The 57,671-nt window shown below is 40.2% G+C and carries 58 protein-coding genes and 1 riboswitch (2 of these 59 running past the window's edge); of the genes, 55 read left to right on the top strand and 3 right to left on the bottom strand.

Translation table 11 applies throughout. The features are described from left to right. The 8 genes in view from EV282_RS10335 to EV282_RS10300 are tightly spaced (at most 30 nt apart) and all read left to right on the top strand, a layout consistent with a single transcriptional unit that may run on beyond the window. A protein-coding gene (locus EV282_RS10335) for a dihydroorotase (RefSeq protein WP_130295744.1) crosses the window boundary here: on the top strand, positions 1-228 show its 3' end. Its footprint begins 1,065 nt before the window's first position; 228 of the gene's 1,293 nt are visible here — the last part of the coding sequence; the start codon falls outside the window, past its left edge; the stop codon is at positions 226-228. Continuing rightward, on the top strand, positions 225-1,322 hold the full coding sequence (locus tag EV282_RS10330) for a carbamoyl phosphate synthase small subunit (protein ID WP_130295743.1): 1,098 nt from the start codon (positions 225-227) through the stop codon (positions 1,320-1,322). The genes EV282_RS10335 and EV282_RS10330 overlap by 4 nt, the downstream gene beginning before the upstream one ends. Beyond that, positions 1,315-4,521 (top strand): carbamoyl-phosphate synthase large subunit, encoded by a 3,207-nt coding sequence (gene carB, locus EV282_RS10325; protein ID WP_130295742.1) that lies wholly within the window; start codon positions 1,315-1,317, stop codon positions 4,519-4,521. Before EV282_RS10330 ends, carB begins: the two co-directional genes overlap by 8 nt. Next, entirely contained in the window at positions 4,518-5,288 is a 771-nt protein-coding gene (locus EV282_RS10320) for a dihydroorotate dehydrogenase electron transfer subunit (RefSeq protein WP_130295741.1), read from the top strand. Before carB ends, EV282_RS10320 begins: the two co-directional genes overlap by 4 nt. Then, entirely contained in the window at positions 5,285-6,223 is a 939-nt protein-coding gene (locus tag EV282_RS10315) for a dihydroorotate dehydrogenase (RefSeq protein WP_130295740.1), read from the top strand. The genes EV282_RS10320 and EV282_RS10315 overlap by 4 nt, the downstream gene beginning before the upstream one ends. Then, a complete protein-coding gene (gene pyrF / locus EV282_RS10310; RefSeq protein ID WP_130295739.1) occupies positions 6,196-6,930 on the top strand; it encodes an orotidine-5'-phosphate decarboxylase in 735 nt (244 codons plus the stop codon). The genes EV282_RS10315 and pyrF overlap by 28 nt, the downstream gene beginning before the upstream one ends. Beyond that, complete coding sequence (gene pyrE / locus EV282_RS10305; protein WP_130295738.1) at positions 6,899-7,537, top strand: orotate phosphoribosyltransferase; 639 nt, start codon at positions 6,899-6,901, stop codon at positions 7,535-7,537. The genes pyrF and pyrE overlap by 32 nt, the downstream gene beginning before the upstream one ends. 30 nt (positions 7,538-7,567) lie before the next feature. After that, positions 7,568-8,227 carry a class I SAM-dependent methyltransferase gene (locus tag EV282_RS10300; protein WP_242611915.1) on the top strand — a complete coding sequence of 220 codons (660 nt, stop codon included), beginning with the start codon at positions 7,568-7,570 and terminating at the stop codon, positions 8,225-8,227. A 215-nt stretch (positions 8,228-8,442) separates the two neighbouring features. Here EV282_RS10300 and EV282_RS10295 read toward each other — a convergent pair whose 3' ends face one another. After that, positions 8,443-10,152 (bottom strand): Rqc2 family fibronectin-binding protein, encoded by a 1,710-nt coding sequence (locus EV282_RS10295; protein ID WP_130295736.1) that lies wholly within the window; start codon positions 10,150-10,152, stop codon positions 8,443-8,445. A gap of 97 nt (positions 10,153-10,249) precedes the next feature. Between EV282_RS10295 and EV282_RS10290 the strand changes: the two genes are divergently transcribed. From EV282_RS10290 to spoVM, 17 genes are all read left to right on the top strand, one after another. Continuing rightward, positions 10,250-12,922, top strand: a complete 2,673-nt coding sequence (locus EV282_RS10290; RefSeq protein ID WP_130295735.1) for a calcium-translocating P-type ATPase, SERCA-type — start codon at positions 10,250-10,252, stop codon at positions 12,920-12,922. Between the two features lie 591 nt (positions 12,923-13,513). Beyond that, complete coding sequence (remA, locus tag EV282_RS10285; protein WP_066240628.1) at positions 13,514-13,771, top strand: extracellular matrix/biofilm regulator RemA; 258 nt, start codon at positions 13,514-13,516, stop codon at positions 13,769-13,771. A 15-nt stretch (positions 13,772-13,786) separates the two neighbouring features. Then, positions 13,787-14,404 (top strand): guanylate kinase, encoded by a 618-nt coding sequence (gmk, locus tag EV282_RS10280; protein WP_130295734.1) that lies wholly within the window; start codon positions 13,787-13,789, stop codon positions 14,402-14,404. Further along, positions 14,404-14,610, top strand: a complete 207-nt coding sequence (rpoZ, locus tag EV282_RS10275; RefSeq protein WP_130295733.1) for a DNA-directed RNA polymerase subunit omega — start codon at positions 14,404-14,406, stop codon at positions 14,608-14,610. Before gmk ends, rpoZ begins: the two co-directional genes overlap by 1 nt. A 250-nt stretch (positions 14,611-14,860) precedes the next feature. Then, a complete protein-coding gene (gene coaBC / locus EV282_RS10270; RefSeq protein WP_130296954.1) occupies positions 14,861-16,072 on the top strand; it encodes a bifunctional phosphopantothenoylcysteine decarboxylase/phosphopantothenate--cysteine ligase CoaBC in 1,212 nt (403 codons plus the stop codon). Continuing rightward, a complete protein-coding gene (gene priA, locus EV282_RS10265) occupies positions 16,069-18,477 on the top strand; it encodes a primosomal protein N' (protein ID WP_130295732.1) in 2,409 nt (802 codons plus the stop codon). Before coaBC ends, priA begins: the two co-directional genes overlap by 4 nt. 16 nt (positions 18,478-18,493) lie before the next feature. Further along, positions 18,494-18,967 carry a peptide deformylase gene (gene def, locus EV282_RS10260; protein WP_130295731.1) on the top strand — a complete coding sequence of 158 codons (474 nt, stop codon included), beginning with the start codon at positions 18,494-18,496 and terminating at the stop codon, positions 18,965-18,967. Between the two features lie 6 nt (positions 18,968-18,973). Next, on the top strand, positions 18,974-19,903 hold the full coding sequence (gene fmt / locus EV282_RS10255; RefSeq protein ID WP_130295730.1) for a methionyl-tRNA formyltransferase: 930 nt from the start codon (positions 18,974-18,976) through the stop codon (positions 19,901-19,903). A gap of 3 nt (positions 19,904-19,906) precedes the next feature. Beyond that, complete coding sequence (rsmB, locus tag EV282_RS10250; protein WP_130295729.1) at positions 19,907-21,280, top strand: 16S rRNA (cytosine(967)-C(5))-methyltransferase RsmB; 1,374 nt, start codon at positions 19,907-19,909, stop codon at positions 21,278-21,280. Beyond that, on the top strand, positions 21,273-22,358 hold the full coding sequence (rlmN, locus tag EV282_RS10245; protein WP_130295728.1) for a 23S rRNA (adenine(2503)-C(2))-methyltransferase RlmN: 1,086 nt from the start codon (positions 21,273-21,275) through the stop codon (positions 22,356-22,358). Before rsmB ends, rlmN begins: the two co-directional genes overlap by 8 nt. 7 nt (positions 22,359-22,365) lie before the next feature. Continuing rightward, entirely contained in the window at positions 22,366-23,124 is a 759-nt protein-coding gene (locus tag EV282_RS10240; protein WP_165389413.1) for a Stp1/IreP family PP2C-type Ser/Thr phosphatase, read from the top strand. Then, positions 23,121-25,094, top strand: coding sequence for a Stk1 family PASTA domain-containing Ser/Thr kinase (gene pknB, locus EV282_RS10235; protein ID WP_130295726.1), 1,974 nt, complete (start codon positions 23,121-23,123; stop codon positions 25,092-25,094). Before EV282_RS10240 ends, pknB begins: the two co-directional genes overlap by 4 nt. 2 nt (positions 25,095-25,096) lie before the next feature. Next, positions 25,097-25,987 carry a ribosome small subunit-dependent GTPase A gene (gene rsgA / locus EV282_RS10230; protein WP_130295725.1) on the top strand — a complete coding sequence of 297 codons (891 nt, stop codon included), beginning with the start codon at positions 25,097-25,099 and terminating at the stop codon, positions 25,985-25,987. Then, on the top strand, positions 25,988-26,635 hold the full coding sequence (rpe, locus tag EV282_RS10225) for a ribulose-phosphate 3-epimerase (protein WP_130295724.1): 648 nt from the start codon (positions 25,988-25,990) through the stop codon (positions 26,633-26,635). A 19-nt stretch (positions 26,636-26,654) separates the two neighbouring features. Then, positions 26,655-26,762, top strand: a riboswitch (TPP riboswitch). A 97-nt stretch (positions 26,763-26,859) separates the two neighbouring features. Then, complete coding sequence (gene thiT / locus EV282_RS10220) at positions 26,860-27,429, top strand: energy-coupled thiamine transporter ThiT (RefSeq protein WP_130295723.1); 570 nt, start codon at positions 26,860-26,862, stop codon at positions 27,427-27,429. After that, positions 27,426-28,070, top strand: a complete 645-nt coding sequence (locus EV282_RS10215) for a thiamine diphosphokinase (RefSeq protein ID WP_130295722.1) — start codon at positions 27,426-27,428, stop codon at positions 28,068-28,070. The genes thiT and EV282_RS10215 overlap by 4 nt, the downstream gene beginning before the upstream one ends. A gap of 107 nt (positions 28,071-28,177) precedes the next feature. Beyond that, positions 28,178-28,258 carry a stage V sporulation protein SpoVM gene (spoVM, locus tag EV282_RS10210; RefSeq protein WP_066240671.1) on the top strand — a complete coding sequence of 27 codons (81 nt, stop codon included), beginning with the start codon at positions 28,178-28,180 and terminating at the stop codon, positions 28,256-28,258. A 308-nt stretch (positions 28,259-28,566) separates the two neighbouring features. Here spoVM and rpmB read toward each other — a convergent pair whose 3' ends face one another. Next, complete coding sequence (rpmB, locus tag EV282_RS10205) at positions 28,567-28,755, bottom strand: 50S ribosomal protein L28 (protein ID WP_066240673.1); 189 nt, start codon at positions 28,753-28,755, stop codon at positions 28,567-28,569. Between the two features lie 234 nt (positions 28,756-28,989). On the opposite strand from rpmB, the gene EV282_RS10200 reads away from it, so the two are divergent. From EV282_RS10200 to rnc, 11 genes are all read left to right on the top strand, one after another. Then, positions 28,990-29,352 carry an Asp23/Gls24 family envelope stress response protein gene (locus EV282_RS10200; RefSeq protein WP_066289314.1) on the top strand — a complete coding sequence of 121 codons (363 nt, stop codon included), beginning with the start codon at positions 28,990-28,992 and terminating at the stop codon, positions 29,350-29,352. Between the two features lie 15 nt (positions 29,353-29,367). Beyond that, a complete protein-coding gene (locus tag EV282_RS10195; protein ID WP_130295721.1) occupies positions 29,368-31,041 on the top strand; it encodes a DAK2 domain-containing protein in 1,674 nt (557 codons plus the stop codon). 95 nt (positions 31,042-31,136) lie between these two features. Further along, a complete protein-coding gene (gene sdaAB / locus EV282_RS10190; RefSeq protein WP_130295720.1) occupies positions 31,137-31,799 on the top strand; it encodes an L-serine ammonia-lyase, iron-sulfur-dependent subunit beta in 663 nt (220 codons plus the stop codon). 14 nt (positions 31,800-31,813) lie between these two features. Next, positions 31,814-32,701, top strand: a complete 888-nt coding sequence (sdaAA, locus tag EV282_RS10185) for an L-serine ammonia-lyase, iron-sulfur-dependent, subunit alpha (RefSeq protein WP_130295719.1) — start codon at positions 31,814-31,816, stop codon at positions 32,699-32,701. 2 nt (positions 32,702-32,703) lie between these two features. Continuing rightward, positions 32,704-34,740: an ATP-dependent DNA helicase RecG gene (gene recG, locus EV282_RS10180; protein WP_130295718.1), complete on the top strand. Its 2,037-nt coding sequence runs from the start codon at positions 32,704-32,706 to the stop codon at positions 34,738-34,740. Between the two features lie 178 nt (positions 34,741-34,918). Further along, complete coding sequence (fapR, locus tag EV282_RS10175) at positions 34,919-35,491, top strand: transcription factor FapR (RefSeq protein WP_130295717.1); 573 nt, start codon at positions 34,919-34,921, stop codon at positions 35,489-35,491. A gap of 6 nt (positions 35,492-35,497) precedes the next feature. Next, the gene (plsX, locus tag EV282_RS10170) at positions 35,498-36,496 is read left to right on the top strand and encodes a phosphate acyltransferase PlsX (RefSeq protein ID WP_130295716.1); all 999 of its coding nucleotides are present in this window, start codon (positions 35,498-35,500) and stop codon (positions 36,494-36,496) included. Positions 36,497-36,499: 3 nt separating this feature from the next. Further along, on the top strand, positions 36,500-37,450 hold the full coding sequence (gene fabD, locus EV282_RS10165) for an ACP S-malonyltransferase (protein WP_130295715.1): 951 nt from the start codon (positions 36,500-36,502) through the stop codon (positions 37,448-37,450). Further along, complete coding sequence (gene fabG / locus EV282_RS10160; protein ID WP_130295714.1) at positions 37,443-38,183, top strand: 3-oxoacyl-[acyl-carrier-protein] reductase; 741 nt, start codon at positions 37,443-37,445, stop codon at positions 38,181-38,183. Before fabD ends, fabG begins: the two co-directional genes overlap by 8 nt. Positions 38,184-38,499: 316 nt before the next feature. Beyond that, complete coding sequence (gene acpP / locus EV282_RS10155; RefSeq protein WP_066289334.1) at positions 38,500-38,733, top strand: acyl carrier protein; 234 nt, start codon at positions 38,500-38,502, stop codon at positions 38,731-38,733. 175 nt (positions 38,734-38,908) lie between these two features. Next, positions 38,909-39,625 carry a ribonuclease III gene (gene rnc / locus EV282_RS10150; protein WP_226535088.1) on the top strand — a complete coding sequence of 239 codons (717 nt, stop codon included), beginning with the start codon at positions 38,909-38,911 and terminating at the stop codon, positions 39,623-39,625. A gap of 47 nt (positions 39,626-39,672) precedes the next feature. Here rnc and EV282_RS10145 read toward each other — a convergent pair whose 3' ends face one another. Next, the gene (locus tag EV282_RS10145; protein ID WP_066289337.1) at positions 39,673-39,897 is read right to left on the bottom strand and encodes a DUF1128 domain-containing protein; all 225 of its coding nucleotides are present in this window, start codon (positions 39,895-39,897) and stop codon (positions 39,673-39,675) included. 534 nt (positions 39,898-40,431) lie between these two features. Here EV282_RS10145 and smc point away from each other — a divergent pair. The 19 genes from smc to topA all read left to right on the top strand — a co-directional run. After that, a complete protein-coding gene (smc, locus tag EV282_RS10140) occupies positions 40,432-43,998 on the top strand; it encodes a chromosome segregation protein SMC (RefSeq protein WP_130295712.1) in 3,567 nt (1,188 codons plus the stop codon). Positions 43,999-44,010: 12 nt separating this feature from the next. After that, complete coding sequence (gene ftsY / locus EV282_RS10135; protein ID WP_130295711.1) at positions 44,011-45,000, top strand: signal recognition particle-docking protein FtsY; 990 nt, start codon at positions 44,011-44,013, stop codon at positions 44,998-45,000. A 337-nt stretch (positions 45,001-45,337) separates the two neighbouring features. Further along, the gene (locus tag EV282_RS10130) at positions 45,338-45,661 is read left to right on the top strand and encodes a putative DNA-binding protein (protein ID WP_130295710.1); all 324 of its coding nucleotides are present in this window, start codon (positions 45,338-45,340) and stop codon (positions 45,659-45,661) included. A 15-nt stretch (positions 45,662-45,676) separates the two neighbouring features. Next, a complete protein-coding gene (gene ffh / locus EV282_RS10125; RefSeq protein ID WP_130295709.1) occupies positions 45,677-47,023 on the top strand; it encodes a signal recognition particle protein in 1,347 nt (448 codons plus the stop codon). Between the two features lie 82 nt (positions 47,024-47,105). Next, positions 47,106-47,378: a 30S ribosomal protein S16 gene (gene rpsP / locus EV282_RS10120; protein ID WP_130295708.1), complete on the top strand. Its 273-nt coding sequence runs from the start codon at positions 47,106-47,108 to the stop codon at positions 47,376-47,378. A gap of 21 nt (positions 47,379-47,399) precedes the next feature. Then, positions 47,400-47,627, top strand: a complete 228-nt coding sequence (locus tag EV282_RS10115; RefSeq protein WP_077361335.1) for a KH domain-containing protein — start codon at positions 47,400-47,402, stop codon at positions 47,625-47,627. A gap of 291 nt (positions 47,628-47,918) precedes the next feature. Further along, positions 47,919-48,437 (top strand): ribosome maturation factor RimM, encoded by a 519-nt coding sequence (rimM, locus tag EV282_RS10110; protein WP_130295707.1) that lies wholly within the window; start codon positions 47,919-47,921, stop codon positions 48,435-48,437. Position 48,438: 1 nt separating this feature from the next. Next, positions 48,439-49,179, top strand: coding sequence for a tRNA (guanosine(37)-N1)-methyltransferase TrmD (gene trmD / locus EV282_RS10105; RefSeq protein WP_130295706.1), 741 nt, complete (start codon positions 48,439-48,441; stop codon positions 49,177-49,179). Positions 49,180-49,292: 113 nt separating this feature from the next. Then, complete coding sequence (gene rplS, locus EV282_RS10100) at positions 49,293-49,637, top strand: 50S ribosomal protein L19 (RefSeq protein ID WP_130295705.1); 345 nt, start codon at positions 49,293-49,295, stop codon at positions 49,635-49,637. A gap of 84 nt (positions 49,638-49,721) precedes the next feature. Continuing rightward, positions 49,722-50,273 carry a signal peptidase I gene (gene lepB / locus EV282_RS10095; protein ID WP_130295704.1) on the top strand — a complete coding sequence of 184 codons (552 nt, stop codon included), beginning with the start codon at positions 49,722-49,724 and terminating at the stop codon, positions 50,271-50,273. Positions 50,274-50,284: 11 nt separating this feature from the next. After that, positions 50,285-51,145 (top strand): ribosome biogenesis GTPase YlqF, encoded by an 861-nt coding sequence (ylqF, locus tag EV282_RS10090; RefSeq protein ID WP_130295703.1) that lies wholly within the window; start codon positions 50,285-50,287, stop codon positions 51,143-51,145. A gap of 111 nt (positions 51,146-51,256) precedes the next feature. Beyond that, positions 51,257-52,042 carry a ribonuclease HII gene (locus EV282_RS10085; protein ID WP_130295702.1) on the top strand — a complete coding sequence of 262 codons (786 nt, stop codon included), beginning with the start codon at positions 51,257-51,259 and terminating at the stop codon, positions 52,040-52,042. A gap of 1 nt (position 52,043) precedes the next feature. Next, positions 52,044-53,501 (top strand): flagellar hook-length control protein FliK, encoded by a 1,458-nt coding sequence (locus EV282_RS10080; RefSeq protein ID WP_130295701.1) that lies wholly within the window; start codon positions 52,044-52,046, stop codon positions 53,499-53,501. After that, positions 53,498-53,764 (top strand): EscU/YscU/HrcU family type III secretion system export apparatus switch protein, encoded by a 267-nt coding sequence (locus tag EV282_RS10075; protein WP_130295700.1) that lies wholly within the window; start codon positions 53,498-53,500, stop codon positions 53,762-53,764. The genes EV282_RS10080 and EV282_RS10075 overlap by 4 nt, the downstream gene beginning before the upstream one ends. A gap of 52 nt (positions 53,765-53,816) precedes the next feature. Next, positions 53,817-53,975 carry a small, acid-soluble spore protein, alpha/beta type gene (locus EV282_RS20210; protein ID WP_165389412.1) on the top strand — a complete coding sequence of 53 codons (159 nt, stop codon included), beginning with the start codon at positions 53,817-53,819 and terminating at the stop codon, positions 53,973-53,975. Positions 53,976-54,176: 201 nt separating this feature from the next. Beyond that, complete coding sequence (sucC, locus tag EV282_RS10070; protein ID WP_130295699.1) at positions 54,177-55,337, top strand: ADP-forming succinate--CoA ligase subunit beta; 1,161 nt, start codon at positions 54,177-54,179, stop codon at positions 55,335-55,337. Between the two features lie 37 nt (positions 55,338-55,374). Then, complete coding sequence (gene sucD / locus EV282_RS10065; protein WP_066289375.1) at positions 55,375-56,298, top strand: succinate--CoA ligase subunit alpha; 924 nt, start codon at positions 55,375-55,377, stop codon at positions 56,296-56,298. A 105-nt stretch (positions 56,299-56,403) separates the two neighbouring features. After that, positions 56,404-57,270: a DNA-processing protein DprA gene (gene dprA / locus EV282_RS10060; RefSeq protein ID WP_130295698.1), complete on the top strand. Its 867-nt coding sequence runs from the start codon at positions 56,404-56,406 to the stop codon at positions 57,268-57,270. Between the two features lie 98 nt (positions 57,271-57,368). After that, on the top strand, positions 57,369-57,671 hold the beginning of the coding sequence (gene topA, locus EV282_RS10055) for a type I DNA topoisomerase (protein WP_130295697.1). The gene runs 1,773 nt beyond the window's last position; only the first 303 of its 2,076 coding nucleotides appear in the window; its start codon is at positions 57,369-57,371; the stop codon falls past the right edge of the window.

Below are 57,671 nucleotides of genomic sequence, written 5' to 3'. Positions count from 1 at the left end.
ACCAGAAAGCCCGCTGAGAGCTTTAAGCTTCCATTCGGAACACTTTTAGAAGGAGCAAAAGCTGATTTAACAGTCGTAGATTTGAACAGAGAAGAAGCGATCGATGCAAAAGCATTTGTATCTAAAGGTAAAAATACACCATTTGATGGACGAGTATGCAAAGGGTGGCCAATCGCAACAATTTTTGAAGGAAAGCTTGTTTACAACAAGGAGGAGAGCTTCGTATGAAACGTTATTTAATTTTAGAAGATGGCACAATTTTCAATGGATTAGCATTTGGATCAAACCGTGAATCGAGTGGAGAGGTTGTTTTTACAACGAGTATGACAGGCTATCAGGAAGTTCTGACAGATCCTTCATACTGTGACCAAATCATTACTTTCACATATCCGCTAGTAGGGAATTATGGCATCAACCGTTCAGATTATGAATCTATACGCCCAGCGGCAAGCGGTATCATTGTAAACGAACATGCGGAGTTTCCTAATCATCATGAAGGAATTCAATCGTTAAGCAGCTGGCTAACGGCTAAAGATATTCCCGGACTTTACGGAATAGATACAAGAAAGTTAACAAGAAAAATCAGACAGCATGGGACTTTAAAGGGAAGATTGTCCAATACGATTGAAAATGCTAAAGAAATCATTGATGAAATGAACGCATCACCTTTAACAACTGATCAAGTATCAAAAGTTTCGACGAAATCACCGTATCACCTTCCGAACAGCGGAAATAGAGTGGTTGTTGTAGATTTTGGAGTAAAAACAGGTATGTTGAGAGAATTATCAAGAAGATTATGTGATGTTATCGTTGTCCCTTATAATACGCCAGCAGCTGATATCATCCGCTTACAGCCAGACGGTGTTCTTCTCAGTAACGGACCTGGAGATCCAAAAGATGTCCCTGAAGGAATCACGATGATACAGGAACTTTTAAGCTATAACATTCCGATCTTAGGAATCTGCTTAGGTCACCAGCTTCTCGCTCTAGCTTGCGGCGGTAATACAGAAAAGCTGAAATTTGGCCATCGCGGATCGAATCATCCTGTAAGGGATCTTAAGACAGGTAAGATTGCGCTGACTTCACAAAACCACGGTTACGCGGTTACTGAGGATTCATTAATGAACACCACTTTGGAACTTACACATCAGGCTGTAAATGATAGAACAGTTGAAGGATTGAAACATAAAGTGAAACCCGCTTTTTCTATCCAATATCATCCTGAAGCGTCACCTGGACCACAAGATTCGAATCCAATCTTTGATGACTTCATGAACATGATAAAAACAACAAAGAAAGAAGGTTTGATGCAGAATGCCTAAACGACATGATATTCGAAAAATTTTAGTTATTGGATCAGGGCCGATTGTAATTGGACAAGCAGCGGAGTTTGATTATGCAGGAACACAAGCTTGCCAAGCATTAAAAGAAGAAGGATATGAAGTTGTATTAGTAAACTCAAATCCGGCAACGATTATGACAGACCCGAACATGGCAGATAAAGTATACATCGAACCTTTAACACTTGAGTTTGTATCAAGAATTATCCGTCAGGAACGACCAGATGGTCTTCTTGCAACACTTGGAGGACAAACGGGTCTTAACATGGCAGTCGAGCTCGACAATTCCGGTATTTTAGAAGAATATAACGTGGAACTATTAGGTACAAAACTTCCTTCCATTCAGCAGGCAGAAGACCGCGATCTATTCAGAGAATTAATGAGAGAACTGAATGAGCCAGTTCCTGAAAGTGCGATTGTGCATAACATGGATGAAGCAAGGAAGTTTGTTGAAGAACATGGATACCCGGTGATTATTCGTCCAGCCTTTACACTTGGTGGAACTGGGGGCGGCATCGTAAATGATGAAGAAGAGTTTCTAGAGATCACACCAGCAGGACTGCATGCAAGCCCAGTTGGACAAGTTTTGATCGAAAAGAGTATCGCTGGTTTTAAAGAAATTGAATATGAAGTGATGAGAGATAAGAACGACACTGCTATCGTTGTATGTAACATGGAAAACATTGATCCAGTGGGAATCCATACAGGAGATTCAATCGTTGTTGCACCGAGTCAAACGTTAACAGACAGAGACTATCAACTGCTACGGAACGCCTCATTAAAAATAATCAGAGCATTAAAAATAGAAGGCGGCTGCAACGTTCAGCTGGCACTTGATCCAGATAGCTCACAATATTATGTAATCGAAGTAAATCCACGGGTGAGCCGTTCATCAGCATTAGCTTCAAAAGCTACTGGTTATCCGATCGCAAAGCTGGCAGCTAAGATCGCTGTAGGCTATACATTGGATGAAGTTAAAAACCCGGTAACAGGCACAACTTATGCTTGTTTTGAACCTGCACTTGATTATATCGTAACTAAGATTCCAAGATGGCCATTTGATAAGTTCGAAGGTGCAAACCGAAAACTAGGAACACAAATGAAGGCAACAGGAGAGGTTATGGCGATCGGCCGCAACTTTGAAGAATCACTTCTAAAAGCAGTGCGCTCTCTTGAAATTTCAGCTTTCCACCTGGAAGTGAAAGAAAAAAATCTTACAGAATCAGAAGTAGAAGAAAAAATTCTGAGAGCTGATGATGAAAGGTTATTCTATATAGCAGAAGCATTCAGAATGGGAATCACAGTTGAACAAATTCATGAATGGACGAAGATAGATCTTTTCTTCCTTGAAAAACTGCACGGAATTATTCTGCTTGAAGACAGAGTGAAAGAACGTAAGCATGATGCTGGGATCCTACAAAAAGCTAAAGAAAAAGGATTCAGTGACAGATGGATTGCAGAAGCATGGGATATGGATGAATACGAGCTGTATAAATTCAGACAAAACGAAAACATCATGCCGATTTTTAAGATGGTAGACACTTGTGCAGCAGAATTCGAATCAGCTACACCTTACTACTACGGAACATATGGTGAAGAAGATGAGTCTGTCATCACAGATAAAAAGAGTGTAGTGGTATTAGGTTCTGGGCCGATCAGAATCGGACAGGGAATTGAATTCGACTATGCAACAGTTCACACAGTATGGGCCATTCAAGAAGCAGGTTATGAAGCCATCATCATTAATAATAACCCTGAAACAGTTTCTACAGACTTTAGTATGTCTGACAAGCTTTATTTTGAGCCGCTGACTGTAGAAGATGTTATGCATGTAATTCAGCATGAAAAGCCAGAAGGAGTGATTGTGCAGTTTGGGGGACAAACAGCGATCAACCTTTCTGAAGAGCTTGAGAGAAGAGGAATCAAAATTCTTGGAACTTCCCTCGACAGTATGGATCTGGCAGAAGACAGAGAACGTTTTGAAAAAGTGATGCAGAAGCTTAGTATTCCTCAACCTGCAGGTAAAACTGCTTTTTCAGTAACAGACGCGGTAGCTATAGCATCATCAATCGGTTATCCGGTGCTCGTCCGTCCTTCTTATGTACTTGGCGGACGCGCGATGGAGATTGTTTATCAAGAAAGCGAACTTCTGCAATATATGGAGAATGCAGCTCGAGTTAACCCTGATCACCCTGTTTTAGTAGACAGATACCTTGAAGGGAAAGAGATTGAAGTTGACGCGATTTCTGACGGAACCGACGTCTTTATCCCGGGAATGATGGAGCATATTGAACGAGCAGGTGTTCACTCAGGTGATTCAATCGCCGTCTATCCTCCACAAACACTGCCTGAAGAGATTAAACAAAAAATTATCGACAGAACGATTTCTATTGCAAAAGGCTTAAATATAGTCGGTCTCTTGAATATCCAGTTTGTTTGGCATAAGGATGAGGTTTACGTACTTGAAGTGAATCCTCGCTCCAGCCGCACAGTTCCATTCTTAAGCAAGATCACAGGTGTACCGATGGCGAACGTCGCAACAAAAGTCATCTTAGGTGAATGCTTAAAGAAACAAGGATATGAAACAGGCTATCAAAAGGAAGCTGATGAGGTTTCCGTTAAAGTTCCGGTGTTCTCCTTTGCCAAACTGCGCAGGGTCGATACGTATTTAGGACCTGAAATGAAATCAACTGGGGAAGTAATGGGAAGAGATAAGAATTTACAAAAAGCGCTCTACAAAGGACTTATCGCCTCTGGAATGAAGATTCCGGCTTACGGAACTGTACTCTTTACAGTTGCAGATAAAGATAAAGCTGAAGCCCTTGAAATGGTAAAGAGATTTTACGAGATCGGCTACACCATTATGGCAACAGAAGGAACTGCAAGCATCATCGAAAAAGAAGGAATTCCAGTAGATGTAGTCGGCAAAATCGGTTCTGCAGGAAGAAACTTGCTGGATGTCATCCGAAAAGGTGAAGCACAGTTCGTTGTAAACACACTGACGAAAGGAAAGATTCCTGCAAGAGACGGTTTCAGAATCAGAAGAGAGTGTGCTGAAAACGGAGTGGTTTGTCTGACAAACCTGGATACATCAGTAGCATTACTAGAAGTTCTTGAATCCATTTCCTTCTCAGCTCATGCCCTATCATCCTTCACAAAAAATGAAAAGGTGCTCGTATGAAGAAACATTTGTTAAGCATTACTTCTAATACGGAAATTGCACGCAACATCTTTGAGATGAAACTGACTGGCCCTGGTACAGCAACAATGACTGTACCTGGTCAGTTTCTCCATGTCAGTGTCGGAAAACACACATCAAAACTGTTGCGACGTCCGCTCTCAATCTGTGATGTTGATCTAGAGAAAGAAGAAGTCACACTCTTGTATAGAGCGCAAGGAGAGGGAACAAAACAACTAAGCCAAAAACAAACGGGTGAGTTTGTTGATGTACTAGGTCCTTTAGGAAACGGCTTTTCGGTTGAATCCATAGATGAAGGGAAATCAGCATTGCTTATTGGAGGCGGCATAGGCGTACCTCCACTCTATTATCTAGGCAAGAAACTAAGAGAAAAAGGGATGAAAGTTACATTCATCTTAGGATATCAATCTCTTGAAGACAGCTTTTATATTGAAAAGTTTCAAGAAATAGGAGAAACAATCGTTACGACCGTTGATGGAACTCTTGGCATTAAAGGGTTTGTAACTGATGCTATGGATCAGCTTATTTCAGAGGAACCGGTCATCTATTCGGTTGGACCTGCTGTCATGCTCAAAGCAGTTGAACAAAAAGCAGCGGGATTAAATGGATTCATCTCTTTAGAAGAAAGAATGGGCTGTGGTATAGGAGCTTGTTTCGCATGTGTCTGCCCGACTGAAACCAGACAATCAGGCTACGTGAAAATTTGCAGCGATGGGCCAGTCTTTAAAATGGGGGAGGTTGTTTTATGAGCCGGTTAAGTGTTTCGTTGCCAGGATTGAACATGAAAAATCCAATCCTCCCAGCATCAGGTTGTTTTGGGTTCGGAAAAGAATACGCAAAATGGTATGACTTAAGCCTTTTAGGCGGGATCACGATAAAGGCAGCAACTTTAGAAGGAAGGTTTGGAAATCCTACACCCCGTGTAGCGGAAACCGAAAGCGGTATGTTGAATGCAATAGGGCTTCAAAACCCGGGGGTTAAAGGAATTATTGAAAATGAACTTCCTGCGTTAGAGCCTTATAACATTCCCATCCTTGCAAACATTGCGGGATCGACTGAAGAAGAGTATATAGAAGTGACGAAGCAAATCTCAGCTTCACCACTAGTATCTGCGGTAGAATTGAATATTTCTTGTCCCAATGTTAAAGAGGGCGGAATCCAGTTCGGAACTCATTATAGATCTGCTGCTGATTTAACTAGAAAAGTGAAAAGTGTCTCTGAAAAACCTGTATACGTTAAGCTTTCTCCGAACGTATCAAATATCACAGAGATGGCTGAAGCCGTGGAAGACGCAGGAGCTGACGGTTTATCTATGATCAACACGCTTGTGGGCATGAAGCTTGATTGGAGAACAGGAAGCCCCATTCTGGCTAACAAGACAGGCGGTCTTTCCGGACCAGCGATCAAACCGGTAGCAATCCGCATGATCTACGAGGTGAGCCAAAAAGTTTCGCTGCCAATTATAGGGATGGGTGGCGTAAGTTCAGCTGAGGATGTTATGGAAATGATGTCAGCGGGAGCTTCCGCTGTTGCAGTTGGAACGGCAAACTTTGTAAACCCATATGTCTGTCCGGAAATTATTGAGAAACTTCCCGAGCTGTTAGATGAAATAGGCGTCGAACAAATCAGTGAAATGACTGGAAGGAGTTTGAGGCAATGGAAAACCCCGTTATCATCGCGTTAGACTTTGAGAATGCCGATAAAGCAAAAGAGTTTCTATCAAGTTTTGAAGGACGATCACCCTACGTAAAAGTAGGAATGGAACTTTTTTATGCAGAAGGACCATCGTTTATCAAATGGCTTAAAGAAAGAAACTTTCGTATTTTCCTGGACTTAAAGCTTCATGATATTCCGACGACCGTTCATAAAGCAATGAAAGTCCTTGGAGGGCTGAATGTTGATATGGTCAACGTACATGCTGCAGGGGGGACTGCGATGCTGAAAGCTGCCAAAGATGGTCTGTTGGCAGCTGGTGCTCATCACACTAAATTGATCGCCGTTACTCAACTAACGAGTACGACTGAGAAAGTACTGAATGATGAACTGTTAATAAAAGATACAAGCTTAAACGACTGTGTTGCTCATTATGCAAAGCTAGCAAAGGATTCGGGATTAGACGGAGTAGTCTGCTCTGTTCAAGAAGCAAGTCACATTAAAAAACGTTGCGGAGCCGATTTTCTAACCGTAACACCAGGCATAAGACCACAAGGGGCAGATACTCACGATCAAGCGAGGATTGCGACGCCTGCAGAAGCAGCTAGGATGGGTTCGGATTTTATGGTTATCGGAAGAAGCATCACTCAATCGGAACAGCCAGTTGACACTTATCAAGAAATTTTAAACGAATGGAGAGAAAGCTATGAAAACAACAATCGCAAAACATTTGCTTAATATCAAAGCTGTTACACTTTCACCAGAGGAACCATACACATGGTCTTCAGGAATGAAATCTCCAATTTATTGTGATAACAGGCTGATTCTCGCTTATCCTGAACTGCGCAGACAAGTTGCAGAAGAGTTAGTAACGCTAATCAAAAAGTATTATCCCGAAGTCGATGTTATTGCTGGTACAGCTACTGCTGGAATCCCGCATGCTGCATTCGTTGCAGACCAAATGAATTTACCCATGTGCTACGTAAGATCGAGTGCTAAAGCGCATGGCAAAGGGAAACAGATCGAAGGTCTTACAGAAAAAACGAAAAAAGCAGTTGTTGTCGAAGACTTAATATCTACTGGTAAAAGCTCCATTCAAGCCTGTCAGGCACTTCAAGAAGCTGGAGTGGAAGTATTAGGTGTAGCGGCAATATTCAGCTACGGACTTAAAAAAGGCTCAGAAGCTTTCGATAAAGAAGGTCTTTCCTTCCAAACGGTCACAAATTTTAGTACATTAATAAAGGAAGCACAAGAAAGTGGAACGATTAGTGAACAAGGGCTTTCTTTATTAAAAGAATGGCAGCAAGACCCTGAAAATTGGGGAGCGGCCACTTTTTCCAAATAGTTTTCTAAGGAGAATACGATTTTGAGAAAAATGAACGGGGAAGAATTTGATGAGCTAGTATCATTTTTTGATAGCATGGCTCGAACATCGTGGCTAAAAAATGTTCATGATACTTTGAAAGAAACGACTGGTTCTTGGGAAGATAAAGACATTTTAGATGTTGGTTGCGGAACAGGCAGGTTGTTGCTCCGAGGAGCGGAAGAAGCAAACAAACTTGTAGGGGTTGATCTTTCATCAGAAATGGTGAAAGCGAGCATTCAGCAATTTTTCTACCATGAACTAAGCGGAAAGAGCGAGTTTATAGTAGCGGATGCAGAAAAGCTGCCTTTTGAAGATGATTCATTTCATCTAGCACTGTCTACTTGCGTGATGTTTTTATTGCCGGATCCGTCAAAGGGTATCAAGGAAATAAATCGTGTGTTGAAAAAAGACGGATTTATCGCCATGCTGAATCCAAGCGAAAAGATGAGTCAAGAAACTGCTGCTCAGTACGCTAAAGAAAATGATATTTCTGGTTTTGAGAGAACGGCATTATTGAAATGGTCGAATGTCAGTACAAGAAGACACCGATACACGACAGATGAAATGACTGCATTGCTCGAAGAACTTCATTTTACAGAGGTCACACATAAAGAAGTACTCGGCGGACTTGCCATTATAAGCAAGGCAAAAAAAGAGCAGGACAGCTAATCAATAGCGGTCCTGCTCTTTTGACTTAATGATTATTTTGAAAATACTTCATTGACAAGTTGATTGGAGCGCAAGGTGCGAGACTCCTGCGGGACGAGTGGGACAGGTGAGACTCCTGAAGGCGCAAAGCGCCAGGAGGCTCACCGCCCGCCCCGCGGAAAGCGAGTACCTGGAGCGGAAATCAACTCTTTCAAATACAACAAGGTAACGAAAACTTACTTTTTTAGCTTGAAAACAAGATCTTCATCAGGTGTTACATACAAAGTCTGCTGATTATCATAGATTACAAATCCCGGTTTTGCTCCGCTAGGTTTCTTAACATGCTTTACAAGCGTGAAATCAACAGGTACGGAACTGGAATTTTTTGCTTTGCTGTAAAATCCTGCTAATACTGCAGCTTCTTTTATATCTGTTTCACTTGGTTCAGCTGAACGTATTAGTACGTGTGACCCCGGGATATCTTTTGTATGAAGCCAAGTTTCGTTTGCGCGGGATAGTTTAAATGTTAAATAATCGTTTTGTTTATTGTTCTTTCCGACTAGTATTTCAGTTCCATCACTAGAGATGAATTTTTCAGGCTGTGGTGCTTGGTTTTGTTTTTTCTTTTGTTTGCTCTGACGATGTTTTAAATAACCGCCTTCACCAAGTTCTTCTCGTATTTCCTCAACATCTTTCATCGATGCAGAATCCATCTGAACGATGAGACGCTCAAAATAGAGAAGTTCGTTCTTGGATTTTTCAATCTGATCTTTAATGATAGAAACCGATTTTTTTAGTTTTCCATATTTTTTAAAATAGCTTTGGGCATTTTCAGCTGGTGTTTTTAGAGGATCAAGTTCGATTTTAACTAAAGGCTGGTCTTCACTGAAATAATCCTCAACTTCAATTGTTTTATCGCCTTTTTTAGCCATATACATGTATGCAGTAAGAAGTTCTCCTTTACGCTGATATTCTTCAGCATTGACGGTTTGTTCGAGTTCTTTTTCAAGTTTTCCGATCTTTTTAATAATCTTTTCATACTCATTAGAAAGGTATTTCTCAAGATCGTTCGCCTGTTGTTTTATACGATCACGGTCAGCTTTTCCATAAAAGAAACGGTCCAGAAGCTTACTGACTGTTTCAAAAGGGCGAACTTCTCCATCAATATGAGTTAAAGAAATGACAGAGAAGTACTCTTTCTTCTCATTAGTGATCATCTGCGGTTCATAACGTTTTTCTGCCAGTTGGTTCATTACTGATAAAAAAGCGTCAGCTACTTGTTCTTTAATAGATAAGCCGGCACGTTCTAGTATTTCTTTAGCGATTAAAGGCGAGAAACCGCTGAATCTGGCAACAAGCTGTTTGTCCAATTTTCCTTCATTCCAAGAAATCTTAGAAATAAATGCTTCTTTCTCCGAAATAGAAAATGGGTCAATTTTTTCCTGAGCAGGAGGAAGCAAATACGTAAAACCGGGAAGGACGGTTCTATGCCTGTTTTGGAAACTAGGAATATGTTTAATGCTGTCTATTATTTTCTCGGATTTTTCATCAGTCAAAATAATATTTGAGTGCCTTCCCATGATTTCCACATAAAGTACTTTTGTGGTCTCATCTCCAATTTCATCTCTGTTTTTTACGGTTATCTTTATAATTCGTTCCACATCAAGCTGTTCGATTTTTTCAATAAAAGCACCTTCTAGATGTTTTCTGAGCAGCATACAAAACATAGGTGGAGTGTCAGGATTTTCGTATTGGTGTTCTGTTAGATGTATCCGTGCAAATGATGGATTTGCGGATATTAATAACTTATGATTTTTTCCGTTTGAACGAATGGTAAATACAAGATCTGTTTTATGCGGCTGATAAACTTTTGAAATTCGTCCGGATGTTAAAGTCTCCTGAAGTTCAGCAGTTACAGCACGTGTCATTATTCCATCAAAACTCATGATAGGTTCACCTCTTATTTCTGATTCATAGTATAGCATTTTTGCGGACATGCCTGCATATAAATGGCTTTAACTAATCTTATTAGAGGTGGAAGCTATGAATTGGTACCAGCTGCCGCAAGACGAAATTGAATCAATACTCAACAGCAGGTTAGATGAAGGTCTAACGAAGAATGAGCAAGAAAAAAGGTTGAAGCTTGATGGACCCAATCAGTTAGAAGAAGGAAAGAAGCAGTCTGCTATTCTAATGTTCCTGGCACAGTTTAAGGACTTTATGGTACTCGTTCTTTTGGCAGCAACATTGTTGTCAGGTTTTTTAGGTGAGTATCTGGATGCGATTGCAATTATCTTAATCGTTGTGATGAATGGGATACTAGGGTTTATTCAGGAAAGAAAAGCAGAGAAATCTCTTGCTTCTCTGAAAGAATTATCCGCGCCCACTGCACAGGTTTTAAGAGAAGGAAAATGGGTTTCAATCGCAGCAAAAGACGTGGTTACAGGTGATGTAGTTAAAATTAAAAGTGGTGACAGAGTTGGAGCAGACATTCGCTTGCTCAAAACATCAGGCCTTCAAATCGAAGAGTCTGCTTTAACGGGTGAATCCGTTCCTGCTCAAAAACATAACAATATTTTAACTGCAGACGAGCTTACACTTGGGGACCAGGATAACATGGCATTTATGGGAACGATGGTAACTCGCGGGACGGGACAAGGAATCGTAGTAGCAACTGGCATGAAGACTGAAATGGGGAAGATCGCTCACTTAATTCAATCTGCAGAGAACTTGGCAACTCCTCTTCAGATGAAACTTGAACAGCTCGGAAAAATTTTAATCGCTCTTGCGTTGTTGTTAACCGTTCTTGTTGTACTAGCTGGGGTTTTGCAGGGGCACGATCTTTACAGCATGATTCTAGCAGGGGTTTCACTTGCCGTAGCAGCTATTCCTGAAGGGCTGCCAGCTATTGTTACGATTGCTCTCGCGCTAGGTGTGCAAAAGATGATCCGTAAACGAGCGATTGTCCGTAAGCTTCCTTCAGTTGAAACACTTGGATGTGCTACTGTGATCTGTTCAGACAAAACAGGAACACTTACACAAAATAAGATGACGGTAACCCGTATCTGGTCACAGGGCAGAACTTGGTCCGTAACTGAAGATGGTTTCGAAGTCGCAGGATCAGGAATAAATGAAGACGGTAAACGAGGAGATAAGCTTACAGAAGTTCTAGCTTATGCTGCTCTTTGTAATAACGCTACTCTTGAAGAAGGTAACAATGGTTCTTTTATTGAAGTTGGAGATCCAACGGAAACGGCTTTATTAGTCAGTGCCTATAAAGCTGGTATTACAAAAGAATCTTTAAGTGAACAATTTACGATTCAGCATGAGTTTCCTTTTGATTCAACAAGAAAAATGATGAGTGTCATTGTTCAGGATACAGAAGGAAATCAGATGCTCGTTGTAAAAGGTGCTCCTGACGTTTTAATGGAAAAAAGTGATTACATTGTATGGGACGATAAGAAACAGTTAATCAAGCAGGCTCATAAAGAACGCATTAAAGAAGCGATCTATGCATTAGGAAGTCAAGCTTTGAGAACGATTGCTGTTGCTGTTCGGCCACTTAAAGAAGGGGAATATTACGCACAAGCCTCTTTTGCAGAAAGAAGCCTGACTTTTGTCGGACTTCAAGGCATGATGGATCCGCCTCGTCCAGAAGTAGAAGAAAGTATAAGAGACTGCCAGACAGCAGGGATTAAAACGATTATGATCACAGGTGACCATGTAGTAACTGCAGCGAGCATCGCCAAAAAACTGAACATGCTCCCTGAAGGCGGCCGAGTCATGGAAGGGGCAGAGTTAGCGCAGCTTAATGACGAAGAACTGGACAAAGTTTCAGAGAATGTATACGTGTATGCACGTGTATCTCCTGAACATAAATTAAAAATCGTAAAGTCTCTGCAGAGAAAAGGCCATGTGGTTGCGATGACAGGGGACGGTGTGAATGACGCGCCTGCCATTAAGTCGGCGAATATCGGAATTGCAATGGGGATCACCGGAACAGATGTAGCGAAAGAAGCTTCTTCTCTTGTGCTTGGAGATGATAACTTCGCAACCATTCGTTCCGCTATTGAAGAAGGAAGAAACATTTATGAAAATATCCGTAAGTTTATTCGATATCTATTAGCTTCCAACGTTGGTGAGATTCTTGTTATGCTTTTCGCGATGATCATGGGACTGCCTTTACCGCTAGTACCGATTCAAATATTATGGGTGAATCTCGTAACAGACGGATTGCCTGCAATGGCTTTAGGTGTGGATCAGGCGGAAGAAGATGTAATGAGACGAAAACCGCGGCAGGCAAAAGAAGGGGTTTTCTCAAGAGGTCTTGGATGGAAAATCGTTTCACGCGGGTTCTTAATCGGTGCAGCAACGATTCTAGCATTCTGGGTAACGTTAAAAGAAAATCCAGATCAGCTGATCGTGGCACAGTCAGTGGCATTTGCAACATTGGTTATGGCGCAATTAATTCATGTGTTTGACTGCAGAAGTGAACGTTCCGTTTTCCACAGAAACCCGTTCCAAAACGGATATCTCGTTCTAGCAGTCATCTCATCGATTCTATTGCTGCTTGTAGTAATGTACGTCCCGCCGTTACAAGAGATTTTCCACACAGTTTCGCTGTCCCTAAGACAATGGCTGCTCGTATTAGGCATGGCATCTATACCAACTTTTGCTTTAGCAGGTTTTCAGCTGTTTAAAAGGGAAATAAGGTAAAAAGAGAGAGCTGGCTCACTTTTTTAGGAGCCAGCTTCGTTTGTTTTTCTAAAAACAAGTAAATTCTGATAGGATTTGCTCGACTATGCTCGCCCGGGAAGATTTATGCTCGCCTCGAAAGATTTACGAGCGGTTCTCAGGATTTACGAGCGGTTCTCAGGATTTACGAGCGGTTCTCAGGATTTACGAGCGGTTCTCAGGATTTACGAGCGGTTTTCAGGATTTACGAGCGGTTTTCAGGATTTACGAGCGGTTCTCAGGGTTTTACGAGCGGTTTTCAGGATTTACGAGCGGTTTTCAGGGTTTTACGAGCGGTTCTCAAAATTCACTACCGATTCCCTGACATTACGAGCAATTCATAAACTTTACCGCCTTCAACTAAATATAGCGGCTTTCAAGAACTACTCTCTCAAAAGAGTCATTTACTAATTTTCACGATATTTCCTCAAAATAAGGGAAAATTGTTTAGATTCTCGGTTTTGTGTGCTAAAATATAGGAACATGTGTACAGTTTTTCACAATATCATGCAATTAGCGTATGACCCGTTATTCCATTTGGCTAGAATAGTAGCAGGTTAGGGGCGGTTAAAGATGAAATTAATTAATATTGGTTACGGAAATATTGTTGCTGCTCACCGGATTATTGCGGTAGTCAGTCCAGAATCTGCACCGATAAAACGATTAATCACGGTCGCAAGAGAAAAGAACATGCTGATTGATGCTACATATGGCCGCAGAACGAGAGCGGTCGTTGTGACCGACAGTGATCATGTCATTCTGTCGGCTGTACAGCCAGAAACTGTGGCTCACAGATTGATGTCAGTTGATGAGGGCTCAGAAGAAAGTTAGGTTGTGGAGGTTTATATGGAAAAAGAAAGAGGCATTCTGTTTGTGCTTTCCGGCCCTTCTGGTGTAGGAAAGGGTACTGTTTGTAAGGCGCTTCGAGAACAAAAGCTGGATATTCAATATTCGGTCTCAGCTACGACAAGGCAGCCGCGTGAAGGCGAACGACATGGGGTAGAATACTTCTTTAAATCAAAAGAAGAGTTTTTACGCATGATTGAAAATAAAGAATTGCTAGAGTGGGCAGAATATGTCGGCAACTATTATGGAACGCCGATCGAATATGTGAACCGCACACTTGATGAAGGCAAGGACGTAATTTTAGAGATTGAAGTTCAAGGTGCACTTCAAGTGAAAAATATTTTTCCAGAAGGTGTATTTATCTTCTTAACACCACCTAGTCTTGATGAACTAAGAAGCCGTATTGTCGGACGGGGCACTGAAACAGAAGATTTGATTAACAATCGTATGTCAGTGGCCAAAGAAGAAATAGAGCTTATGAAGCACTATGACTATTCTGTAGTAAATGATGAGATCGAATCAGCTTGTAACCGTATTAAAGCGATCATTACAACAGAACATTGCCGTGTAGACAGAGTACGTCCGAAATACCAAAAAATTTTAGGAGATGACCAATAATGCTATATCCATCCATCGATTCTCTTATGGAAAAGATAGACTCAAAATACTCTCTTGTAACACTTAGTTCAAAACGTGCGAGAGAAATTCAAAAGCATGACAACCAGCAGATCGCTAAACCGGTATCACATAAGTTTGTTGGTAAAGCACTTGAAGAAATTCAATCTGGTATCTTAACAAAAGTTGGGGAAACACCTGCTGATTAATATATAGAGCCTGAAAAAATATACAACCTTGTCTAAAGGTTGTTATTTTTTTGTTCTGCTTTCTGAAAGCAGAACTAGTAACAAGATTGTTTTTGGCACGGCAAAATAAGTTTAAATCCCAACTAAGGCTGACGCGAAAGGCTTGTCGTCAGTAGAGTTCTCTTTATAAAACTTCATAAAGTTTTTTAATACATATAAATGCTGTAAAATAGATGTGAATTGTTAAGTAAATGTGCGGCGGAAGGGGTTTATTATGGAAAAGAAAAAAATATTGCTTGCTGTTTCAGGCGGAATCGCTGCCTATAAAGCAGCTCCCGTGGCAAGTAAATTATATCAAAGCGGATATGAAGTGAAAGTAATACTCACAGAGTCTGCCCAGAAATTCATTACACCTTTAACCTTTCAAACACTGACAAGACAAGCCGTATATACAGATACGTTTGAAGAAAAAGAACCTGCAGTTGTCAGTCATATCGAAATTGCAGACTGGGCTGATCTTGTATTGATAGCTCCTGCTACTGCAAATGTTATCGGGAAACTTGCAAACGGCATCGCGGACGATATGCTCTCAACGACATTACTGGCAACAAAAGCAGATGTGCTGATCGCACCTGCTATGAATGTAAATATGTTTAATCATCCAGCTGTAAAAAAGAACATGGAAACTCTTGCTTCATTCGGATGGAGATTTATAGAGCCGAATGAAGGGCTTCTTGCTTGCGGGTGGATTGGAAAAGGAAGGCTTGTTGAACCAGAGGAACTCATAGATGCTGTCCATATGTACTTTAAGGAGAAAAAAGAAGATCAATACCTGCCTCTTCAAGGAAAGAATGTCATGGTAACAGCTGGTCCTACACGAGAAGAATTGGATCCAGTCCGTTATTTTACAAACCATTCCTCAGGAAAGATGGGATATGCGATTGCTTCTGCAGCAAAAAAACTTGGAGCAGACGTAACATTAGTAACGGGTCCTACGTCTCTTGAAGTTCCATCAGGAGTACAAGTTGAAAGAGTCATTTCGGCAAAAGAAATGTTTGATAAAGCAATCAGTCTATACGGGAAGCAAGATATCGTCATCAAATGCGCAGCCGTAGCAGACTATACACCTGTTACCGTCCATGCAAATAAGTTCAAGAAAAAGAATGATACGTGGACGATTGAACTTAAGAAAACAGATGATATTTTAAAAGAGCTCGGTGAGAGAAAAGAACATCAGATTCTCGTTGGATTTGCTGCGGAAACTGAAAATCTTGAAGACTATGCAAAAGATAAATTAGTAAGAAAGAATCTGGACATGGTAGTTGGGAACGATGTATCAAAAGAAGGATCGGGATTTGGAAGTGATACAAACGAAATTATCATGATTAAAAAAGATGGCTCCAAACGGCCGCTGCCTATCCTATCAAAAGAACAAGCAGCGCATGAAATACTTGAAGAAGTGATGGAAATGATGAAACGATGATCGCGGCAGTCGTTGTTGATGTCCCTTCAGGAAGTGTCAATAAGACGTTTGATTATAAGGTTCCTCCCGAGTTGGAAAATTGGGCAGAACCTGGTATGCGAGTGATCGTTCCGTTTGGACCAAGAAAACTGCAAGGATTCATTTTAGCCATAAAACAATCGTCTTCTGTAAAAGGTACAAAAAACATCTCAGAAATACTCGATCCTCTTCCTGTTCTTACACCGGAACTAATAGATTTGGGCCAATGGCTGGCAGAGAACACGCTTAGTTTTTATATCACTGCTTATCAGGCGATGCTTCCTGCAGCAATGAAAGCAACGTATGAAAAGTTTTTCACATTGCTTCGGCAGGAAATGTTATCAGAGGAAATGTCTGTCCTTTTTTCGGGGAGTGGGGAACTTAGTTTAAACGAAGTAACAAAAAATCACTCTCATCTGCTCAAGGAACTTCAGGAACTGACAAAAACAGGTGTTTTGGATGTTGTCTATAAAGTAAAGGACAAAGCTAATAAAAAGAAGGTTAAATTTGTTTCACTGGCAGACAAAACGAATGCCGAAGAGCTACTGAAACAGAATGGGAAAAGAGCCGAAAAACAAATGGCTGTCATTTCAGAGCTTTTAAGCAGACCGCCAGGCGAATATTCCCTGCAGGAAATTCTTCATGAGACAGGTGCTTCCCTATCTTCCGTTCAGTCGCTTTGTAAAAAAGGTGCTGTTTATATGGAAGAAAAGGAAGTATACAGAGACCCTTTCCAGGGGAGAAACATAATACAAACAGAACCGCTTCCTTTGACAGAAAACCAGCAAAATGCCATCACTCCGATTTTAGATTCTATCGAAAACAATGAACATCAAACCATACTTGTGCATGGTGTTACCGGTAGCGGAAAGACAGAGATCTACCTTCAATCTATTCAGTCTGTCCTTGATAAAGGGAAGGAAGCTATCGTTTTGGTTCCTGAGATCTCACTCACACCTCAGATGGTGAACAGATTTAAAGGGCGTTTCGGAAGCTCTGTTGCCGTATTGCACAGTGCTTTATCTATCGGAGAGAAATATGATGAATGGCGAAAGATTCTTCGGAAAGAAGTTTCCGTCGTTGTTGGCGCTCGATCTGCAGTTTTCGCACCTTTTGAAAATTTAGGAATCGTCATCATAGACGAGGAACATGAATCAAGCTATAAACAAGAAGATCATCCACGCTATCATGCAAGAGATGTAGCAATCTGGCGAGGAAAGTATCATTCTTGCCCGATTATACTTGGAAGTGCAACACCGGCTTTGGAAACTTATGCAAGAGCACAAAAAGGGCGCTACAAACTTGCTGAACTAAGTTCCCGTGTTCATTCAAATCCGATGCCAGAAGTGACCATTGTAGATATGAGGGATGAGCTGAAGAACGGAAACCGCTCCATGTTTTCTAATGAATTAATGGAAAAACTAAAAGCGGGAATTGAAAAAGGAGAGCAATCTGTTCTTTTTCTTAACCGGCGCGGCTATGCATCCTTCATTTTGTGCAGAGATTGCGGATATGTAGCTCAATGTCCCCATTGCGATATTTCTTTAACCTATCATAAAAGATATGGTGAATTAAAATGCCATTATTGCGGTTATAAAGAGAGTACCCCTTCATCTTGTCCTTCGTGTTCCTCAGAACATATTCGGTTTTTTGGAACAGGAACACAAAAGGTAGAAGAAGAGCTTGCTAAAGTTCTGCCTGAAGCTCGAGTGATTAGGATGGACGTTGATACGACTTCAAAAAAAGGAAGCCATGAAAAACTGCTAACTTCTTTTGGGAACGGTGAAGCAGATATTTTGCTTGGGACACAGATGATCGCAAAGGGACTCGATTTCCCTATGGTAACATTAGTCGGCGTTTTGGCTGCTGATACGATGCTGCATCTCCCGGATTTCAGAGCGTCAGAAAAAACATTTCAGCTGCTTACACAAGTGAGTGGCCGTGCAGGTAGACATGAGCTGGAAGGGAAAGTTATTGTACAAGGATATGACGTTGAACATTACAGTATCCAGCTGGCTTCACAGCATGATTATCTCAGTTTTTATAATCATGAAATGAAAACAAGGAAACTGCATCAATACCCGCCATTTTATTATTTGGGTCTTCTAACCTTTAGTCATTTGGAATTGATGCAGGTTGTTGAAGCAAGTGAAAAGGCAGCAAGCTTTCTGTCAAAAAGACTGTCACCTGAGAGTCTCATGCTTGGTCCTGTTACATCACCGATAGCGCGTGTGAAGGATAGATATCGATACCAGGTAATGATAAAATACAAAAATGAACCAGAGCTGAGAAGCTGGTTTGAAGAAATAATCGCTCATTTTCAAAAAGATAAAAGTATAAAAGATCTGCAGATTACTGGGGAGTTGAATGCCCAGACACTCATGTAGCAGTTAGGAGATAACGATGACGATTCTAAAGATTGTAGAACACCCAGATCCAGTTTTAGAAACAGAATGTGAACTGGTAACAGTGTTTGATAAAAAATTAAAAAAACTGATAAACGATATGTTCGATACGATGTACGAAGCAGAAGGTGTAGGTCTTGCAGCGCCTCAAATCGGGATTGCTAAACAGATTGCGGTTGTAGATGTTGATGATGAAAAGGGACAGATCGTGTTGATCAATCCGGTAGTAACAGCATCATCTGGAAGCCAGACGGGGCCAGAAGGCTGTTTGAGCTTTCCGGGACTTTTCGGGGAGGTTGAACGTCCTAATGATGTAACAGTAAAAGCACAAGATGTAAATGGAAAAGAATTTACTATAAAAGCAAACGAATTTCTCGCTAGGGCACTTCTCCATGAGATCGATCATCTGCATGGTATTTTGTTTACATCTAAAGTGATCGCTTATTATGAAAACGAGGAAATGGAGAGATAGGAAAACATGAAGATATTATTTATGGGAACACCTGACTTTTCCGTACCCGTACTTCGTCAGCTAGTAGAAGATGGCTATGACGTTATTGGAGTTGTTACACAGCCGGACAAGCCAGTAGGAAGAAAAAAAGAAATTAAGCAGACACCTGTTAAGGAAGAAGCGATCAAACATGGCATTACCGTGTATCAACCCGCAAAGCTGCGTGAAAGCTATGAAGAGATTCTTGCTTTGGAACCTGATCTGATCGTGACTGCTGCTTACGGGCAGATTCTTCCTAATGCAATTTTGGAAACACCTCAATATGGCTGCATCAATGTCCATGCCTCATTGCTTCCAAAATACAGAGGCGGAGCGCCGATCCATAAAAGCATAATTGACGGAAATGATAAAACCGGCATTACGATTATGTATATGGTTGAAAAATTAGACGCAGGTGATATACTTACCCAAGTTGAAGTACCGATCGAAGAAAGTGACCATGTTGGCTCAATGCATGACAAATTAAGTGCAGCGGGTGCTAAATTGTTATCAGAAACCATTCCTATGCTTATTGAAGGTAATATTACTCCTGTTCCTCAAAAGGAAGAAGAAGTAACTTTTGCCTGGAACATAACAAGAGATCAAGAAAAGATTGATTGGACACGCTCAGGTAAAGAAATCTATAACCATGTTCGCGGTCTTCATCCGTGGCCGGTTGCTTATACGTTACTAAACGGACAGCCGCTTAAAGTTTGGTGGGCAGAAAAGCAAGAAACGAGTGCATCCGCAGAACCAGGTTCTGTGATCGGCATACTTGAAGATGGACTTCAAATTGCCACAGGAGATCAAACCAGTATTATTATTACCGACTTGCAGCTTTCTGGGAAAAAGAGAATGCTTGCAAGTGATTATCTTAAAGGAGCAAGCGTACCACAAGGCTTGAAATTAGGTGAATAAAATTTGGAAAACAACATACGGGCAATCGCCCTGGACGTTTTAATTAAAATAGAACAAAATCAGGCTTACTCAAATTTACAGCTGAATCAGGCACTTCAAAATGCAAATGTAAAAGATATTGATAAAGGTCTTTTAACGAGCATCGTTTATGGTACGATTCAGCGTAAAAACACGATCGATTTTTATTTAGATCAACTGCTGAATAAACCCATAAAGAAAAAAGACCGCTGGGTTCTATCATTACTCAGATTGTCTATTTTTCAGATGCTTTACATGGACCGTGTTCCTGATCATGCAATCATTCATGAAGCGGTTGAAATTGCTAAGCAAAGAGGACATCAAGGACTAGCTGGTCTTGTAAACGGTATTCTTCGCAAACTTCAGCGTGAAGGAACAGCTGAGATGGACCAAAAAGCAGGGGCAGGCTCCGAAAAAGCGGCATTAACATATAGCATGCCACAGTGGCTTTTTGAACGATGGAGCTCTCAGTTCGGAAATGAAGATGCCGAAAAAATGGCAGAATCAAACCTAATGCCTTCTCCAGTTACAGCGAGGGTTAATACGATGCTGGCAACAAGAGACGAAGTTCTTAAGCAGCTGGAGCAAGAAGGAGTTTCTGCAGAAGAAGGAGAATTGTCTCCTGAGGGTATCATAATAAAAGACGGCTATCTTCCTGGAACAGAAGCATATGATAAAGGCTTAGTTACGATTCAGGATGAAAGCTCTATGCTTGTTGCAAGAGCTGTCGCTCCTTTACCTGGGGAAAGCATTCTCGACGCATGTGCTGCACCAGGCGGCAAATCAACTCATATGGCTGAAATGATGAATGGAAATGGGAAAGTTGTTTCTCTGGACCTTCATGCCCATAAGATCAAATTAATCAATAAACAAGCAGAAAGACTGGGACTTAAGAATATCGAAGCTTCAGTTTTAGATGCTAGAAAAGCTGGAGAAAGATTTGATGCTGCATCATTTGACAGAGTTTTAGTTGATGCCCCATGCAGCGGCTTTGGCGTCATCAGAAAAAAACCGGATCTTAAATGGTCTAAAGCAGAGGAAGATGTGCTAAAGCTGGCTTCTATTCAAAAGGATATACTGGGATCTGCCTCTCAAATGGTAAAGGCAGGAGGTTTGCTTGTCTACAGCACTTGTACTGTAGATCAGGAAGAAAACAGTGAAATAGCAGAATGGTTCTTAGAAACCCATTCTGAATTTGAATGGGATCTGGATTTTTCCGAAAAGATGCCAGAAAACGTGAAAACCTTTATAATAGAGGGACGATCAGATCTGCAAATTATGCCTCATTATTTTAATAGTGACGGCTTTTACATTGCGGCTTTCAGAAAAAAGACAACAGGTGGTGAGAAACATGCTTAAACCATTAACAGATAAACAGACAAAGCCTAATATTAAACCTTCTATATTCTCATTGGAGCTTCATGAACTTGAAGCTTGGCTGACGGATATTAGAGAGCCTAAATTCAGAGGCAAACAGATCTTTGAATGGCTGTATAAAAAACGTGTGTCTTCTTTTGAGGAGATGACAAACCTCCCAATAGGTTTACGGGAGAAGCTGGAAAAAGATTTTTATATCAAACCATTAAAAGAAGTAGTCCGCCAAGAATCAGCTGATGGAACGATCAAATTCTTATTTGAACTGCAAGATGGCTATTCAATCGAGACTGTACTTATGAGACATGAGTATGGAAACAGTATTTGTGTAACTACACAAGTTGGGTGCCGACTTGGCTGTACTTTCTGTGCGTCTACTTTGGGTGGATTGAAGCGCAATCTGCAGGCTGGTGAAATTGTTGCCCAGGTTCTTCAGGTTCAAAGAGCATTAGATGAAACAGAAGAAAGAGTAAGTTCTGTAGTTGTCATGGGAATTGGTGAACCGTTTGATAACTATGAAGGACTTATGTCATTCTTAAAGATTATCAACCATGATCTAGGGTTAAATATCGGTGCACGCCATATCACGATCTCAACAAGCGGTGTGGTCCCTTACATTTATAAATTTGCTGATGAAGGAATGCAGATTAATTTTGCAATTTCTCTTCATGCGCCGAACACAGAAACAAGAAGCCGCTTAATGCCAGTAAACAGAATGTATCCTTTAAATGAATTAATGGATTCCATTCGTTATTACATTAAGAAGACCGGCAGACGCGTAACCTTTGAGTATGGATTATTCGGAAAAGTTAACGATACAGTGGAACATGCAAATGAGCTTGCCGATCTTATTAAAGATATCAAGTGCCATGTTAACTTGATACCCGTTAACTATGTACCAGAAAGAGATTATGTAAGAACACCGAAAACACAAATATTTAAGTTCTTAGAGACGTTAACCTCAAGAGGCATTAATGCCACCATCAGAAGAGAACAAGGACATGATATTGACGCAGCATGCGGTCAGCTGCGTGCGAAGGAACGTAAAGAAGAGACGAGGTGACGGGGATATGCAAATTGCCTTTCAAACGGATGTTGGAATGGTAAGGAAGCATAATGAAGACAGCGGGGAAGTGTTCACAAAAGGTGAACACTTTCTTGCAGTTATTGCTGATGGTATGGGCGGTCATAAAGCGGGGGATATCGCAAGTCAGGAAGCCCTTAAAGTGATTAAAGAAGCTTGGGTTCATTTTGAAGAAAACGTAGGGAATATAAAAGATTGGATTCAACAGGTACTGAGCGATACAAATAAACACATATTCCAATTTTCACAAGTTAACCCTGAGACTAGAGGGATGGGTACAACGATAGTTGCTGCTTTGGGAACGAAGAACGAGATTACTGTTGCTCATATTGGTGACAGCAGATGTTATTTGTATTCAAAAGGGGAATTAAAAAGAGTAACGGATGACCATTCTCTCGTTCAGGAGCTTGTAAAATCAGGTCAGATCACAGAAGATGAAGCTGAAATTCACCCAAGACGAAACATGATTATGAAAGCTGTTGGAACCGATGAAACCGTTGAGGCAGAATTAAATGTGATCACTTGGAACTCGGGTGATTATCTTTTGCTTTGTTCAGATGGATTATCGGACAAAGTGCCATTTAAAAAAATTAAAGAAGCATTGGATCACTCAATGGAAACCGTTGCCGATAAGGTTGAAAAGTTAATAACCTGGGCAAAAGATGCGGGTGGAGAAGATAACATAACTGCTATCCTTATTCAAAATAGTTCTGACACAGAAACAAAAGGGGAAGCAAAAGCATGATTGGAAAAAGAGTCAGTGGCCGCTACAAACTTTTAGAAGTAATTGGTGACGGCGGAATGGCCATCGTTTATCGAGCAAAAGATCTAATACTCGATCGGGATGTTGCTGTAAAAGTTCTTCGTTCAGAGTTTAATAAGGATGAAGATTTTATAAGACGTTTTAAAAGGGAAGCAGAATCCGCTACAAGTCTGGACCATCCGAACATTGTGAGTATCTATGATGTCGGAGAAGACGAAGAAATTTATTTTATAGTTATGGAATACGTGCAAGGGAAGACACTTAAACAATACATAAAAGAACATGGAAAAATTTCTGTAGAAGAGTCCCTGCACATTATGAAGCAAATTGTTTCGGGTATGGCAGTTGCCCATGATCATGGTATTATTCACCGTGATATTAAACCTCACAATATATTAATTACTGAAAATGGAACAGCGAAACTTACCGATTTTGGGATTGCGCTGGCTATTACTTCAGCAACCATTACACATACTAATTCAATATTAGGATCTGTTCATTATTTTTCTCCTGAACAAGCTCGCGGAGGAATTGCCAATGCCAAATCGGATATTTATTCGTTTGGTGCTGTTTTATATGAGATGGTTACGGGCAGAGTGCCATTTGTTGGAGAATCGCCCGTTTCAGTTGCTTTAAAACACCTGCAGGAAAATGTGATAGAGCCTCGCAGGTTAAATCCTGAAATTCCTCAAAGTGTTGAGAACATAATCTTAAAATCACTGGCAAAAAATCCTCTTAAAAGGTATGACAGTGCCCAAGAGCTATTAAATGACATGAACTCTGCACTTTTGCCAGAACGTATGTATGAGCAAAAATGGAATGAAGACAGCGATGAGGATGAGAAAACCAAGTTTATCCCACCCGTTGTTCCGCCATCCGTAGAAGAAAAACCTGTTAAGAAAGAAGAAGAGAAAGCCCCTGAAAAGAAGAAGAAAAAGAAATGGTGGTTGATTCTTCTTATTACCTTCCTATTATTAGGGGGAGCTGCAGTCGCTGCATTTACCATTTGGTCATCTGTATTTTCTGTACAAGAAGTCAATGTTCCAGATGTAGTTGGAGCCGATTATGAGGATGCATTTGATCAATTAAAAGCAAAAAATCTCGATGTAAAGCGCGAAGAAATTTTTGATCCTGAAGTTGAAGACGGCCATGTAATCCGGCAGAATCCTTCTGGTGGAACGGTTGTAAAAGAACATGCAGTTATTACACTTCATGTTTCAAAAGGTGCGGAAAAGGAAGATATGCCTGATGTAGAAGGCTACAACATCGAATCTGCACAAGCACTTTTAAAAGATAAAGGTTTTACAGATATTAAAATTAATTATGAGGAATCCGATTCCGAGCCAGAAGGGACGGTACTTACTCAAAGTCCTGATAGAGATGAGAAGGTAACGCCAGCTGAGACTACGGTTACTTTAACAGTCAGCTCAGGTACACCAACCGTTCAGATTTTAAATTTAATCGGATTAACACAGCAAGATGTTGAAACATTTGCAGATAATGAGGGATTGATAGCTGAATTTACATCTGAGTATTCGGATAGAGTAGAAAAAGGAAAAGTTATTTCTCAAGACCCAGCTCCTTTTACACAAGTTGAAAAGGGAGCAACGATTACTGTAGTTCTATCCGATGGCCCTGATCCAAATAAAGAAGAAGAGCCAGCTGAATCTGATGAAACTGCAGGAGACCGAACCACCACAGAAAAGATCAATGTTAAGCTAGGCAAAAAAGATAAAAATGAGCCTGTACGTGTAAGGATTGTTTATTCAGACAAAAATGCAGCAAATGAAGTTTTCGTGGAAGAAGAAATAACAGAATCAAAGGAATACTCACTTCCACTAACTATTGCTGAAGGCGGCACCGCTTCTTACGTTGTTTATATCAATGATAAAGAAACAAAAAAAGAAACAATAAATTATGATGATATTAAGGAAGGGGACGATGGTGATTAAGCATGCCTGAAGGAAGAATCGTTAAAGCGCTGGCTGGTTTTTATTACGTAAAGGAAACGGGCAAGACTGAAGTTTTCCAATGCAGGGGAAGGGGGAACTTTCGAAAGAAGAAAGTGACCCCGCTTGTCGGAGACTGGGTAGAATATGAATCCAGCAATGTAACGGATGGCTATATTCTTGATGTGAAAGAAAGAAAAAATGAATTAGTCCGCCCGCCCATCGCAAACGTAGACCAGGCCATTCTCGTTTTTTCGGCAACCGAACCTGATTTTAGCACGCTTCTCTTAGACCGCTTTTTAGTTCATATAGAGGCAAATGATATATTGCCTATAATCTGTATTTCGAAGATGGATCTCGTCCATGGTACTGATGACCTGGACGAGATAAACAATTATATTGAAACATATAAAAAATTGGGCTACGATGTGTTTCCGACTTCAACTAAAACAGACGACAGTCTCGAGATGTTCTACCCGCTGTTTAAAGATAAAGTGACGGTATTTGCGGGGCAATCCGGTGTAGGAAAATCATCGTTATTAAATGCCATTAATCCAGAGCTCATGCTTGAAACAAATGAGATATCGAGCCATTTAGGTCGCGGTAAACATACAACTCGCCATGTTGAGCTCATCTTGTTTGGAAATGGCCTTGTCGCTGATACACCTGGTTTCAGTTCTTTGGATTTCATGAACATTGAAGCTGAAGATTTATCTATGTATTTTCCAGAGATGAATGAGAGACGCGGTAATTGTAAGTTCCGCGGGTGTTCTCATACTTCAGAACCTAAATGTGCTGTCAAACAAGGTGTCGAAGAAGGCGCAATACCGCAGTTTCGATACGATCATTATGTGAGCTTTTTACAGGAAATAAAAGATCAAAAACGGAGGTACTAAATGGTTAAAATAGCTCCTTCCATTTTATCAGCTGACTTTTCAAAGTTAGGCGAGGAAATAAAAGCGGTTGAGATGGCCGGTGCCGATTACATCCATGTTGATGTTATGGACGGACATTTTGTACCAAATATTACGATGGGCCCTCTCGTTCTTAAAGCAATACGCCCATTGACTGAACTGCCGCTGGACGTACATTTAATGATTGAGAATCCGGATTCATATATTGAGGAATTTGCAGATGCAGGTGCAGATATCATAACCGTTCATGTTGAAGCGGCAACTCACCTTCACAGAACGATACAACTGATTAAAGCTAAAGGTGTTAAAGCAGGCGTTGTATTAAACCCAGCTACTCCAGTTGATTCAATAAAGCACATCATTCATGATATCGATATGGTATTGCTTATGACAGTTAACCCTGGATTTGGCGGACAGTCATTTATCCAGAATGTTGTTCCAAAAATCAAAGAGGTTTCTGATCTAGTAAAGACTCATGAGTTGAACGTAGAAATTGAGGTAGATGGCGGTGTGAATGCTGAAACTGCCCCTTTATGCATTGAAGCAGGTGCGAATGTTTTAGTAGCCGGTTCTGCCATATATGGGAAAAAAGATTTAAAAGATGCAATAAACGCCATTCGTGGTGTATAATTAAGGTGTTAATAAAATAAGTAACCACAGGGGGAGTCCTAATAATGGGCTGAGAGGGGAGTGTTCTCCCGACCCTTTGAACCTGAAGCTGGATAATGCCTGCGTAGGGATGTGGAGTCGTATGACTTTTTGCATTCAGATGATATGAATCATAAAGCAACCGCGCTCACATGCCGGTTGCTTTTTTTATTTTCTTCAAATCATAGGTAAGAGGAGGATAAAACATGAAAAACAACAATGTTTCATTATTAACTGAGATTGCTATTATGTCTGCACTTTCATTGATTTTAGGACTTATTAAATTCAATGGTGTATGGCCGCAAGGGGGTTCTGTTTCTTTAGAAATGGTGCCGATTTTTCTGATGGCATTCAGAAGAGGATTAAAAGCGGGGATTTTTACAGGATTAGCGGTAGGGTTGCTGCAGTTGCTTGTAAACCCATATATTGTTCACCCTGCTCAGCTCATTTTAGATTACCCGCTTGCATTTGCGCTAGCTGGTGTGGCAGGAGCATTTGCACCTTCCATTACCCAAAATAAATCAAAACGAACGGTATTGATGGTGACAGGTATCTTTGTTGGGTGCGTCTTGAGGCTTGCATCACATGTATTATCAGGAGTAATCTTCTTTAGTGAATTTGCGGAAGAGATGAATGTATGGCTTTATTCTATTTTTTATAACGGATCGTTCATGATCGTTATTTTTGCAATTACATCACTGGTAGTAATCGTATTAACGAATACTTCTCCTAGACTATTGCATGCAGCAAGAAAGGGATACCATCAGGCAGCATGAAAATTAGAATAGTTGCCGGTGGTCCAGACCACCTGATTCCAGAAATTGAAAATGATAAAACCTCAACAGGAGATCTGTGGATTGGCGTTGACAGAGGGACATTCTTCCTTTTGGAGAAAGGAATAATGCCTGAATATGCATTTGGTGATTTTGATTCGATTTCTGTTGCGGAAAAAGAGATTATTCTAAAATCGGATATTATCATTAATCAATATCAGACGGAAAAAGACGAAACTGATATGGAATTAGCCCTACAATGGGCAATGGATCAAAATCCAGAAGAAATACTTTTATTCGGTGCAACTGGAGGGAGGCTGGATCATGAGATGATGAACATCCAGCTTCTCTATAGAACGATTTCTAGCAATACTGAAGTGAAGGTAATAGATAAAAAAAATGAAATATCAATCAAACCACCTGGAACGTATACGATTGAAAAAGAGGAACCATACTCTTATATTTCTTTCTTAGCATTTCAAGGAGAAGTAAAAGGTATTACACTAACTGGTTTTAAATATCCTTTAGAAAAGGCTTCCTTGATGATGGGCTCTTCGCTCTGTATATCAAATGAGCTTGTAAATAAAAGTGGTACTTATTCTTTCGACTCTGGCATAATATTGATGGTAAAGAGCCATGATTAATTAAAATCATGGAAAACAGGCCCCGAGACACCTTTTTATAAGACGGGGAATATTGTATGGTAGGTTTTTGCTCTTATCATTTTTTATGGGCCTGGAGGAGGGGTAAGATGAAATTTTATACCATTAAACTTCCTAGATTTTTAGGGGGATTCGTACGTGCCATCTTAGGTTCTTTTAAAAAAGGATAACAAACAAAAAAAGCGCCCTGTGCGCTTTTTTTGTTTTTATAAAGATTTCTGGAGTTGATGTTTTACGGTACGTGTTCTTAAATATATTACAAGTTCGCGCATAAACACAGCGTTTTCACGCAAAAAGCTCTTTGTTCCACGCAGAAACTATTAATTTTCACGCAGAATCTCTTTCCGATCACGCATTACTTGTTTAGTTTCACGCACGATGTGTTATTAATTTCAAAAAAGCTGCACTACAAAGTGTACGGCCTCACCATATTTATTTAAAAATAAAAAAAACAGCAGCTTCTGCTGCCGTTCTTTTATTAAACGCGTTCTACTTTACCTGATTTAAGTGCACGAGCAGATACGTATACGCGCTTAGGCTTTCCGTCCACAAGAATGCGAACCTTTTGGACATTAGCTCCCCAGCTTTTCTTTGATTTGTTCATTGCGTGAGAACGCTTGTTACCAGTTTTAGGTCCTTTTCCAGTAATAAAACATTTACGAGCCATAGTAGGTGAACCTCCTTTACAGCAAAAAAGCTTTGCATCAATTCAATCGTATGTTAAATACTAAATAATATTAGCATGACTCTCTGAGCATTGCAACATATTCATTATGGTTTTCAAGTAAATTTCCTTGACAATACTTTTTACATAGTGTGAAATGTAGTAGTCCTTTCAAAAAAACCTAATGTATAGTAAAATATTTGTTAGCCATTTAACAATTTAAAGGGGGATGTAAGCATGTCCATTGAAATGAAAACAACCTATGGTCAAATTGATATTTCTAATGAAGTGATTGCTACTATCGCTGGCGGTGCAGCAATTGATTGTTACGGAATTGTTGGCATGGCATCAAGAAAGCAATTAAAGGATGGATTAACTGAACTTTTAGGACGTGAAAATTTCTCCCGAGGGATCGTTGTCCGACAAGAGGAAGATGAAGTACATATTGATATGTATATCATTGTAAGCTACGGAACAAAGATTTCTGAAGTGGCTCATAATGTTCAGAACAAAGTGAAATATACCCTGGATCAAATGCTTGGATTGGCGGTTGACTCAGTCAATATCTATGTTCAGGGTGTCAGGGTGACAACCCCTTAGTTAGGAGGAAGTTTTGTGTCTTTAAAAGTATTAGACGGAAAAAAGTTTGCAAAAATGGTGCTCGAAGGTGCTTCAAACTTATCAAGAAACGCAGCAATGGTCGATGCACTTAATGTATTTCCTGTACCAGATGGTGATACGGGAACAAACATGAACTTAACGATTACATCTGGTGCAAAAGAAGTGGAGAAAAACACTTCAAGTCAGATAGGCGCTGTAGCAAACGCGTTCGCTAAAGGGCTTTTAATGGGAGCAAGAGGGAACTCAGGCGTTATTCTATCTCAGTTATTCAGAGGGTTTTCTAAATCCATCGAAGGCAAAGAAACCATTACAGCTGCAGAGTTTGCTAATGCGTTTGACAAGGGTGTAGAAACTGCATACAAAGCTGTTATGAAGCCTGTCGAAGGTACTATTTTAACAGTTGCAAAAGATGCTGCTAGAAAAGCAGTTAAAGAAGCAAAAAAATCAGATGATATCCTTTTCATTATGAAGGAACTCGTTAAAGAATCGAAAGCTTCCTTAAACCGCACACCTGATCTGCTTCCTGTTTTAAAAGAAGTAGGAGTTGTGGATTCAGGCGGACAAGGTCTTGTCACTGTATATGAAGGTTTTTTAGCTGTTTTAGAAGGAAGAGAGCTTCCTAAAGTTTCAGTAAATGCTCCTTCCATGGGTGAACTTGTCAACGCTGAACATCACAAGGCTCAAATTCACATGAAAACGGAAGATATCCATTTTGGATACTGCACGGAGTTCATGGTTAAATTTGAAGAAAACAAAATTAAAAACAATCCTTTTGATGAAACGAACTTCCGAAATGAGCTTGCAGAGCATGGGGATTCTCTTCTCGTTGTTGCTGATGATGATGTGGTTAAAGTACACATTCATACAGAACAGCCAGGTAACATGCTGACTCTGGCTCATCGTTATGGGAGTTTGATCAACATAAAGATTGAAAATATGCGTGAACAGCATTCGGCGATCTTAGAAAGTGAAAATGAAGTAATTCCTTCATATTCTCAGCCTGCTGAGAAAAAGAAAGAATACGGAATTGTCACAGTAGCAATGGGAGAAGGAATCGAAGAAATGTTTTCTTCTATGGGAGCATCGGTTATCCAAGGCGGACAAACGATGAACCCAAGTACGGAAGACATTGTACGGGCTATTTCTGAAGTGAATGCAGAAAAAGTATTCATTCTTCCTAACAACAGCAATATCATCATGGCTTCAGAACAGGCTGCAAGCGTTGTTGATCAAGAAGTTGTCATTATCCGCACGAAGACTGTTCCACAAGGTATCGCTTCTATCTTGGCGTTCAACCCTTCTGCAGATATGAAGGAAAACGAAAAGAAAATGAATGAAGCCATTACGTCTGTAAAATCCGGGCAAGTAACTTACGCTGTCAGAGACACATCAATTGATGGAGTTGAGATAGCTAAAGGTGACTTTATGGGGATTTCAGAAGGTAAGATCATCACTTCAAAGACCAATAAGCTAGAAGTGACGAAAGAGCTTTTAGAAAAAATGATGGATGAAGATTCAGAGATCGTAACCATCATTTATGGTGAAGATTCTTCAGAAGATGAAGCACAAGAACTTGCTGATTTTATCGAAGAAAAATTCCCGGATGCTGAAGCTGAGATCCATGACGGAAAACAGCCGATCTACTCATTTATCCTTTCAGTTGAGTAAAAAATTAAAAGTATTCTCTCTTAAACTTAAAGTGTGATAAAGTTAAGAGGGAATACTTATTTTAATGGGAAAAAACGCAATCGAAGGAGATCGTCATGAAATATAAAAGTGTTTTTGATATTATCGGTCCCATCATGATTGGACCATCAAGTTCACATACAGCCGGTGCTGCTAGAATTGGAAGAGTAGCAAGACATTTATTTGGCAGAAAGCCGGAGTTTGCCAAGATTTCTTTTTATGGTTCATTTGCAAAAACATACCGCGGTCATGGAACGGATGTGGCTATAGTTGGTGGAATATTAGATTATGACACATTCGATACCCGGATTGTGGATGCGCTTACAATAGCCAAGCAGGAAGGTATTGAAGTATCGATGACTGAGGAAGATGCAGTCACGGACCATCCTAATACTGCACGAGTAATTATTGGTGATAAGGATGGGCAGATTGAAGTTGTGGGAATATCAATTGGTGGAGGAAAGATCGAGATCACAGAATTGAACGGATTCAGTCTGAGACTTTCAGGAAACCATCCTGCACTTCTTATCGTCCATAATGATAAGTACGGAGCTATCGCAGGTGTTGCGAACATATTAGCGAAGCATGAGATCAACATAGGACATATGGAAGTTTCACGTAAGGAAAAAGGAAAAGAAGCATTAATGGTGATTGAAATCGATCAGAATGCGGATGAAGTGATCATCAATGAATTGAATTCTCTTCCTATCGTCCAGCAAGTCGTAAAGATACATGATTAAGAGGTGAGGAACGAATGTTTCGTAATGTAGCTGAATTAATAGAATTAGCTGAATCAAAGAAATGTAAAATTGCAGATATTATGATTGAACAAGAGATGGATGTAACAGGCCGTTCAAGAGAAGAAGTAACTTCGTTCATGGACCGGAATTTAACGGTTATGGAAGAGGCGGTGTTACGAGGGATTACAGAAGACGTTAGATCTCATTCTGGGTTAACTGGGGGAGATGGAAAGCTTTTGCAAGAATACATTAAGTCGGGTAAATCCCTTTCCGGAGATCTGATGCTTGATGCAGTAAGTAAAGCAATGGCAACTAATGAAGTAAATGCCGCAATGGGAACGATCTGTGCGACGCCAACTGCCGGGTCTGCAGGAGTTGTTCCAGGTACTTTATTTGCGTTGAAAGGAAAGCTTAATCCTACAAGGGAACAGATGATTGAATATTTGTTTACAGCAGGAGCATTTGGGTTTGTTGTAGCGAACAACGCATCTATCTCAGGAGCAGCAGGTGGCTGTCAAGCAGAGGTTGGATCTGCAACTGGTATGGCGGCGGCAGCAATTGTAGAATTAGCTGGCGGAACACCTTCACAGGCAGCCGAAGCAATGGCGATCGCCTTGAAGAACATGCTCGGTCTAGTTTGTGATCCAGTAGCAGGTCTTGTAGAAGTTCCGTGTGTAAAAAGAAATGCGATGGGAGCAAGCAATGCAATTGTCGCAGCAGACATGGCCTTAGCTGGTATTGTTAGCAGAATCCCTTGTGACGAAGTTATTGATGCGATGTATAAGATCGGTCAGTCAATGCCTTCTGCACTCCGTGAAACCGCTCAAGGTGGTCTCGCTGCTACTCCAACTGGGAGAGAGCTTGAAGCAAAAATATTCGGCATCCCGCTAAACGAGAAGTAATTATGATTACGGAATCAATTACTGCCGTTCAAGGAATCGGTGACAAAAAAGCAGAAGAATTAGCAAGTATGGGTATTTTTAATGTCCAGGACTTAATTGAGTATCTGCCTTATCGTTACGAAGATTATCAGAAAAAAGATTTATCAGAGATCGCACATGATGAAAAAGCTACTATTGAAGGGAAGGTTCATTCTGAGCCTTCTTTGCGTTATTTTCCGAAGAAAAAATCAAGACTCTCCTTTCGAATGCTGATCGGCAAGTATTTAATTACTGCTGTAATCTTTAATCGTCCATTTTTAAAAAGTCAAATCAGCCTAGGGCAATCCTTAACCATTACAGGGAAATGGGACCGTAATAAAATGACGTTAACAGTAAGCGATGTTCATTTTGGTACATTTTCCGAAGACAGAAAAATAGAGCCTGTCTATTCTGTAAAGGGTACTTTGCATGGAAAAACGATGCGGAAATTCATTTATCAAGCGTTCAAACAATTTTCCGGCCAGATTCCAGACCCTATACCTGAAAAACTGCGTGAAGCATATCGTTTGCCGGAAAAAGAAGCGGCATTAAAAATGATGCATTTTCCTGAAAGCTTTCAAGTCCTAAAGGCTGGGAGAAGAAGACTCGCTTACGAGGAGCTCCTATTTTTTCAGTTTAAGATGCAGATATTCAGAAAGTGGAACAGACAGCAATCTGAAGGTGCTTCTCTTTTATACGACAGGTCTAAAGTTGATCTGTTTATTCAGTCGCTCCCTTTTCAGCTTACAGAAGCACAGCAGCGGGTAGTAGAAGAGATTTTAAAGGACCTTTCTGATACAAGCAGAATGAATAGACTTCTGCAAGGGGATGTTGGTTCCGGAAAAACCGTAGTTGCTGCTATTGCGCTATATGCTGCTGTTACTGCAAACAGACAGGGTGCACTGATGGTACCTACTGAAATCCTTGCAGAACAGCATTTTCAATCTCTAAAAGAGCTTTTTAAACCATTTGGCATTACCGTCGCTTTGTTAACAAGTTCAGTTAAAGGAAAACTCCGAAAAGAAACACTCAGCTTGTTAAGTGAAGGTGACATTCAGATCATGGTAGGTACGCATGCTTTGATTCAAGATGAAGTAGATTTTAAAAATCTCGGATTGGTCATAACAGATGAGCAGCATAGATTTGGTGTGAATCAGCGTAGAGTTCTTAGGGAAAAAGGTGAAAAGCCGGATGTACTCTTTATGACGGCTACACCTATCCCTCGTACACTCGCTATTTCTGCGTTCGGCGATATGGATGTTTCTACAATTGATGTTATGCCAGCAGGAAGAAAACCTATCATTACCCATTGGGCAAAGCATGGAATGTTAGAACGTGTTCTTGATTTCATAAGAAAAGAGATTATTAATGGCCGACAAGCATACGTTATTTGTCCCCTTATTGAAGAATCAGAAAAAGTAGATGTTCAAAACGCGATTGATGTACATGCGCAATTAAGCCAGTACTTTCATGAATATGATGTTGGGTTGATGCATGGAAGACTTCATTCTTCTGAGAAAGATGAAGTGATGAGACAGTTCGCTGCTAATCAGTGCCAGATTCTCGTTTCAACAACTGTTGTTGAAGTAGGTGTTAATGTACCTAACGCTACGATCATGGTAATTTATGATGCTGAAAGATTCGGATTATCACAGCTTCATCAGTTGCGAGGAAGGGTCGGCCGCGGTAGTGAGCAATCATATTGTGTACTTATCGCTGATCCGAAAACAGAAGAAGGACAAGAACGCATGCGGATCATGACTGAGACGACTAATGGATTTGAGCTCTCGGAAAAAGACTTAGAACTTCGCGGACCAGGAGATTTCTTTGGCAATAAACAAAGCGGTCTGCCCGCATTTAAAGTTGCGGACTTAGTGCATGATTATCGAATTTTAGAGACAGCTAGGAATGATGCTGCTAAACTTGTTAATTCAGATGAATTCTGGACTGACGATACTTTTGGATTAATTAGAGAGATACTCACCGATGAGGGTGTACTTGATAAGGAAAGGCTCGATTAATTCTTGAAAGATGGGTACTGATACTATATACTACTATTAGTACCAGCTCTTAATAGCAGAAAAAACATACAGCAGGTACGCCATTACAAACGGCGCCTGCTTTTCTAACGCCCTTCATTTGCAGAGAGAATATCTTTCTCATAAATGGGACCTTTTTAACGGAAGAAGGAAAGTATTTATGAAAAAAACAAAACGGGAGCGGCAAGAGCTGCTAAAGGAAACGATAAAACAGACCCCTTTTATTACTGATGAGGAACTTGCAGAGAAATTCAGTGTAAGTGTCCAGACAATACGTCTTGACCGTCTGGAACTTTCTATACCAGAGCTTCGGGAGAGGATTAAAACTGTAGCCGAAACGAAGCTGGACGATGTTAAAGCATTGCCACTGGAAGAAGTAATCGGTGAAATTATTGACCTTCAATTAGATGAGTCAGCGATCTCGATTCTGGATATAAAAGAAGAACATGTATTTTCACGCAACAAAATAGCGAGAGGACACCATGTCTTTGCACAGGCGAACTCTCTAGCAGTTGCTATTATTAATGATGAACTCGCTTTAACTGCCCGTGCCAATATTCGTTTTTCTCGTACTGTAAAAGTTGGTGAAAGGATAGTAGCCAAAGCGAAAGTTACAGAAAAAGGCTCAGAACGGACAACTGTTGAAGTGAATAGCTATGTAGAAAAAGAGCTTGTTTTTAACGGCGAGTTTACGATGTTCAGATCAAAACAAGATTCAAAGGAAGGAAGTTAAATCAGCATGATTATCGCAATAGATGCAATGGGCGGTGACAACGCACCGAAAGAAATCGTAAAAGGTGCATTGCTGGCTGTTGAACAATATCCTGAACTAAAGATTACTTTAGTTGGTGACCAAGATAAAATCAATGAACATTTACCGAGCGATCATTCATTTAAAATTATCCATACAACAGAAGTGATTGAAACAGCTGAGGAGCCTGTTCGCGCTGTACGCCGAAAAAAAGATGCATCAATGGTGTTGGCAGCAAACGAAGTGAAGGCAGGAAATGCAGATGCTTATATTTCTGCGGGTAATACGGGAGCACTGATGGCAAGCGGTCTCTTTTATGTAGGCAGGATTAAAGGAATCGAACGCCCAGCGTTGGCACCAACGCTTCCTACACTTGACGGAAAAGGTTTCTTATTTCTAGATGTGGGTGCGAACATGGATGCAAAACCAGAGCATCTATTACAATATGCACTGATGGGTTCTGTCTACTGTAAAGAAGTTAGAGGAATTGAAAACCCGCGTGTAGGACTGCTTAACGTCGGAACAGAAAGTGAAAAAGGCAATGCTTTGACAAAGGCTGCTTTTCCATTGCTGAAAGACGCTAACATTAATTTTGTTGGTAACGTTGAATCCAGAGATTTATTAATGGGCGCAGCAGACGTTGTCGTATGTGATGGTTTTGCCGGTAACCTTGTATTAAAGTCTATTGAAGGTACCGCGTTGAGCATGTTCTCGATGATCAAAGAGACGCTCACCTCTAGTTTAACGAGCAAAATTGCAGCAGGTGTATTAAAACCAAAGCTTAAAGGAATTAAAGATAAACTTGATTATACAGAATATGGCGGTGCAGGATTGTTCGGATTAGCCGCACCTGTTATTAAAGCACACGGCTCATCCAATGCAAATGCTGTGTTGAATGCAATCAGACAAACTAAAGATATGGTAGACAAAAATGTTGTGAACACTATATTGAGCCATATTCAGCCTGACAGCCAAAAGGAGGAATAACTTATGGGTAAAATCGCCTTTCTTTTTCCTGGACAAGGATCTCAATTCGCAGGAATGGGAAAACAATTAGCAGATCAAGAAACGCTTGCAAAAGATATTTTTAATAAAGCGGATGAAGTTTTGAAATTTGATCTTTCGAAGATCATTTTTGAAGGTCCTGAAGGTCTTTTAAAGAAAACAGAGAATACTCAGCCGGCATTACTGACTGTATCAACAGCTGTACTTGAAGTTTTTAAAAAGCATGGTATCTCAGCTGATTACACTGCAGGTCATAGTCTTGGGGAATATTCAGCACTTGTTGCAGCTGGCAGTATCTCGTTTGAAGATGCTGTTTATGCAGTTAGACACCGCGGTCTCCTAATGGAAGAAGCTGTTCCTGCTGGTGTTGGAACAATGGCAGCGGTCATCGGTTTCGATCAAGAACGCCTTGAGGCAATTACCGCTGAAGTTTCAGAGTTCGGAGACAGTGTACAAGTAGCTAATTTAAACTGTCCGGGTCAAATTGTTATTTCTGGCACTGTAAAAGGTGTTGAAGAAGCGGGGAGCAAAGCAAAAGAGGAAGGCGCAAAAGTAATTCCATTACAAGTAAGCGGTCCTTTTCACTCTGCATTAATGAAACCAGCTGCAGAAAAATTTGAAGAAATTTTATCGAACATTACAATCCATGATGCGAAAACGCCTGTAATCGCGAACGTTACAGCGAAACCTGTTACATCAAAAGAAGAAATTAAATCAAAGCTGATCGAACAGCTATATTCTCCTGTACGCTGGGAGGAAACGATTAGAGAATTAATGGATTCGGGCGTAGATACATTCATTGAGATCGGACCTGGTAAAGTATTATGCGGTATTGTAAAAAAGGTAAATCGCCGAGCTAACGTGTTCGCAATTGGAGATATGGATTCAATGATGCAAGCTTTGGAAAAACTGAAAGGAGAATCTGTTGATGCTTAAAGATAAATCTGTGTTAATAACGGGTGCTTCACGGGGTATTGGACGAGCGATCGCTCTATATTTTGCAAAAAACGGAGCGAAAGTAGCAGTGAACTATTCAGGAAACGAAGCAAAAGCCAATGAGGTAGTTGAAGAAATTAAAGCAAACGGAGGAACAGCCTTTGCAATCAAGGCTGATATTTCAAGTTCAGAAGACGTAACGAACATGGTTAAGTCTGTCATAGATGAATTTGGAAGCCTTGATGTACTCGTGAACAACGCGGGAATTACGAGAGATAACCTTTTAATGCGAATGAAGGAAGAAGACTGGGACGCGGTCATAAACACAAACTTAAAAGGCGTATTCTTAACAACAAAAGCTGTTACAAGACAGATGATGAAACAAAGAAACGGCCGCATTATAAATATTGCTTCGATCGTTGGTGTTTCAGGAAACGCAGGGCAAGCAAACTATGTAGCCGCTAAAGCAGGAGTAATCGGGCTCACAAAAACGACTGCGAAGGAGCTATCCTCAAGAGGAATTACAGTCAACGCAATTGCTCCTGGTTTCATTGAAACAGATATGACAGGCAAGCTCGAAGAAGGTATTAAAGAAGATATGTTAAGAAATATTCCATTGGCTCGCTTCGGTCAGCCCGATGATATCGCAGCCGCTGCAGCATTTCTAGCAAGTGATTCTAGTTCGTATATTACTGGCCAGACACTTCACGTTGACGGCGGAATGGTGATGTAATCCAGGGTTAGCTTGACAATTAAGAGGCTTTTACAAAAGGATAGTCTCAAAAAAGATTATTGCTCTTCATTGAAAAGTTGATTGGAGTGCAAGGTGTGAGACTCCTGGGGGATCAGCGGGACAGGTGAGACCAATCAATGTCGCAAGGCGACGAGTGGGCTCACCGCACGCCCCCCGGAAAGCGAGCACCTGGAACGGAAATCAACCACTTTCAAGGGCAACAAAGTCTACCCAAAACCCCCTGATTTTTAGAACGAATCCCTCTAGTTTTTTTGGAGGAAAAAGCATATACTATTGAAAGGAGGTGACACACAAAATGGCAGACGTTTTAGAAAGAGTTTCAAAGATTGTTGTTGACCGTCTAGGTGTTGACGCGTCTGAGGTTAAGCCTGAAGCTTCCTTTAAAGAGGATCTAGGTGCAGACTCTCTTGATGTAGTGGAACTAGTTATGGAACTTGAGGATGAGTTCGAATTAGAAATTTCTGATGAAGATGCTGAGAAAATTGCAACTGTTGGTGACGTTGTAGATTACATAAACAGCAAACAATAAGGTTTTACGGATAAAGTCCCGTTAATAAATGCGGGGCTTTCTTCCCTTTTTAGGGAGAAAACAGCAAATAGCCCTTTTACGAGATTTTTGGAGGAAGTTTATGAAAGGTTCAAAACATCAATCAACTCAAAAGAAAACAGTTAAAAACCGGTTTAAATCGGCTTCCAAAAAGGGCATGGATGACAAATTGCGCATCCAGAAAGTAGCCCCTCTTCAAGACCGTTTAAACATCCAATTTGAAAATGTAAAACTACTAGCACAAGCTTTTACGCATTCATCATATGTGAATGAGCATCGAGGAAGAACATTCGAGGATAATGAAAGACTGGAATTTCTAGGAGATGCTGTTCTAGAACTGACAATTTCTCAATACTTGTACAGCAAGTTTACAAACATGAGTGAAGGTGAACTCACAAAACTTAGAGCCGCTATCGTTTGTGAACCATCATTGGTGCTGTTTGCGAACGACCTGCACTTTGGTGACTTTGTACTATTGGGAAAAGGAGAAGAAAACACTGGTGGACGATCACGGCCTGCTCTATTAGCGGATGTTTTCGAGGCATTTATAGGAGCGCTGTATCTTGATCAAGGACTCGACAAAGTGAAAGAGTTTTTAAATCAGTATGTTGTACCACGGATAAACGAAGGTGCTTTTTCTCATGTGATGGATTTTAAGAGCCAGCTGCAAGAATATGTTCAGCGTGAAGGGTTGGGTCATATCGATTATAAGATCGTACAGGAAAAAGGACCTGCGCATAACAGAGAATTTGTTTCTGAGGTTAGGCTGAATGATGCTGCTTTTGGCATCGGATATGGAAGATCCAAAAAAGAAGCTGAACAGCACGCTGCACAAGAAGCAATTGAAAAAGTTACTAAAAAAGCGAACCAATAAGTAAAACCCCCTTAATGCTTGGCGAATGCCAGATAAGGGGGTTTCTATTATTTTTTTTTAAGAGACGCAAGTTCTTCGACGATTCCTTCCATATCTCTGATGCTGAATGAAGGCATTTTCATCACCATGTCATATAGCTCTTTAATATCGTCGTATTTGTTCAGCTCGTAATCTTCAGGCTGGATCAAGCCGCCATTAACCAGCTGTAGTTTTTTCTTTAAGCTCTCAATCATAAAAGCTAGGTTCTCATGATTTTCATTCGTTAAGTCCATAGTGAAGCTCCTTTAGCAATGTAATTAGTGAAAACTAATATTTGTCTGTCTGTGACCGTTCAAATAACTTTCTCTATTTTAGCATACTGTAATCTTTGTGACTATGAGAGACTAAATCTATGATAAAATAAAACAGTTAATGAATTTTTTTTACATAATCTAAGGCGTTGTTTTATTAGGAGTAGTTTGGATATTCATTCTTTTAAAGTTCCTCGTTGACAAGTTGGTTGGAGCGCAAGGTGCGTGCCTACCACATGATAGGCTTCTTATAGGCATGCGACGAGGAAGCTCGCGTCGCAGCAATTACTTGTAGACGCAGGAGCAAGGATACTTCCATGAAGCGGAACAGGAGAGACCATTCAATATCGCAAAGCGACGAATGTGCTCACCGCACGCCCCACGGAAAGCGAGCATCCTGGAGCAGAAATCAACTCTTTCAAATTACAACTAATTTCTTAAAAACAATCTAAAAATACTGAAATAACCGTTTGAACACGAACGCTTATATAAAGCATGAAAAAGGGGGATTTAAAGATGTTCCTCAAACGAATTGATGTAGCAGGATTTAAATCATTTGCAGAACGGATCCAAGTAGAATTTGTTCAAGGAGTAACGGCTGTAGTAGGTCCTAACGGAAGTGGAAAAAGTAATATATCAGATGCCGTAAGATGGGTGCTAGGGGAGCAATCGGCCAAGTCGCTTCGCGGATCTAAAATGGAGGATATCATTTTTGCCGGCAGTGATAATCGTAAACCATTAAATGTCGCTGAAGTAACACTCACGTTAGATAACGAAGATCAGCATCTTCCACTTGATTATAATGAGATTTCTATTACTAGAAGAGTTTATCGCTCAGGAGATAGTGAATACTTAATCAATAAACAGCAATGCCGCTTAAAGGATATTGTTGAATTATTCATGGACTCTGGACTCGGAAGAGAAGCTTTTTCTATTATCGGACAAGGCCGGGTAGAAGAAATATTAAGCAGTAAATCAGAAGAGAGAAGAAAGATTTTTGAAGAAGCAGCAGGAGTTCTAAAATATAAAACAAGAAAACAAAAAGCAGAACAAAAACTATTTGAAACTCAGGAAAACTTAAACAGGGTTGAAGACATTCTTCATGAACTTGAAGGACAGGTTGAACCTTTAAAAATACAAGCATCTATTGCGAAAGATTATCTTGAGAAAAAACAGGAATTAGAAATTGTTGAAACTGCCGTTCTCGTTCAAGAGATAGAAGACCTTCATGAACGCTGGGAAAAACAAAAAACATGGGTGGCAGAATTACAGAAACAAGAATCTGAACTTTCCGTAAAAGTGAAGCAGGGTGAATCTGCGATTGAAAGAGCCAGACTTGATATGCAGGCGATGGATGAATCGATTGATGAACTTCAGGGAGCTCTACTTTCCGCAAGTGAAACACTTGAAAAACTTGAAGGAAAAAAAGAAGTTTTAAAAGAGAGAAAGAAAAACTATGATCAGAATAAAACATCACTGTTAGAGCAGATTCAGCAACTAAAAATAAAAAAAGAGCAACTAGAAACACAATTGCTCTCAGAGAAAAGTATTCTAGCAGAAAAAGAAAGTCAATTAAAAGTGGTTCGAAAACAAGTTGCTGAGGAAGAAAGCCGTTTAACTGTCCTTGAAATGGATGTGGAAGCAGAGCTTGAAAAACTAAAAAGTGATTATTTTGAACGCCTGAATGAACAAACGACTATCAAGAACGAAATGCGTTATATTGAGGATCAGTCTAAACAGCAAAACTTTAAAAGCAGCAGGCTGGATGAAGAAAACAATCGATTTCTGCAACAAAGGGAAGAATTAAAAAACAAAAAAGAACAAGCTGAAAAGAGCTATAAAGAAGCAGAATCTCAATTGAAGAAGAAACAGGAGGAGTATCAGAACTTAAAATCCGCTGTTTCTGTAGAAGAACAAGAAAGCCGTTCAAGTCAGGAGAAATTGTATCAGGCTTATCAGTATATTCAGCAATTCAATTCGAAAAAAGAAATGCTTGAATCGATGCAGGATGAATATGCCGGCTTTATGCAAGGGGTAAAAGAAGTTTTAAAGGCGAAGGAGACAAAGTTATCTGGAATTGAGGGTGCGGTAGCTGAACTTCTTTCTGTTCCGTCTGAGGTTGAAACTGCTATAGAGACAGCTTTAGGCGCTTCTATGCAGCATGTCGTTGTCGATCATGAACAGAATGCTATGAAGGCTATCCGATTCTTAAAACAAACAAGAGCTGGGAGAGCGACATTCTTACCGTTAAATATCATTAAGAGCCGGGATATTTCAAGTGCGGATGTTCATAATGCACGCTCTGCGGATTCATTTGTTGGAGTCGCAGCTGATCTCGTTCAATATGATCAAAAGTATAAGAACATCGTTGGCAACTTGCTAGGTAACATTATTATTTCCAGGGATCTAGCTGGTGCAAATACGATTGCAAAACAAGTAAATTATCGTTACCGAATAGTAACCCTTGAAGGAGATGTAGTCAGCCCGGGCGGCTCAATGTCTGGGGGAAGCTTAAAACAGAAGAGTTCTTCTCTTTTAAGCAGACAAAGAGAAGTTGAAGTCCTGATTGAAAAATTAGCTTCAATGGAGAAACAAACACTAAGCTTAGAAGAAAAAGTTACTAACCTTAAAGAAAAAGTTACAAAAAACAAAGAAGCTTTAGACAGTCTTCAGGCTGAGGGTGAAAAGCTGAGAGAACTTGAACAAGAACTCAAAAGTAACCTTCGTGAGCTTGAGATACAAGAAAAGAGTTTAAACGACAGGCTGCAATTGTATGATCGAGAAAAACATTCGTTCGAGTCTGAACGGTCAGCCGCTGATTCAAGATTATTGAATCTTAAGAAGAAGCTTGAGAATGCTGTGAGATCTGGAAATGAACTTGAGAAAACAATCGCAGACTTAACAGAAAAGAAAAAGATGCATCAGTCTTCAAAAGAAGAGCTAAGAGAAACTTTGACAAAGTTAAAAATAAAAGCTGCAGAACTTGAACAGCAAGTGGCCAATCAAAAAGAAAAAAGTCTGCGACTCGAGGAAGAGTTTGCAGATGTGGGTGCAAAAAGCAAAGAAACAGAGGAAGATTATTGGCTTCTTGAAGAAGAAATGAACTCAAGCTCGTCTGGAGAGGATTCCCTGCATGAACAGATCAAGCAAAAGAGACACGAAAAAAATACGGCATTAAAACTGATAGCAGAGCGAAGACAAGAAAGAACAGAGTCATTCCGTTCTATCGAATCAATGGAAGTTGAGCTTAAGGAAGCAAAGCGTCAATACAAACAATTGAGTGATGGATTAAGAACGGAAGAAGTGAGCATTAATAGACTTGATGTGGAACTGGAAACCCGGCTGACCCACCTGCGGGAAGAATATGAACTCTCATATGAAGGCGCTAAACAAAAGCACAAACTAGAGATGCCTTTAGAGGATGCTAAACGAAAAGTAAAGCTGATCAAAATGGCGATTGAAGAGCTTGGTGTAGTTAACATCGGTGCCATTGAAGAATATGACAGAGTCAGTCAGCGTTATCATTTCCTTACAGAACAAAGGGATGACCTGACAGAAGCTAAAGATACACTATATGGTGTAATCTCAGAGATGGATGAAGAAATGAAGAATCGGTTTGAAGAGACCTTTACATCGATCCGATCGCATTTTGGGGTCATCTTTAAAGAATTATTCGGCGGCGGCCGCGCAGACCTTGTTTTGACGCAGCCAGACGATATGCTTGCAACTGGTGTTGATATCATGGCGCAGCCTCCTGGTAAAAAGCTTCAGCAACTAGGGCTGTTATCTGGGGGAGAGCGAGCATTAACTGCAATAGCACTATTGTTTGCCATACTTAAGGTGCGTCCTGTTCCGTTTTGTATTTTGGATGAAGTTGAAGCCGCATTGGATGACGCAAACGTGAACCGTTTTGCAAAGTTCTTGCGTGCATTCAGCAAAGAAACACAGTTTATCGTTGTAACCCATCGAAAGGGTACAATGGAAGAAGCTGATGTATTGTACGGAGTGACCATGCAGGAATCCGGCGTTTCAAAACTTGTTTCAGTACGCCTAGAAGAAACTAAAGAATTGGTAACATCGTAGGGAGGAAATATAGTGAGTTTTTTAAAGAAGCTAAAAGAAAAATTTTCGAATCAGCCATCAGAAGCCTCTTCTGAAAAATTTAAAGATGGATTAGAAAAAACAAGGAGTTCTTTTTCATTTAAAGTAAATGACCTTTTAAAAAGGTATCGTAAAGTAGATGAAGAATTTTTTGAAGAACTAGAAGAAATCTTAATCGGTGCAGATGTTGGAGTGCATACAGTTCTTGATATCATTGATGAGCTTAAAGATGTAGCCCGCACAAGAAATATTAAAGATCCACAAGAGCTTCGTTCAGCGATCACAGAAAAGCTTGCTGAAATGCTTCAAAAAGATGATAGCGACAACAAGCTGAACATACAAAAAGACGGCATGACAGTCATTTTATTTGTTGGTGTTAACGGAGTTGGGAAGACAACTACGATCGGGAAACTGGCTCACCAGCTCAAAAATGATGGCAAGAAAGTTATTCTTGCTGCTGGAGATACGTTCCGTGCAGGTGCGATCGACCAACTGGAAGTTTGGGGAGAACGTGCTGGTGTAGATGTTATCAAACATCATGAAGGTGCCGATCCTGCTGCGGTAATCTATGACAGCATCCAGGCAGCAAAATCAAGGAAAGCAGATGTACTATTATGTGATACAGCAGGCCGTCTGCAAAATAAAGTAAACTTAATGAACGAACTTTCAAAGGTGAAACGAGTAATCGAACGCGAAATACCCGGTGCACCACACGAAGTGCTGCTCGTTGTAGATGCAACGACCGGACAGAATGCGATGAATCAGGCTAAAACATTTGGTCAATCAACAGATGTTACGGGACTTGTCTTAACAAAACTTGATGGAACAGCTAAAGGCGGAATCGTTCTAGCGATCCGCCACGAACTGGATATTCCAGTGAAATTCGTTGGACTTGGCGAAAAGATTGATGATCTTCAGGAATTCGATCCGGAACAGTTTGTATACGGATTATTCGCTGGAACAGAAGAGGAAGAAGCAGAGTAATATCTGTTTCTTTTTTCTTTTGGGAAGACAAATAAGCCAATATTCCATCTAAGGAAGACCTATTTCGAACGCTGAAATGATTAATCACATAAAAAGAGTGGTTAATCATATAAAAAAACGCAATAATCACATAAAAAATAGAGTTCATCACATAAAAACGAGCGGTCATCACATAATTTTACATTTGATGGAATTTAATATTTGATCTTTGTTTTTCTTAAATAACTTACAGCAGCTATCCACAGTTCATTCTGTTAAGAAAAAAACTTGACATCTATTTTTTCTGGTTGTATAGTATTCACGTAAAGGCATTTCACTTAACAAGGGTTGTGAAAGTATGCTTGATAAAACGATGAGAATTAATTATCTTTTTGATTTTTACCAATCACTGTTAACCCCTAAACAAAAGAATTATATGGGCTTATATTATTTAGACGATTATTCTCTCGGTGAAATTGCTGAACAATATAATGTCAGCCGCCAGGCCGTTTATGATAATATTAAACGGACAGAGGCGATGCTGGAAGAATACGAAGAGAAGTTAGGGCTTTTTGCAAAGTTTCAGGAACGTGATCAGTTGCTGTCATCTTTAAGAGAGCTGCTGAAAACTGAACCTGATAACGTAATTGCAATTATCGATCGCCTTGAAAATATGGAATAGGAGGCGTTCAGTGAGATGGCATTTGAAGGTTTAGCCGACCGTCTTCAGAACACTTTACAAAAGATTCGCGGAAAAGGGAAAGTAAATGAAGCGGATGTAAAGGAAATGATGAGGGAAGTACGCCTTGCTCTTCTTGAGGCGGATGTTAACTTTAAAGTGGTAAAAGATTTTGTGAAAAAGGTATCTGAACGTGCAGTTGGTCAGGAAGTATTAAAAAGCCTGACACCTGGACAGCAAGTTGTAAAAGTGGTTAATGATGAACTTACAGCTTTGATGGGCGGAGAACAGAGCAAAATTGCTGTTTCCAACAAGCCCCCGACGGTCATTATGATGGTTGGACTTCAAGGTGCAGGTAAAACAACAACTACAGGAAAGCTTGCGAATCATTTGCGTAAAAAACAAAATCGCAAACCGCTTCTTGCTGCAGCTGACATATACCGTCCCGCTGCGATAAAGCAGTTAGAAACACTCGGGAAACAGCTTGATTTTCCAGTACATCAATTGGGAGACCAAGTCAGCCCCGTAAAAATTGCTGAAACAGCGATTGCGAAAGCGAAAGAAGAGCATCATGATTATGTTCTTATTGATACAGCAGGGCGTTTGCACATTGATGAAACGCTCATGGATGAATTGAAACAGGTTAAAGAAACAGCAAAACCTGACGAGATCTTCCTTGTTGTTGATGCGATGACAGGTCAGGACGCAGTGAACGTTGCTGAAAGTTTTAATGAAGCACTTGGTATTACAGGTGTTATTCTTACAAAGCTGGATGGCGACACACGCGGTGGTGCCGCGCTTTCAATCAAAGCTGTTACAGGACTTCCTATAAAATTTGTAGGTCTTGGTGAAAAGATGGATGCTCTTGAGCCATTCCATCCGGATCGAATGGCTTCCAGAATTTTAGGAATGGGCGACATGCTGACACTTATTGAAAAGGCGCAGTCCTCAGTAGATGAAGAGAAAGCTCGCGATCTTCAAAAGAAGATGCGTGATATGTCGTTCACATTTGATGATTTTCTTGATCAGATGGGACAAGTCAGAAATCTTGGCCCATTAGATGAAGTGCTTGGCATGCTTCCTGGCGCGAACAAGATGAAAGGCCTTAAGAACGTGCAGATCGATGAAAAACAGATCGGTCACGTTGAAGCTATCATCCGTTCGATGACTCTTCATGAGAGAGAACAGCCGGAGGTTATCAATGCCAGCCGTAAAAGACGTATCGCTAAAGGAAGCGGACGATCAGTACAAGAAGTAAACCGCCTTATCAAACAATTCGAGGACATGAAGAAAATGATGAAACAAATGTCCGGAATGATGAATGGCAAAAAGAAAAAAGGTGGATTTAAATTCCCTTTTATGTAAACTGAATTTTCAGGTTTACAAACCTGTCAATTTATACTATCATATTATTTTGTGTGAACTATTTTCGGAGGTGCAAGTTATAATGGCAGTAAAAATTCGTTTAAAACGTATAGGTGCTAAGAAAGCTCCTTTTTATCGTGTAGTAGTAGCAGATTCTCGTTCTCCTCGTGATGGACGTTTCATCGAAGAGATCGGAACTTACAACCCAGTTGCTAACCCAGCTGAAGTTAAAATCAACGAAGAAAAAGCTCTTGAGTGGATGACAAACGGTGCGAAGCCATCTGATACAGTTCGTAACCTATTCTCAAAAGCTGGTCTTATGGAGAAATTCCATAACGCGAAAAACCAAAAATAATTTTGACGAAGGGGAACTGATATGACAGAGTTGATCGAAGCGATTGTGAAAGCTCTAGTTGATCACCCAGAAGAAGTTAGCGTCAAAGAGGTAAAAGAAGGACATCGCCTTGTTTATCAATTATCCGTGAACCAGACTGATATGGGGAAAGTAATCGGCAAACAAGGAAGAGTGGCCAAAGCGATTCGTACCGTTGTGAATGCAGCAGGTACGAATCAAAATAAAAGGATTTCAATCGAAATCGTCTAAAAAGGATGAGGGAAACCTCTTCCTTTTTTTAATTTATTATTTTAGTCACTTTTTCTTATCACTGACAAGTTGGTTGTAGTGCAAGGTGCGAGACTCCTAATGGTGCGAAGGGCCAAGGAGGCTCACCGCACACCCCGCATAAAAGCGAGCATCCTGAAGTGGAAATCAACTTACTTTCAAGAGCAACAAAGCATGCAAAAAAAGTCATTTAAAAAGTATACATACCCCCATTTATGATAAACTTTAGACTAGAGAATAATATGAATAAGACGTACGAGAGAAGGTTTTTAAATGACAGACAAATGGCTAAACGTCGGAAAGATCGTTAACACACACGGAATAAGAGGAGAAGTTCGTGTTATCTCAAGAACAGATTTTCCGGAAGAACGTTATAAGACAGGCAATACGTTGTATGTAGAGAAAGATCCAGGAAACCTTATTCCTGTAACTATTGAAACTCATCGCAAACATAAACAGTTCGATCTCTTAACGTTCGAAGGTTTAAATAACATTAATGATGTTGAGCCCTTTAAAGGGTATTTATTAAAAGTTCCAAAAGAACAGCAAGTGTCTTTAGAAGAAGGCGAGTTCTTTTATCATGACATCATTGGATGTTCTGTTTTTACGGTAGATGGGGAAGAATTAGGAAAAGTGAAAGAAATTCTTTCGCCGGGTGCAAATGATGTATGGGTAGTAAAACGCAAAGGGTTCGGCTCCGACATTTTAATACCATATATCCCGTCCGTTGTTAAGACGGTTGATCTAGAAGCTAAAAAGATTTCAATCGAACCTTTAGAAGGACTTTTCTAAAATGAAAATCGATGTATTAAGCCTGTTCCCTGATATGTTTTCAGGTGTTTTCGGCCAGTCTATCTTAAAAAAAGCACAAGAAAAAAGTGCCGTCCAGTTTCAGGTACACGATTTCCGCGAATACTCAACAAACAAACATAGAAATGTTGATGATTACCCTTATGGCGGAGGAGCAGGGATGGTGTTGACTCCCCAGCCGTTATTCGATGCAGTTGAAACCTTAACGGAGGAAACATCTGAGAGACCGAGAATCATACTGCTTTGTCCACAAGGAGAAAGGTTTTCTCAAAAGAAAGCGGAAGAACTCTCTAAAGAAAAGCACCTGATCTTTTTATGCGGCCATTACGAAGGCTATGACGAGCGAATCAGAGAACATTTAGTTTCAGATGAGATTTCAATTGGAGATTATGTCTTAACAGGCGGAGAGTTGGGCGCGATGGTCGTTATTGATGCCGTAACAAGATTGCTCCCTGGTGTACTTGGCAAAGAAGAATCACATCTTCAGGATTCATTCAGCACAGGTCTCTTAGAACATCCACAATATACGAGACCGGCAGACTTCAGGGGGATGAAGGTTCCGGATGTACTTATGTCAGGAAATCATAAAAATATTGAAGAATGGCGTAAAAAAGAGTCTTTAAAACGGACTTACGAAAGACGTCCCGATCTGTTGGAGCATTTAGAGTTAACTAAGGAAGAAGAAAATTGGCTGAGAGAAATAAAAGATAATAAAACAACTTGATACTCGTCTGATTTATATGGTATTATATTGTTTGTGGCTTATGCCCGTTTAATCCGGTGTTCCGCTGCTTGATAATCACGCAAGAACATCTATGGGAAGGGAGGCAATAAACTATGCAACAGCTTATTGAAGATCTTGCAAAAGATCAATTAAAATCAGATTTACCAAAATTCCGTTCAGGTGACACTGTACGTGTACACGTGAAAGTAATCGAGGGTACTCGTGAGCGTATCCAGCTTTTTGAAGGTGTTGTTATCAAAAAGCGTGGGTCTGGGATTTCTGAAACGTTTACTGTTCGTAAAATTTCTTACGGTGTTGGTGTGGAGCGTGCGTTCCCTGTACATTCACCTAAGATTGCGAACCTTGAAGTTGTACGTCGCGGTAAAGTACGCCGTGCTAAGCTATACTACTTGCGTGCACTTCGCGGTAAAGCAGCTCGTATTAAAGAAATTCGCTAATAATTCTCGAAAGGAGCTTGACTTACTCAAGCTCCTTTTTCCATATTATAAGTAAGGAATTTCTACAGATGGTGAGGATTAAGAATGGCTCGTACAAAAAACGAAACGTGGGAATGGATTAAAGCATTAGCTGCAGCATTGTTATTGGCAGGTATCATCAGGTTCTTCCTTTTTGCCCCAGTGGTAGTAGATGGACAATCCATGATGCCGACTCTTCATGATGGAGATCGATTAATTGTTAATAAGTTCAGCTATATGATTGGAGAACCGAACAGATTTGACATTGTAGTCTTTCACGCTACTGAAGAAAAAGATTACATAAAAAGAGTAATTGGTTTGCCAGGAGATACGATCGAGTATAAAGATGATACTCTTTATGTGAATGGCAAAAAGGTGAAAGAAGAATACTTAGAAGCATATAAGAAAAAAACAAAAGACGGCAATTTCACGTACGACTTCACTTTACAGGAAGTGACCGCTAAAAAGAAGGTTCCAGAAGGGCAATTGTTTGTTCTAGGTGATAATCGCCGGAACTCAAGTGACAGCCGGAACATCGGTACTGTTAGTGAAGATGAAATCTTAGGAAAAGCATCATTCCGTTTCTGGCCGTTATCGGATATAGGATTTGTAAAGTAGGGTGAACTAACATGACCATTCAATGGTTTCCAGGCCATATGGCAAAAGCGCGCCGGGAAATAACTGAAAAACTTAAAATGATCGATGTCGTTTTCGAACTTGTAGACGCCAGAATTCCATTAGCGTCACGAAACCCGATGATAGATGAGATACTTGGAGAAAAGCCGCGTATTGTTTTGTTGAACAAAGCAGACCTGGCAGATCCAAAAGTAACATCGTTGTGGCAAAGCTATTTTTCAGATAAAGGAATTCCATCTCTGGCAATAAACTCACAAGACGGAAAAGGGATAAAAAAGATAGAACCTATTGCACACGAACTTGTAAAAGAAAAGTTCGATAAAATGAGAGCAAAGGGAATCGTTAAACCGCGTGCTGTTCGTGCTTTGATCGTTGGAATACCTAATGTAGGGAAATCAACAATAATTAATAGGATGGCAGGCAAAAATATTGCTGTAACTGGAGATAAGCCAGGGGTAACAAAAAAACAGCAATGGATCAAAGCAGGAAAGACTCTTGAACTCCTGGACACACCGGGTATTCTATGGCCGAAGTTTGAAGATCAGTCGATAGGTCTCAAGCTCGCTGTTACCGGAGCGATAAAAGAAACTTTATTTGATTTTACAGAAGTGGTATTGTTTGCTGTGAAATATTTAAACGAACATTATCAAGAACGCCTTGTTGAGCGTTATAAACTATCAGATATACCCGATGATCCTCTTCGTTTATTTGAGGAGATCGGCAAAAAAAGAGGATGTATTATGAGCGGTGGTGAAGTTGATCTCGAGAAAACAGCAGAGATTGTACTTCGTGACCTTCGTTCTGAAAAATTGGGCCGCTTGTCTTACGAGCTGCCATCAGCAACAAATGAATAAAGTAGTGTAACAGGCGCGTATATTCTATGTGCCTGTTTTCTTTGAATCGGTAAAGTCTTCAAAGTCAGTTTAGCAAACCGATAAATAATACATAAAGAGTGTGAATAAAAAATGAAGCTATCCATAAAAGAATGGGATCAGAAACTGAAAGACAGTTCTGCCGAAGAAATCAGCGGTCTTCTGAAGCATCTTGCATCAGATGAAAGGCAGGGTGCCAAAAAATTATTTAAAACATACACAAGCCGTTTATTAGAAGCGGAAGCGGAAATGAAAAGACTTGAGATCATGTGCAGTTTTGAAAAACAATGCACCTCTAACGGGAAAAAATTTATCGCTGGAGTCGATGAAGTTGGCAGAGGTCCGTTAGCTGGACCAGTAGTAGCCGCGGCCGTTATTTTACCAGAAGGCTATATGCTAAAAGGAATCAACGACTCCAAAAAACTATCAGAAAAAAAACGAGAAGAATTATATGAAAGACTTGTAGAAGATGCTGTTTGTTATAGTATTCATTTAGTTCAGCCTGAAAAGATCGACGAGATCAACATCTATCAGGCATCTAAGCTAGCCATGACTGAGGCAGTCTGCCAGCTGAAGGTAGAGCCAGATCAGCTTTTGATCGATGCCATGGAAATCGCTCTGCCGATCGAACAGATGAAAATTATAAAAGGGGATGAAAAAAGCATCTCTATTGCAGCAGCATCTATTGTTGCTAAAGTTACACGGGACCGATACATGAAGAAACTGGACCAAACATATCCTCATTATGGTTTTAAATCAAATATGGGCTACGGCACAAAAGAGCACCTTAAAGCGCTGAGAACATTCGGGGCAACTGAAATACATCGCAAATCGTTTAGTCCAGTGGGAGAAATTATTCAGTTTACTGGGAGTGAATAAGGTGTTATCGATTAACAACATCATCAATCCACAGCCGCTTGCAGAAAATTCAGCAAAAGGCATCAACCTGAAACTAAACCAATTCTTAACGGCAAAAATTTTAGAGATCTTTCCTGATCAAACAGCAAAGATCTTATATAATGGAACAGCCTTGCATGCAAAATTAGAGGCTCCTTTAACGAAAGGGAATCATTATTTGTTTGAGGTTGGAGAAAAGAACGGATCAATAATCTTAAAAAAAATAGATGTAGATCCCTCAAAATCAACGACCGAACAAATGCTGCAAAAGTTAAATCTTCCTCAAACAGATAATAACAAAAAGGCTGCTGAGTTTGTAATCTCTGAAAAAATACCCGTAACAAAAGAAAATGTTAAACAGGTTGCTGATATCCTTCAGCTTGCCACAAACATTCCATTTAAAGAGAAGAAAGAAGTTATTCATCGAATGCAAGAACTTCAGCTTCCAGCTAAGCCAGCTTTGGTTAATGCAGTCATAGCCAGTATTCAAAGTAAACCAGATCAAGCTGAGATGAGACAATTGTTCGAGTCTCTTACACCTTATGTACATAAAGATAAAAGCATAGCAAAAACAGTTGATCTGCTTCAGAACTTATTTGGTTTTAAGAGCCATCATTCGGTTCCAAAAGAACGTTCACAAATATCTGTAAGCTCGACAAACACTATACATTTACCAAAAGAAACTAGAGTTCAGCCTGGGAATTCAGTAATAGAAATAATAGGGTTGAATCAAGTATCTAAAGATGAAGCGAAAACAAGTCAAACAAACCAGCCTACTGTACAAAGAGCGGAAGCTTCAGTTAACGATACCAAACGCCAGGCTGCAGATGATTTCTTACAAGCTGTCCAAAAATGGCTGCAGAGATCAGGGCTGCTGCACGAAAGGATTTTATTGAAAGATCCCCTCCAATTAACGCAAACAGAAACTTTAAAATCACACATTATAACTTTAAAACAAAATTCAGAATCACTTGGACTGCCTGAAAGTGTTACAGTAAAGACTGAGCAAGCGCTCAATAAACTTACGAGCCAGCAGGTTCAAAACATACCAGCTAACGAACATCTGCATCAGTTTGTTCTGCAGATTCCACTTGGACAGAATGAAAACCCAAGAGAGATTTCAATCCGGTGGGAAGGGAAGAAAAATAACGGACAATCGTTAGATCCAGATCATTGCAGGATGGTGTTTTGGCTGGAGATGAAAAATTTAAAAGATATTGCAGTGGATGTTCAGATACAAAACAGAATTTTGTCTTTAAAAATTTTCAGCGAACATCCTCAAATCGAGAATCTTTCAAAAGCATTTCTACCATCATTAAAGAAAAGCTTAAGTGAGATGAACTATACGCTATCTTCAATAAATTTTTCACAAAAACAAAAAAATGAAATAAAAATCCCTGAGGCAAACACAGGATATAAAGGGATGGATCTGCGTATATGAAAAAAAATATAAAAGAAGCTGTAGCACTTAAGTATAATCCCGAGGAATCAAGTTCTCCCAAAGTAACAGCCAAAGGTAAAGGTGAAACGGCTGATCGAATCGTTCAAACTGCATCAGAGTATAATATTCCGATTCAGGAAGATCCTTCACTTGTGCACTTATTATCAAAATTAGAGATCAATGAAAGCATCCCAGAAGAACTTTATGAAGTTGTAGCAGAACTTTTTGCTTTTATATATCAAATCGATCAAGAAGCAAAATGATAAACATAATTCTTGGTCAAACGGGCATTGCTAACATAAAGGAGTGTGCACAATGCCAAAAAACAAACTTGTCGTACAGCAATCCGAGCAATTAGTTAATCAATTCAGAGAAGAGATGGCTGAAGAATTCGGACTATATCGCCCTGCAGCAGAAAAAGAAGCGATTACACCGAAGCTTATTAAAGAACAGGAAAACGAGAAAAACAAATGAAATAAGCTTTGGAAGCTCCTATTTTCCAAAGGCAAAAAACAGTAAAACCAAAACCGTATCATGATGGTTTTGGTTTTTTATTTGTACAGAAATCCTGTATGCGCTTGCAATTTTCTGAAGAATAGTGGACATAAGACGCTTGGTCTTATACAATGATAACGGTACTTTAAGTTTTCACCATGATAGGAGGATGGAGAGTAAATGAATATCCACGAATACCAAGGTAAAGAGATACTTAGAAAATATGGTGTGGCTGTTCCAAACGGAAAAGTGGCATTTTCAGTTGAAGAAGCTGTAGAAGCTGCTAAAGAACTGGGGAGCGCTGTATCTGTTGTAAAAGCACAGATTCATGCAGGCGGCCGCGGTAAAGCAGGTGGCGTAAAAGTTGCCAAGAATATTGATGAAGTGCGTACATACGCAAATGAAATCTTAGGTAAAGTTTTAGTTACTCACCAAACTGGCCCTGAAGGTAAGGAAGTTAAGCGCTTACTTATCGAAGAAGGCTGTGACATTAAGAAAGAATATTACATTGGTCTTGTGCTTGATCGTGCAACTTCAAGTGTAGTAATGATGGGATCTGAAGAAGGCGGAACTGAAATTGAAGAAGTGGCAGAAAAGACGCCTGAAAAAATCTTCAAAGAAGTAATCGATCCTGCGATCGGTCTTCAAGCATTCCAGGCAAGACGTTTAGCTTATAACATTAACATTCCAACGGAACTTGTAGGTAAAGCTGTTAAGTTCATGATGGGATTATATACTGCATTCGTTGAAAAAGATTGTTCTATCGCTGAGATCAACCCATTAGTTGTTACGGGAGACGGAAACGTAATGGCACTTGACGCGAAAATGAACTTTGATTCAAATGCTTTATACCGTCATAAAGACATCTTGGAATACAGAGATCTAGAAGAAGAAGATCCAAAAGAGATTGAAGCTTCTAAGTATGATCTAAGCTATATCTCTTTAGATGGAAATATCGGCTGTATGGTTAATGGTGCTGGTCTAGCTATGGCTACAATGGACATCATTAAGCATTATGGCGGTGACCCTGCTAACTTCCTTGATGTTGGGGGCGGCGCAACAACTGAGAAAGTAACGGAAGCGTTCAAAATTATTCTTTCTGACAAAAATGTTAAAGGGATTTTCGTTAACATCTTTGGCGGTATCATGAAATGTGACATCATTGCGAATGGTGTTGTAGAAGCAACTAAACAAGTTGGCCTTGAACTGCCTCTAGTAGTTCGTCTTGAAGGTACAAACGTTGATCTAGGTAAAAAGATCTTAAAAGAATCCGGTCTTAATATTACAGCTGCTGATTCAATGGCTGACGGTGCAGAAAAAATCGTCGCATTAGTTAAGTAATAAAGAAAACATTGCAGGAAGGATGGGAATTTAAAGCATGAGCATTTTTATTAATAAAGACACAAAAGTCATCGTTCAGGGTATTACAGGTTCCGTTGGTCTTTTCCATACGAAACAAATGCTTGAATATGGTACAAAAATTGTGGGCGGAGTTACACCTGGTAAAGGCGGAACTGAAGTTGAAGGACTTCCTGTATTCAACACAGTTGCTGATGCAGTTAAAGAAACTGGAGCAAACGCTTCTGTTATTTATGTTCCTCCAGCATTTGCTGCCGAAGCAATCATCGAAGCTGTTGATGCAGAACTTGATCTAGCTATTTGTATTACAGAAGGTATTCCTGTAATGGATATGGTTAAAGTTAAGCGCTATATGGAAGGCAAGAAAACTCGCTTAGTTGGACCAAACTGCCCGGGTGTCATCACTCCTGAAGAGTGTAAGATTGGTATCATGCCTGGCTACATCCACACGAAAGGACACGTAGGTGTTGTCTCACGTTCTGGAACATTAACTTATGAAGCTGTTCATCAGCTTTCAGAGCGCGGAATTGGACAATCTACAGCTGTTGGTATCGGTGGAGACCCAGTTAACGGGACGGACTTTATTGACGTTCTAAAGGCGTTTAACGAAGATGAAGATACGTATGCAGTAATCATGATTGGTGAAATTGGCGGAACTGCAGAAGAAGAAGCTGCAGAATGGGTAAAAGCTAATATGACTAAACCAGTTGTTGGCTTCATCGGCGGACAAACAGCACCTCCAGGAAAACGTATGGGCCATGCTGGTGCGATTATCTCTGGCGGTAAAGGTACTGCAGACGAGAAGATCAAAACAATGAAGGCATGCGGAATTAAAGTTGCAGCAACACCTTCAGTAATGGGTGAAACTTTAGTTGAAGCACTTAAAGAAAACGATCTTTACGACGTTTGTGTAACAAACAAAGAAAAAGCATCAAAAGCATAAATAACATAAGAGGTGTGTACAGCATCTCTAACATCGTGAGAAGCTCCCAGAAATAGGGGGCTTTTTCACTTTAATTAACTATTGGTTCATAGGGAGGAAAAGGATTTGGATTACGAACGCTTAATCTTTCTTCATCATTGTGAAGGTCTTACATGGAAACATTTCAAGAATATTTTAACAGCCGATCCGGATTTAGTAGATATATTTAAAATGGATGTAAAGAGCCTGATGAAGTCATTCGCATTAAGCGAGAAAATGGCAGTACGCCTATATTCCTTTATGAACCAAAAGAATAGTACATACATAATGAATGTTTTAAAGAAAAATTCGATATCTGCCATCCCTTATTTTCATAACGATTATCCAACTAGTTTGAAAACAATATTTGATCCGCCATGGGTACTTTATGGAAGAGGAGATTGGAGTACGCTGAAACAGGATAAAATAATAAGTGTGGTAGGAACGAGAAATCCGAGTTCTGATGGATTGGGTTCCTTAAGCAAGGTCCTTTCACCTCTGCTGAAGAAACAATGGGTAGTCGTAAGCGGGCTTGCAAGAGGGATAGATACATATGCACACCGGTTATGTCTAGTAAACGGGACGCGAACAGCTGCAGTTCTAGGTTCTGGAATAAAATGCGTATATCCTACTGAAAATAATAAACTGGCAGAAGAAATCAGCAGTCAAGGAATCCTTATTTCAGAGTTTCCGCCTTTTGTTCAGCCAAAACGCTGGCATTTCCCATTGCGTAACCGTATAATTAGCGGTCTCGGCAAGGCAACTCTAGTTGCTGAAGCGAGAACGAAGAGCGGATCGCTCATTACCGCGGATCAGGCATTAGAACAAGGCCGTGACGTCTTTGCCATTCCAGGATCTATCCTTGAAGATTGTGCAGCAGGTACAAATTTCTTGATTCAGAACGGCGCAAAACTCGTAATGTGTGCAGAGGATATAGCCGATGAATGGACTTAACCGTTTTCATTAAATTAGGAAACAGTTTGACAAAAGCAGATACATTATTTAATAATAGGGAAGATTTCACTAAACCCTTAAAGGGGGATAAACTGTAAATGGAAAAATACTTAGTCATTGTTGAGTCTCCCGCAAAAGCAAAGACGATAAAAAAATACTTAGGGAGCAAATATGACGTAAAAGCATCTATGGGACATGTTCGTGATCTGCCCAGAAGCCAGACCGGCGTAGATGTAGAAGCAAATTATGAACCTAAATACATTACTATCCGTGGTAAAGGTCCAATATTGAAGGACTTAAAAACAGCAGCAAAAAAAGCGAAACAAATCTTTCTCGCGGCTGACCCGGATCGTGAAGGTGAAGCAATCGCATGGCATCTTGCTCACAGTTTGGAGATGGAT

Origin of the sequence: Fictibacillus sp. BK138 (assembly GCF_004216955.1) — a bacterium.
In the GTDB taxonomy this organism is placed as follows: domain Bacteria; phylum Bacillota; class Bacilli; order Bacillales; family Fictibacillaceae; genus Fictibacillus.
Note: the sequence above shows the minus strand (reverse complement) of the source record. Positions and strands in the feature narration are given on the sequence as shown.

Excerpts from the sequence above, each read along its gene's own strand:
- fapR (WP_130295717.1), top strand. The coding sequence starts at position 34,919 with ATGAAAAAAACAAAACGGGAGCGGCAAGAGCTGCTAAAGGAAACGATA.
- rnc (WP_226535088.1), top strand. The coding sequence starts at position 38,909 with ATGGATGACAAATTGCGCATCCAGAAAGTAGCCCCTCTTCAAGACCGT.
- rimM (WP_130295707.1), top strand. The coding sequence starts at position 47,919 with ATGACAGACAAATGGCTAAACGTCGGAAAGATCGTTAACACACACGGA.
- EV282_RS10330 (WP_130295743.1), top strand. The coding sequence starts at position 225 with ATGAAACGTTATTTAATTTTAGAAGATGGCACAATTTTCAATGGATTA.
- fabG (WP_130295714.1), top strand. The coding sequence starts at position 37,443 with ATGCTTAAAGATAAATCTGTGTTAATAACGGGTGCTTCACGGGGTATT.
- EV282_RS10320 (WP_130295741.1), top strand. The coding sequence starts at position 4,518 with ATGAAGAAACATTTGTTAAGCATTACTTCTAATACGGAAATTGCACGC.
- rplS (WP_130295705.1), top strand. The coding sequence starts at position 49,293 with ATGCAACAGCTTATTGAAGATCTTGCAAAAGATCAATTAAAATCAGAT.
- spoVM (WP_066240671.1), top strand. The coding sequence starts at position 28,178 with ATGAAATTTTATACCATTAAACTTCCTAGATTTTTAGGGGGATTCGTA.
- EV282_RS10240 (WP_165389413.1), top strand. The coding sequence starts at position 22,366 with ATGCAAATTGCCTTTCAAACGGATGTTGGAATGGTAAGGAAGCATAAT.
- pyrE (WP_130295738.1), top strand. The coding sequence starts at position 6,899 with ATGAAAACAACAATCGCAAAACATTTGCTTAATATCAAAGCTGTTACA.
- smc (WP_130295712.1), top strand. The coding sequence starts at position 40,432 with ATGTTCCTCAAACGAATTGATGTAGCAGGATTTAAATCATTTGCAGAA.
- ffh (WP_130295709.1), top strand. The coding sequence starts at position 45,677 with ATGGCATTTGAAGGTTTAGCCGACCGTCTTCAGAACACTTTACAAAAG.
- EV282_RS10300 (WP_242611915.1), top strand. The coding sequence starts at position 7,568 with ATGAACGGGGAAGAATTTGATGAGCTAGTATCATTTTTTGATAGCATG.
- rpmB (WP_066240673.1), bottom strand. The coding sequence starts at position 28,755 with ATGGCTCGTAAATGTTTTATTACTGGAAAAGGACCTAAAACTGGTAAC.
- rpoZ (WP_130295733.1), top strand. The coding sequence starts at position 14,404 with ATGCTATATCCATCCATCGATTCTCTTATGGAAAAGATAGACTCAAAA.
- EV282_RS10215 (WP_130295722.1), top strand. The coding sequence starts at position 27,426 with ATGAAAATTAGAATAGTTGCCGGTGGTCCAGACCACCTGATTCCAGAA.
- gmk (WP_130295734.1), top strand. The coding sequence starts at position 13,787 with ATGGAAAAAGAAAGAGGCATTCTGTTTGTGCTTTCCGGCCCTTCTGGT.
- rpsP (WP_130295708.1), top strand. The coding sequence starts at position 47,106 with ATGGCAGTAAAAATTCGTTTAAAACGTATAGGTGCTAAGAAAGCTCCT.
- sucC (WP_130295699.1), top strand. The coding sequence starts at position 54,177 with ATGAATATCCACGAATACCAAGGTAAAGAGATACTTAGAAAATATGGT.
- EV282_RS10290 (WP_130295735.1), top strand. The coding sequence starts at position 10,250 with ATGAATTGGTACCAGCTGCCGCAAGACGAAATTGAATCAATACTCAAC.
- EV282_RS10130 (WP_130295710.1), top strand. The coding sequence starts at position 45,338 with ATGCTTGATAAAACGATGAGAATTAATTATCTTTTTGATTTTTACCAA.
- ylqF (WP_130295703.1), top strand. The coding sequence starts at position 50,285 with ATGACCATTCAATGGTTTCCAGGCCATATGGCAAAAGCGCGCCGGGAA.
- acpP (WP_066289334.1), top strand. The coding sequence starts at position 38,500 with ATGGCAGACGTTTTAGAAAGAGTTTCAAAGATTGTTGTTGACCGTCTA.
- EV282_RS10295 (WP_130295736.1), bottom strand. The coding sequence starts at position 10,152 with ATGAGTTTTGATGGAATAATGACACGTGCTGTAACTGCTGAACTTCAG.
- EV282_RS10200 (WP_066289314.1), top strand. The coding sequence starts at position 28,990 with ATGTCCATTGAAATGAAAACAACCTATGGTCAAATTGATATTTCTAAT.
- fmt (WP_130295730.1), top strand. The coding sequence starts at position 18,974 with ATGAAGATATTATTTATGGGAACACCTGACTTTTCCGTACCCGTACTT.
- remA (WP_066240628.1), top strand. The coding sequence starts at position 13,514 with ATGAAATTAATTAATATTGGTTACGGAAATATTGTTGCTGCTCACCGG.
- EV282_RS10085 (WP_130295702.1), top strand. The coding sequence starts at position 51,257 with ATGAAGCTATCCATAAAAGAATGGGATCAGAAACTGAAAGACAGTTCT.
- sdaAB (WP_130295720.1), top strand. The coding sequence starts at position 31,137 with ATGAAATATAAAAGTGTTTTTGATATTATCGGTCCCATCATGATTGGA.
- EV282_RS10075 (WP_130295700.1), top strand. The coding sequence starts at position 53,498 with ATGAAAAAAAATATAAAAGAAGCTGTAGCACTTAAGTATAATCCCGAG.
- pyrF (WP_130295739.1), top strand. The coding sequence starts at position 6,196 with ATGGAAAACCCCGTTATCATCGCGTTAGACTTTGAGAATGCCGATAAA.
- rsgA (WP_130295725.1), top strand. The coding sequence starts at position 25,097 with ATGCCTGAAGGAAGAATCGTTAAAGCGCTGGCTGGTTTTTATTACGTA.
- def (WP_130295731.1), top strand. The coding sequence starts at position 18,494 with ATGACGATTCTAAAGATTGTAGAACACCCAGATCCAGTTTTAGAAACA.
- sucD (WP_066289375.1), top strand. The coding sequence starts at position 55,375 with ATGAGCATTTTTATTAATAAAGACACAAAAGTCATCGTTCAGGGTATT.
- EV282_RS10145 (WP_066289337.1), bottom strand. The coding sequence starts at position 39,897 with ATGGACTTAACGAATGAAAATCATGAGAACCTAGCTTTTATGATTGAG.
- plsX (WP_130295716.1), top strand. The coding sequence starts at position 35,498 with ATGATTATCGCAATAGATGCAATGGGCGGTGACAACGCACCGAAAGAA.
- carB (WP_130295742.1), top strand. The coding sequence starts at position 1,315 with ATGCCTAAACGACATGATATTCGAAAAATTTTAGTTATTGGATCAGGG.
- priA (WP_130295732.1), top strand. The coding sequence starts at position 16,069 with ATGATCGCGGCAGTCGTTGTTGATGTCCCTTCAGGAAGTGTCAATAAG.
- sdaAA (WP_130295719.1), top strand. The coding sequence starts at position 31,814 with ATGTTTCGTAATGTAGCTGAATTAATAGAATTAGCTGAATCAAAGAAA.
- EV282_RS20210 (WP_165389412.1), top strand. The coding sequence starts at position 53,817 with ATGCCAAAAAACAAACTTGTCGTACAGCAATCCGAGCAATTAGTTAAT.
- EV282_RS10115 (WP_077361335.1), top strand. The coding sequence starts at position 47,400 with ATGACAGAGTTGATCGAAGCGATTGTGAAAGCTCTAGTTGATCACCCA.
- pknB (WP_130295726.1), top strand. The coding sequence starts at position 23,121 with ATGATTGGAAAAAGAGTCAGTGGCCGCTACAAACTTTTAGAAGTAATT.
- rlmN (WP_130295728.1), top strand. The coding sequence starts at position 21,273 with ATGCTTAAACCATTAACAGATAAACAGACAAAGCCTAATATTAAACCT.
- rpe (WP_130295724.1), top strand. The coding sequence starts at position 25,988 with ATGGTTAAAATAGCTCCTTCCATTTTATCAGCTGACTTTTCAAAGTTA.
- trmD (WP_130295706.1), top strand. The coding sequence starts at position 48,439 with ATGAAAATCGATGTATTAAGCCTGTTCCCTGATATGTTTTCAGGTGTT.
- thiT (WP_130295723.1), top strand. The coding sequence starts at position 26,860 with ATGAAAAACAACAATGTTTCATTATTAACTGAGATTGCTATTATGTCT.
- lepB (WP_130295704.1), top strand. The coding sequence starts at position 49,722 with ATGGCTCGTACAAAAAACGAAACGTGGGAATGGATTAAAGCATTAGCT.
- EV282_RS10315 (WP_130295740.1), top strand. The coding sequence starts at position 5,285 with ATGAGCCGGTTAAGTGTTTCGTTGCCAGGATTGAACATGAAAAATCCA.
- fabD (WP_130295715.1), top strand. The coding sequence starts at position 36,500 with ATGGGTAAAATCGCCTTTCTTTTTCCTGGACAAGGATCTCAATTCGCA.
- recG (WP_130295718.1), top strand. The coding sequence starts at position 32,704 with ATGATTACGGAATCAATTACTGCCGTTCAAGGAATCGGTGACAAAAAA.